General features: G+C 36.2%; 51 protein-coding genes, 1 pseudogene and 1 riboswitch (2 of these 53 cut by a window edge). Of the genes and pseudogenes, 17 read left to right on the forward strand and 35 right to left on the reverse strand.

Annotated features, from left to right (window positions below; all coding sequences use genetic code 11):
- The 3 genes from cydA to FOT98_RS16985 form a co-directional block, all read left to right on the forward strand.
- Window positions 1-182: the end of a cytochrome ubiquinol oxidase subunit I gene (gene cydA / locus FOT98_RS16975; RefSeq protein WP_061679355.1), read on the forward strand. Its footprint begins 1,174 nt before the window's first position; 182 of the gene's 1,356 nt are visible here — the last part of the coding sequence; its start codon lies beyond the left edge, outside the window; the stop codon is at window positions 180-182.
- The gene (locus tag FOT98_RS16980) at window positions 175-1,200 is read left to right on the forward strand and encodes a cytochrome d ubiquinol oxidase subunit II (RefSeq protein ID WP_000544166.1); all 1,026 of its coding nucleotides are present in this window, start codon (window positions 175-177) and stop codon (window positions 1,198-1,200) included. The genes cydA and FOT98_RS16980 overlap by 8 nt, the downstream gene beginning before the upstream one ends.
- Window positions 1,201-1,550: 350 nt before the next feature.
- The gene (locus FOT98_RS16985; protein WP_063262271.1) at window positions 1,551-2,909 is read left to right on the forward strand and encodes an arsenic transporter; all 1,359 of its coding nucleotides are present in this window, start codon (window positions 1,551-1,553) and stop codon (window positions 2,907-2,909) included.
- 101 nt (window positions 2,910-3,010) lie between these two features.
- On the opposite strand, the gene thiC is transcribed toward FOT98_RS16985, so the two are convergent.
- Window positions 3,011-4,771 (reverse strand): phosphomethylpyrimidine synthase ThiC, encoded by a 1,761-nt coding sequence (gene thiC / locus FOT98_RS16990; protein ID WP_063262272.1) that lies wholly within the window; start codon window positions 4,769-4,771, stop codon window positions 3,011-3,013.
- A gap of 112 nt (window positions 4,772-4,883) precedes the next feature.
- Window positions 4,884-4,999, reverse strand: a riboswitch (TPP riboswitch).
- 71 nt (window positions 5,000-5,070) lie between these two features.
- On the reverse strand, window positions 5,071-6,732 hold the full coding sequence (gene lldP, locus FOT98_RS16995; protein WP_063262273.1) for an L-lactate permease: 1,662 nt from the start codon (window positions 6,730-6,732) through the stop codon (window positions 5,071-5,073).
- 284 nt (window positions 6,733-7,016) lie between these two features.
- Here lldP and FOT98_RS17000 point away from each other — a divergent pair, with 284 nt between their 5' ends.
- The gene (locus tag FOT98_RS17000; protein ID WP_061679359.1) at window positions 7,017-7,334 is read left to right on the forward strand and encodes a magnetosome magnetite crystal formation protein family; all 318 of its coding nucleotides are present in this window, start codon (window positions 7,017-7,019) and stop codon (window positions 7,332-7,334) included.
- Window positions 7,335-7,451: 117 nt separating this feature from the next.
- Here the strand turns inward: FOT98_RS17000 and FOT98_RS17005 are convergent, their stop codons facing one another.
- Both FOT98_RS17005 and FOT98_RS17010 read right to left on the reverse strand, forming a co-directional pair.
- Window positions 7,452-7,943, reverse strand: a complete 492-nt coding sequence (locus tag FOT98_RS17005) for a metal-binding protein (protein ID WP_063262274.1) — start codon at window positions 7,941-7,943, stop codon at window positions 7,452-7,454.
- Window positions 7,944-7,993: 50 nt separating this feature from the next.
- Window positions 7,994-8,359 carry a YkvA family protein gene (locus FOT98_RS17010; protein WP_061679361.1) on the reverse strand — a complete coding sequence of 122 codons (366 nt, stop codon included), beginning with the start codon at window positions 8,357-8,359 and terminating at the stop codon, window positions 7,994-7,996.
- Between the two features lie 546 nt (window positions 8,360-8,905).
- Between FOT98_RS17010 and FOT98_RS17020 the strand changes: the two genes are divergently transcribed.
- The 6 genes from FOT98_RS17020 to FOT98_RS17045 all read left to right on the forward strand — a co-directional run bounded on the left by FOT98_RS17020 (window position 8,906) and on the right by FOT98_RS17045 (window position 18,054).
- Window positions 8,906-10,834, forward strand: a complete 1,929-nt coding sequence (locus FOT98_RS17020) for an LTA synthase family protein (protein ID WP_063262275.1) — start codon at window positions 8,906-8,908, stop codon at window positions 10,832-10,834.
- Window positions 10,835-11,340: 506 nt separating this feature from the next.
- Window positions 11,341-12,222, forward strand: a complete 882-nt coding sequence (locus FOT98_RS17025) for a D-amino-acid transaminase (RefSeq protein ID WP_080467749.1) — start codon at window positions 11,341-11,343, stop codon at window positions 12,220-12,222.
- Window positions 12,223-12,431: 209 nt separating this feature from the next.
- Window positions 12,432-14,189, forward strand: coding sequence for a C40 family peptidase (locus tag FOT98_RS17030; RefSeq protein WP_144291093.1), 1,758 nt, complete (start codon window positions 12,432-12,434; stop codon window positions 14,187-14,189).
- A 346-nt stretch (window positions 14,190-14,535) separates the two neighbouring features.
- Window positions 14,536-15,747, forward strand: coding sequence for a NupC/NupG family nucleoside CNT transporter (locus FOT98_RS17035; RefSeq protein WP_063262277.1), 1,212 nt, complete (start codon window positions 14,536-14,538; stop codon window positions 15,745-15,747).
- Between the two features lie 253 nt (window positions 15,748-16,000).
- Window positions 16,001-16,756 carry a diguanylate cyclase domain-containing protein gene (locus FOT98_RS17040; protein ID WP_063262278.1) on the forward strand — a complete coding sequence of 252 codons (756 nt, stop codon included), beginning with the start codon at window positions 16,001-16,003 and terminating at the stop codon, window positions 16,754-16,756.
- The gene (locus tag FOT98_RS17045) at window positions 16,753-18,054 is read left to right on the forward strand and encodes a glycosyltransferase family 2 protein (RefSeq protein WP_063262279.1); all 1,302 of its coding nucleotides are present in this window, start codon (window positions 16,753-16,755) and stop codon (window positions 18,052-18,054) included. The genes FOT98_RS17040 and FOT98_RS17045 overlap by 4 nt, the downstream gene beginning before the upstream one ends.
- Before the next feature lie 146 nt (window positions 18,055-18,200).
- On the opposite strand, the gene FOT98_RS32945 is transcribed toward FOT98_RS17045, so the two are convergent.
- The gene (locus tag FOT98_RS32945; protein ID WP_061679368.1) at window positions 18,201-18,335 is read right to left on the reverse strand and encodes a hypothetical protein; all 135 of its coding nucleotides are present in this window, start codon (window positions 18,333-18,335) and stop codon (window positions 18,201-18,203) included.
- A gap of 282 nt (window positions 18,336-18,617) precedes the next feature.
- Window positions 18,618-20,135 (reverse strand): glycine betaine transporter OpuD, encoded by a 1,518-nt coding sequence (gene opuD / locus FOT98_RS17050; RefSeq protein WP_061679369.1) that lies wholly within the window; start codon window positions 20,133-20,135, stop codon window positions 18,618-18,620.
- A 665-nt stretch (window positions 20,136-20,800) separates the two neighbouring features.
- On the opposite strand from opuD, the gene FOT98_RS17060 reads away from it, so the two are divergent.
- A complete protein-coding gene (locus FOT98_RS17060; RefSeq protein WP_063262280.1) occupies window positions 20,801-21,679 on the forward strand; it encodes a cell wall-binding protein EntA in 879 nt (292 codons plus the stop codon).
- Window positions 21,680-21,758: 79 nt separating this feature from the next.
- On the forward strand, window positions 21,759-22,061 hold the full coding sequence (locus FOT98_RS17065; RefSeq protein WP_063262281.1) for a DUF3910 family protein: 303 nt from the start codon (window positions 21,759-21,761) through the stop codon (window positions 22,059-22,061).
- Between the two features lie 162 nt (window positions 22,062-22,223).
- Here FOT98_RS17065 and FOT98_RS17070 read toward each other — a convergent pair whose 3' ends face one another.
- From FOT98_RS17070 to FOT98_RS17080, 3 genes are read right to left on the reverse strand one after another with little or no spacing between them, the layout of a single operon-like run.
- Window positions 22,224-23,603, reverse strand: a complete 1,380-nt coding sequence (locus FOT98_RS17070; RefSeq protein ID WP_063262423.1) for a zinc ribbon domain-containing protein — start codon at window positions 23,601-23,603, stop codon at window positions 22,224-22,226.
- A gap of 12 nt (window positions 23,604-23,615) precedes the next feature.
- Window positions 23,616-25,166, reverse strand: coding sequence for a zinc ribbon domain-containing protein (locus FOT98_RS17075; RefSeq protein WP_063262282.1), 1,551 nt, complete (start codon window positions 25,164-25,166; stop codon window positions 23,616-23,618).
- Window positions 25,167-25,171: 5 nt separating this feature from the next.
- Window positions 25,172-25,663: a zinc ribbon domain-containing protein gene (locus tag FOT98_RS17080; protein WP_063262283.1), complete on the reverse strand. Its 492-nt coding sequence runs from the start codon at window positions 25,661-25,663 to the stop codon at window positions 25,172-25,174.
- A gap of 158 nt (window positions 25,664-25,821) precedes the next feature.
- On the opposite strand from FOT98_RS17080, the gene FOT98_RS17085 reads away from it, so the two are divergent.
- Complete coding sequence (locus FOT98_RS17085) at window positions 25,822-27,441, forward strand: SWIM zinc finger family protein (RefSeq protein ID WP_063262284.1); 1,620 nt, start codon at window positions 25,822-25,824, stop codon at window positions 27,439-27,441.
- Entirely contained in the window at window positions 27,425-30,181 is a 2,757-nt protein-coding gene (locus FOT98_RS17090; protein WP_063262285.1) for a DEAD/DEAH box helicase, read from the forward strand. The genes FOT98_RS17085 and FOT98_RS17090 overlap by 17 nt, the downstream gene beginning before the upstream one ends.
- 24 nt (window positions 30,182-30,205) lie before the next feature.
- Here the strand turns inward: FOT98_RS17090 and FOT98_RS17095 are convergent, their stop codons facing one another.
- On the reverse strand, window positions 30,206-30,691 hold the full coding sequence (locus tag FOT98_RS17095; RefSeq protein WP_016136054.1) for a VanZ family protein: 486 nt from the start codon (window positions 30,689-30,691) through the stop codon (window positions 30,206-30,208).
- Between the two features lie 110 nt (window positions 30,692-30,801).
- Between FOT98_RS17095 and FOT98_RS17100 the strand changes: the two genes are divergently transcribed.
- Complete coding sequence (locus tag FOT98_RS17100) at window positions 30,802-31,026, forward strand: DUF1659 domain-containing protein (RefSeq protein ID WP_061679374.1); 225 nt, start codon at window positions 30,802-30,804, stop codon at window positions 31,024-31,026.
- A 99-nt stretch (window positions 31,027-31,125) separates the two neighbouring features.
- Window positions 31,126-31,341, forward strand: a complete 216-nt coding sequence (locus FOT98_RS17105; RefSeq protein WP_061679375.1) for a DUF2922 domain-containing protein — start codon at window positions 31,126-31,128, stop codon at window positions 31,339-31,341.
- Between the two features lie 20 nt (window positions 31,342-31,361).
- Here FOT98_RS17105 and FOT98_RS17110 read toward each other — a convergent pair whose 3' ends face one another.
- On the reverse strand, window positions 31,362-31,760 hold the full coding sequence (locus tag FOT98_RS17110; protein WP_063262286.1) for a DUF4359 domain-containing protein: 399 nt from the start codon (window positions 31,758-31,760) through the stop codon (window positions 31,362-31,364).
- Window positions 31,761-31,954: 194 nt separating this feature from the next.
- On the opposite strand from FOT98_RS17110, the gene FOT98_RS17115 reads away from it, so the two are divergent.
- Window positions 31,955-32,461 (forward strand): competence protein ComK, encoded by a 507-nt coding sequence (locus FOT98_RS17115; RefSeq protein ID WP_063262287.1) that lies wholly within the window; start codon window positions 31,955-31,957, stop codon window positions 32,459-32,461.
- 55 nt (window positions 32,462-32,516) lie between these two features.
- On the opposite strand, the gene FOT98_RS17120 is transcribed toward FOT98_RS17115, so the two are convergent.
- The 24 genes and pseudogenes from FOT98_RS17120 to FOT98_RS17240 form a co-directional block, all read right to left on the reverse strand.
- The gene (locus FOT98_RS17120) at window positions 32,517-32,987 is read right to left on the reverse strand and encodes a sigma-70 family RNA polymerase sigma factor (RefSeq protein ID WP_063262288.1); all 471 of its coding nucleotides are present in this window, start codon (window positions 32,985-32,987) and stop codon (window positions 32,517-32,519) included.
- A gap of 218 nt (window positions 32,988-33,205) precedes the next feature.
- Window positions 33,206-33,883, reverse strand: a complete 678-nt coding sequence (gene yknW / locus FOT98_RS17130; RefSeq protein ID WP_063262289.1) for a YknW family membrane protein — start codon at window positions 33,881-33,883, stop codon at window positions 33,206-33,208.
- Between the two features lie 16 nt (window positions 33,884-33,899).
- Window positions 33,900-34,598: a YknW family membrane protein gene (gene yknW, locus FOT98_RS17135; protein WP_063262290.1), complete on the reverse strand. Its 699-nt coding sequence runs from the start codon at window positions 34,596-34,598 to the stop codon at window positions 33,900-33,902.
- Window positions 34,599-34,724: 126 nt separating this feature from the next.
- Entirely contained in the window at window positions 34,725-35,924 is a 1,200-nt protein-coding gene (locus FOT98_RS17140; RefSeq protein ID WP_063262291.1) for an ABC transporter permease, read from the reverse strand.
- Window positions 35,921-36,601: an ABC transporter ATP-binding protein gene (locus tag FOT98_RS17145; protein ID WP_048542605.1), complete on the reverse strand. Its 681-nt coding sequence runs from the start codon at window positions 36,599-36,601 to the stop codon at window positions 35,921-35,923. The genes FOT98_RS17140 and FOT98_RS17145 overlap by 4 nt, the downstream gene beginning before the upstream one ends.
- Window positions 36,598-37,791 (reverse strand): efflux RND transporter periplasmic adaptor subunit, encoded by a 1,194-nt coding sequence (locus FOT98_RS17150; protein ID WP_063262292.1) that lies wholly within the window; start codon window positions 37,789-37,791, stop codon window positions 36,598-36,600. The genes FOT98_RS17145 and FOT98_RS17150 overlap by 4 nt, the downstream gene beginning before the upstream one ends.
- Before the next feature lie 239 nt (window positions 37,792-38,030).
- Window positions 38,031-39,365 carry an MFS transporter gene (gene pgtP, locus FOT98_RS17155; RefSeq protein ID WP_063262293.1) on the reverse strand — a complete coding sequence of 445 codons (1,335 nt, stop codon included), beginning with the start codon at window positions 39,363-39,365 and terminating at the stop codon, window positions 38,031-38,033.
- Between the two features lie 19 nt (window positions 39,366-39,384).
- Window positions 39,385-40,419, reverse strand: a complete 1,035-nt coding sequence (locus FOT98_RS17160) for an ABC transporter substrate-binding protein (protein ID WP_063262294.1) — start codon at window positions 40,417-40,419, stop codon at window positions 39,385-39,387.
- Window positions 40,416-41,198 carry a DUF3919 family protein gene (locus tag FOT98_RS17165; protein WP_000826638.1) on the reverse strand — a complete coding sequence of 261 codons (783 nt, stop codon included), beginning with the start codon at window positions 41,196-41,198 and terminating at the stop codon, window positions 40,416-40,418. Before FOT98_RS17165 ends, FOT98_RS17160 begins: the two co-directional genes overlap by 4 nt.
- A 66-nt stretch (window positions 41,199-41,264) precedes the next feature.
- Window positions 41,265-42,695, reverse strand: coding sequence for a HAMP domain-containing sensor histidine kinase (locus FOT98_RS17170; protein ID WP_063262295.1), 1,431 nt, complete (start codon window positions 42,693-42,695; stop codon window positions 41,265-41,267).
- Window positions 42,696-42,706: 11 nt separating this feature from the next.
- Window positions 42,707-43,378, reverse strand: a complete 672-nt coding sequence (locus FOT98_RS17175) for a response regulator transcription factor (RefSeq protein WP_061679386.1) — start codon at window positions 43,376-43,378, stop codon at window positions 42,707-42,709.
- Between the two features lie 122 nt (window positions 43,379-43,500).
- Window positions 43,501-44,493, reverse strand: coding sequence for a UDP-glucose 4-epimerase GalE (galE, locus tag FOT98_RS17180; RefSeq protein ID WP_063262296.1), 993 nt, complete (start codon window positions 44,491-44,493; stop codon window positions 43,501-43,503).
- A gap of 89 nt (window positions 44,494-44,582) precedes the next feature.
- Complete coding sequence (locus tag FOT98_RS17185; protein ID WP_063262297.1) at window positions 44,583-45,401, reverse strand: SGNH/GDSL hydrolase family protein; 819 nt, start codon at window positions 45,399-45,401, stop codon at window positions 44,583-44,585.
- Window positions 45,402-45,499: 98 nt separating this feature from the next.
- Window positions 45,500-46,414 (reverse strand): polyisoprenyl-teichoic acid--peptidoglycan teichoic acid transferase TagU, encoded by a 915-nt coding sequence (gene tagU / locus FOT98_RS17190; protein WP_063262298.1) that lies wholly within the window; start codon window positions 46,412-46,414, stop codon window positions 45,500-45,502.
- A 581-nt stretch (window positions 46,415-46,995) separates the two neighbouring features.
- The gene (gene manA, locus FOT98_RS17200; RefSeq protein WP_063262299.1) at window positions 46,996-47,940 is read right to left on the reverse strand and encodes a mannose-6-phosphate isomerase, class I; all 945 of its coding nucleotides are present in this window, start codon (window positions 47,938-47,940) and stop codon (window positions 46,996-46,998) included.
- Window positions 47,937-49,046, reverse strand: a complete 1,110-nt coding sequence (locus FOT98_RS17205) for a glycosyltransferase (protein WP_063262300.1) — start codon at window positions 49,044-49,046, stop codon at window positions 47,937-47,939. The genes manA and FOT98_RS17205 overlap by 4 nt, the downstream gene beginning before the upstream one ends.
- 44 nt (window positions 49,047-49,090) lie before the next feature.
- Complete coding sequence (locus tag FOT98_RS17210) at window positions 49,091-50,476, reverse strand: sugar phosphate nucleotidyltransferase (RefSeq protein WP_063262301.1); 1,386 nt, start codon at window positions 50,474-50,476, stop codon at window positions 49,091-49,093.
- A gap of 56 nt (window positions 50,477-50,532) precedes the next feature.
- Window positions 50,533-51,849 carry a UDP-glucose dehydrogenase family protein gene (locus FOT98_RS17215; protein WP_063262302.1) on the reverse strand — a complete coding sequence of 439 codons (1,317 nt, stop codon included), beginning with the start codon at window positions 51,847-51,849 and terminating at the stop codon, window positions 50,533-50,535.
- A gap of 94 nt (window positions 51,850-51,943) precedes the next feature.
- A pseudogene (locus FOT98_RS32950) lies at window positions 51,944-52,167 on the reverse strand (IS3 family transposase); the annotation flags it as partial.
- An 87-nt stretch (window positions 52,168-52,254) separates the two neighbouring features.
- Window positions 52,255-53,721, reverse strand: a complete 1,467-nt coding sequence (locus FOT98_RS17220; protein WP_063262303.1) for a flippase — start codon at window positions 53,719-53,721, stop codon at window positions 52,255-52,257.
- Between the two features lie 247 nt (window positions 53,722-53,968).
- The gene (locus tag FOT98_RS17225; RefSeq protein WP_063262304.1) at window positions 53,969-54,556 is read right to left on the reverse strand and encodes a glycosyltransferase; all 588 of its coding nucleotides are present in this window, start codon (window positions 54,554-54,556) and stop codon (window positions 53,969-53,971) included.
- A gap of 83 nt (window positions 54,557-54,639) precedes the next feature.
- On the reverse strand, window positions 54,640-55,734 hold the full coding sequence (locus FOT98_RS17230; protein ID WP_063262305.1) for a glycosyltransferase family 4 protein: 1,095 nt from the start codon (window positions 55,732-55,734) through the stop codon (window positions 54,640-54,642).
- A 24-nt stretch (window positions 55,735-55,758) separates the two neighbouring features.
- Window positions 55,759-56,670 (reverse strand): glycosyltransferase family 2 protein, encoded by a 912-nt coding sequence (locus FOT98_RS17235; RefSeq protein WP_063262306.1) that lies wholly within the window; start codon window positions 56,668-56,670, stop codon window positions 55,759-55,761.
- A 33-nt stretch (window positions 56,671-56,703) separates the two neighbouring features.
- On the reverse strand, window positions 56,704-57,671 hold the 3' portion of the coding sequence (locus FOT98_RS17240; protein WP_063262307.1) for a hypothetical protein. 253 nt of this gene lie beyond the right edge of the window; only the last 968 of its 1,221 coding nucleotides appear in the window; its start codon lies beyond the right edge, outside the window — the gene reads right to left on this strand; it ends in the stop codon at window positions 56,704-56,706.

Below are 57,671 nucleotides of genomic sequence, written 5' to 3' on the forward strand. Positions count from 1 at the left end.
ATGGTATGCAACGTACAGTCGACGCTTCTACACGCGCTGATTTTGTCGGTCCTTTATTTATTCTATTCATCATTTTATATATTGGACTCGGTATTTTAACAGTTTTTGTACTACGGACATTCTTTAAGAAACATCCGCTTACAAATGATTTACATCACGAAGGAGGCGATTCTCGTGCATGAGGAAAGTATTGCAATCATCATCTTATGGGCTCTTATTTTCGTATACAGTATATTAGGGTCCATCGATTTTGGAGCAGGTTTTTGGGGCATGGTATACGCAAAACATCCAACTCTCGCTGCCAAGCTTGCCAATCGATACTTATCACCAACCTGGGAAGTAACAAATACATTTCTCGTCTTTGTCGTTGTCGCTTTTCTTGGCTTCTTTCCGAAAGCTGCTTTCACCCTTGCGACAGTGATGTTCGTGCCAGTTATGTTAATTTTAATACTCATCGCAATTCGTAGTACATTCATGGTATTTGCCTACTCTCTGCCAAAGTATCAATTCCTCCTTCGGGTGATTTCAGGTATTACTGGGCTCTTAATTCCAGCCTTATTAATTACCGTTTTACCCGTTACAGAGGGAGCTTATATTACAATGTCTGAAGGAAAAGAAGTACTTCTATATGGAAAACTTCTTTCTAGCCCGGTTATCTACTGCTATATGCTCTTCGGGCTAACTTCGGAACTATTTCTCTCCTCTCTCTTTCTTGCTGATTTTGCGAGAGAGCAAGGTTCAGAAGATTCGTATAGAATTTATAGAAGAAACGCCATTATCCTTGGTCCTGCAACACTCGTTACGGCGATTATCGCCCTCGTTGTAATGGATCCGGAAACACACTGGCTTATGCAAGGACTCATAAAGCAATTCCCATGGTTTACAGTTTCTATCGTTTTATTCGTTATCGGGTACTCTTCTCTTTGGTGGACAAACAAGAAGTATGGCACACTAGGATACCCTCGCATCGCCGTTTTAGCAGTCGTCGCTCAATATGCATTTGCAAGTTACGCTTATGGTGTCGCGCATTTACCGTATATTATTTATCCCGATGTAACTGTATTTACAAGCTTTACAACGACAGAAACATTCTATGCATTACTTATTCTATACGCAATTGGAATCGCAATTTTACTACCAGGATTTATTTTCTTCTGGAATTTATTCTTGAAGGATCGAACTTTTTTGAAGGAAAAATAATATAGCGGGGAGTCTGTTCCAAAAAGCATTTTGGGATGGGCTCCTTTTGTCATGTTTTGTCGATAAGTCGATATATTTCAAAAATCGCTCATATATTTTGCATTGCGCCGGTATATCTCCATAATCGCCCATATAAATTTCATTTACTATCTTACTGCCCCCACAATTTATAGACTCCTCTCACAATAGTTATTTCACTATTCGTGACACTTGTCCTTTCACTTGAAAAACACATATTCACTTTATTCTATTATACGTCTAGTTCTTCCTATTTTTTGCTGAATATACTACCAATACAAACTTGAGACAAGCTACATTTGTTCAAGGGAACATAGAAAGGTAGGCAAAATATGAGCATTGAAATATGGATTACTATTATTGTATTCTTCTTAACGATGATTGTTATCTTTTGGCGACCTCGTGGTTTAAATGAGGCGTGGCCAGCAGCAATTGGTGCTGGTATTATCCTGATCACTGGACTTGTATCAAAACCAGACGTCATGGACATTATAAGTAAAATCGGCGGTGCCTCCATAACAATATTAGCGACCATCGTTATGGCGGTTATATTAGAAAGCTTCGGCTTCTTCCACTGGTCCGCAGCGAAACTTGCGAATTTAGCAAAAGGCTCCGGTCGCCGTTTATACTGGTATATTCAATTATTATGTTTTCTTATGACTCTTTTATTCAATAACGACGGTAGTATTTTAATTACAACACCAATCCTAATTTTACTACTGAGAAACCTTAAATTAAAACCGCATCAACAAATCCCTTATTTATTAAGCGGTGCTTTAATCGCTACTGCATCTAGTGCACCAATTGGTGTAAGTAATATCGTAAACTTAATCGCATTAAATATTGTGAATATGACTCTTTATATGCATACTGCTATGATGTTTGTACCTGCAACATTAGGACTATTGTTTATGTCATGGCTTATGTATACAGTTTTAAAGAAAAAACTCCCTGAAAAATTACCTGTTTCTTCATATGATATCGAAGAAATATTCTTCACGAAAAACTTCCATCCGTTAAAAGGAAAAAATTCAGTTGATACGAAACAAAAACGGACAAGATTCATGTTAAAAGTATTAGGCTTCGTCTTCCTTATGCGCTGTCTTCTATTCGTTGCATCCTTCTTATCGATTCCAATCGAAATTGTTGCTGTACTCGGTTCACTCATTCTTCTCATCTGGAGATGGTACTACTTACGAACGAACCCTGTCGATATTTTAAAAAAGACACCGTGGCACATTTTGATTTTCGCTTTCTCTATGTATGTCATTATTTACGGGCTTCATAACGCAGGATTAACAACGGCGCTAGTAAATTGGCTTGAACCAGTTGTAAGTCAACATCTACTCTATGCTAGCTTTGCAATGGGCGGACTCGTCTCCCTCCTCTCTAACGTCTTCAATAACCATCCTGCACTTATGATTGGTACAATCACATTAACAGAAATGGGACTAGACCCAGTCACATTAAAAACTATCTATCTCGCAAACATTATTGGTAGTGACATCGGTTCACTATTATTACCAATTGGTACACTAGCTTCCCTCATTTGGATGTATATCCTGAAACAAAACAAAATTAAAGTAAAATGGAAAGACTATTTAAGTGTATCCCTTATCGTTATTCCTCTCACAACAGTCGTCACATTATTCCTCTTATACTACTGGGTACACCTCTTCTTCGCCTTATAAACGACAGAAGCCCGCTTTGCTACCGTCTTAGCAAAGCGGGCTTCTTCTATATTTAAGTTAGGTACTACAGTGTGATCAATCAAGTAAAGAGGTGTAACGTGTTATTGGTATAAATGACTACCAGTGTCTTTAAATTCTTTCGCTTTCTCTTTCATCCCTTTTTCAATTGCTTCTGTCGTTTCTAAATCATTTTCTTTCGCATATTCACGAATATCATGTGAAATTCTCATACTACAAAACTTCGGTCCACACATCGAGCAGAAATGAGCCGTTTTCGCGCCTTCTGCTGGCAATGTTTCATCGTGATATTCCATCGCACGTTCAGGATCTAAAGATAAATTAAATTGATCGCGCCAACGGAATTCAAAGCGAGCTTTTGAAAGTGCATCATCACGCTGATGAGCCGTTTTGTGCCCTTTCGCAAGATCAGCCGCATGCGCAGCGATTTTGTAGGTAATAACTCCCTCGCGAACATCATCTTTATTCGGTAAACCTAAGTGTTCTTTCGGCGTTACATAACAAAGCATCGCCGTTCCAAACCAGCCAATCATTGCAGCCCCAATTGCGGATGTAATATGGTCATAACCTGGTGCAATATCTGTCGTTAACGGCCCAAGTGTATAGAACGGCGCGCCCTGACAAATATCAAGCTCTTTCTCCATATTCTCTTTAATTAAATGCATCGGTACATGCCCAGGTCCTTCAATCATCACTTGCACATCATGTTTCCAAGCAATCTTCGTTAATTCACCAAGTGTTTCAAGCTCAGAAAACTGTGCTTCGTCATTTGCATCTGCAATCGAACCTGGACGTAATCCATCTCCAAGAGAGAACGAAACGTCGTACTGCTTCATAATTTCACATATCTCTTCAAAATGAGTGTATAAGAAGTTTTCTTTATGATGGAATAAACACCACTGTGCCATAATTGAACCACCACGTGAAACGATACCTGTCGTACGCTTTGCAGTAATCGGAATGTAACGAAGTAATACGCCCGCGTGAATCGTAAAGTAATCAACACCTTGCTCCGCTTGCTCAATTAACGTATCACGATACACTTCCCACGTTAAATCTTCTGCAATTCCGTTTACTTTTTCCAGCGCTTGATAGATCGGTACAGTTCCGACTGGTACAGGCGCGTTACGAATAATCCACTCACGCGTCGTATGAATATTTTTACCTGTAGATAAATCCATAATCGTATCTGCACCCCAGCGCGTTGCCCACGTCATCTTCTCTACTTCTTCTGCAATAGAAGAAGATACAGCAGAGTTTCCGATATTTGCATTAACCTTCACATGGAAATTACGTCCGATAATCATCGGCTCTGCTTCCGGATGGTTAATATTCGCTGGTAAAATGGCACGGCCTTCCGCGATTTCCTTACGAACAAACTCAGGCTCTACTCCTTCACGAATCGCAACATATTCCATCTCAGACGTAATGATACCATTGCGCGCATAATGCATTTGCGTAACGTTTGCCCCTTGCTTTGCTCTAAGCGGCTGGCGATCTATTTGCGGAAAAACAGGTGTATGTTTCGAAGCCACTTTCACACCGTCATCCTCTGGTTTCACTTCGCGCCCTTCGTATGCTTCTACATCCTCGCGCTCTATGATCCAAGAGTGGCGCGGCGTTGGAATCCCTTTTTCCAGCTCTACTTTATACGCAGGATCTGTATAAGGACCGCTCGTATCATATACACGAATTGGCGGATTCGGAATGCCGTTCGTTTCACTTTGTTCAATCTCGCGCATCGGCACTTTCATACCCGCACGTGGCCCATCGACATACACTTTCTTACTTCCTGGTAAACTCGATTTCAATTCAATTTGCTCAGCTGAAACAGACTGTTTCATAACCTTTGTTGCCCCCCTGTACGTGACAAGGACAAGATATGGCCAGCGTATGCCAAAATAAAAAGAGCCAGGTCCATAAAAAAATAAGGACCTGGCTCATAAAAACATCATTATGTAAAGCCGTTAACTTCCCTACGCTGGTACGAGCCAGATCAGGTCCAAAGGGTTAAGAAGTTCACACGCTTCTCTCTCAGCCTACGCATACGTTAGGCACCCCTAGTTTATCACTGATTTAATTTTCAATACTTTCCCATCATACACGATAATCTGAAAAATGAAAAGTTTATTTCTTTTGTTGTTTATGGAATCATCCACGTTAAATAATATGCCTGTACATACGTCATAATACCAACAATAATTACGAAGAATAAACTATGCTTCACTGTAAAGCGGAATAAATCTGATTCTTTTCCAGCAAGTCCAACTGCCGCACAAGCAATCGCAATCGATTGCGGAGAAATCATTTTTCCTGTTACACCGCCCGTTGTATTTGCTGCAACGAGAAGCACTTCAGATACACCGACTTGCTGCGCTGTAATCGCTTGTAAATTCGAGAACAGTGCATTCGCTGACGTATCGGATCCTGTTAAAAACACACCGATCCAGCCTAAGAATGGTGAGAAGAACGGGAATAGCCCGCCAGTTCCTGCAAGTGCTAACGCTAATGTAGAAGATAAACCAGAATAGTTTGCGATAAATGCAAATCCTAATACGAATCCGATAGATAGAATTGGCATCTTAAGTTCATTTAGCGTTTCTTTAAATGTTACTACGGCATCTTTTGCACTCATTTTCAAAATAAAGATAGAAATGATACAAGCAATTAAAATTGCTGTTCCCGTCGCTGATAAAATATCTAATTTCAAGATTGCTTCATAAGGCGTCGGTTTATTTACAATTGGCTCTGCTTTCATTACTAGATTGTGTAAGCCTGGAATTTCAAACTTAAACACGAGGCTTTCTAATGCGCCGCCTGGAGCAAATAACGCTTTAAAGAAACTTTGGCTCCAAATGACTACCATCACAGTTAAAATAATGAATGGAGACCATGCTTTTACTACTTTTCCTACTGTTAGTTTCGGCATAGATGTTGCTGTCGTTGTCGCAGCTACTTCACTATTTGCTTCTTTAGACTGATAGATTTCTTTCGGCTGCCAAACTTTTAAGAATAGCGATAAACTCACTAAACTTACAAGTGCTGACGTAATATCCGGAAGTTCTGGTCCTAAGAACGTCGCTGTAATGAACTGCGTAATTGCAAATGAGCTACCCGCTACAAATAGAGCTGGCCATGTTTGTCTTACTCCTTTAAATCCATCCATTAAAAATACGATAAAGAACGGAACAAATAATGATAGAAACGGTAATTGATGTCCTGCCATTTGTCCAATTTTATGTGGATCAATACCTGTCACTTGTCCAGCAACTGTAATCGGAATTCCCATCGCTCCGAACGCTACTGGCGCCGTATTTGCGATTAAACAAAGACCCGCTGCATATAAAGGATTTAGTCCAAGACCTGCAAGAAGTGCTGCCGTAATCGCTACTGGTGCACCAAATCCTGCTGCCCCTTCCAAAAATGCTCCAAATGAAAAACCGATTAAAATAACGAGTAAACGATGGTCATTTGTAATAGATAATACAGATGCACGAATGACATCGAATTGACCTGTTTTTACAGATATTTTATATAAAAATACCGACATAATGATAATCCAAGCAATCGGCCATAGTCCGTATAAGAAACCATATCCGGTCGCTGCCATCGCCATCGTGAACGGCATCTTATAAGCGAATAACGCCACTAAAATTGTAAGTACAACTGTAATAAATCCTGCCACATACCCCTTCATGCGGAAAACTGCTAAAGCTAAGAAAAAAAAGATAATCGGAATAAGTGCGACCGCTGCCGAAATCCAAATATTTCCGAACGGATCATAAACTTGTGTCCATGTGTTCATTGTTATCTCCCCCTAAAGAATCCCCTTTTGAATAGAATAACCTCATCAATAGACTATCAGGTCATCATACCTTTAAGTCTAAAAATAAAAAACGCCTAAGAAAACGTTTTCATTAATTCTATCACAACAATTTCCATTTCAAAAGATTTTTTTGAAAATTTTATTATTTACTATATAAATCTTACAAAAACGTCACGTTCTTGTAATGTTCATCGATAGGAAGCTCGCTACATTTCCTGCATAATAAAGGTATAACAACGGATATTATTTATGAGGTGATATATATGAACGGAAACAAAATATTAGCAGCTTTATCATACTTTAGTGTATTATTTGCCCCTATCTTATTCCCTATTATTGTGTGGATTGTGGGCGATTCTGAAACAAAACCACACGCAAAACGCGCTCTATGGACACACATCATTCCAAGCATCGCGTCATTTATTGGATTTATTATTCTAGGAATTATGGGCATCGGATCGGATCAACCAGACGTAACACTTGGAATTGGAGCAATGATTGTCTTATGTATTTGCGGCATTATTAGCTTATACTACTTCATTTGGAACATCGTAAAAGGTATTAAAATACTGAAAGCTTAATTTTAAACAAACGTTTGTTTAAAACAGCATGCATAATAATAAATAAAAGGTTATCGATGATAAGACAACCTTTTAATAAGAAAAAACCGTCCCAAAATACCTTTTGGGACGGTTTTTTTATCTTCTACGTTTCTTCTTTTTTCTCATCATCTTCTTGCGGCGCGTATTCACTTTATCCGCTATAATGTGAAGCGTACTTGCCACAACAATTCCCATTACGAACGTTATAATTTCAACCTCATGTTTCTTCGCAATTTCTATTAAATTCCCGTCAAGCGCGATTACATTTAATAGGAATAAAAACGGAGAAAATACAATTAACATGTATGCAATACGAATCACATCACCAAGTATAATTGTATGTGTAAAGAAGGATCGATGCGGCATTACCTTCTTATACGGATACCAAAATATACGTAAGAATCCCCATTTATTATACGCATTACTATACGTATCTAAATCCGGCGTTAAAAATGTAGTACCTACTAAAAAGCCAATTGCAAAAGTTAATAAAAAATCAAAGTTTGTTAATCCATACGAAAAGAGCATAAACAAAACAACCGGAAGGGATATTAAGTTTATTTTCGTATGCGTTCTTCCTGATGGCATAATGCACTTCCTCGCTTATGTTCGCCCTGTCACCATATGACAGTTCTCACCTATTGATCTAATTTCTGATCGATAAAGGATGTGTCTATATCCGAACCAAACCATTCTGCCAACTTCACTCGTGCCTTATCTTTCACATCTTCATTGACGTATATTGACGCTTGTAATAGCGCAGCCATTAACGCCCCTAAATCATCCGTATAACCAATTCCAGCAACGAAATCTGGAATCGCATCAATCGGTGCAATAAAATAAGCAAGTGCTCCAATTACAATAATTTTCACTCGTTTTGGAACATCCGGTTTCTGCAAAACGTAAAACAATAATAAACTTGCATAAATGACCGATTGCCCTGCTTGCTTTGCAACATGTTTCACTTTCTTCCAAAACGCTTCAACTGAAAATTTTTGTTCCATGTAAAAGCCTCCCTATTTTTAAAAAGAAATAAGCTACAATATGTTATCAGTAAAAGTTCATCAAAATTACACATAATCTATCAATGAACTTTCATTGTAACAAACAAACGAAAAAAGAACAAGTGTTCGTTAATTTTCCTGTACTCTCCTTCATATAATAGGTTTCTAGATAACCGCTTACCCATCGTCATTTCTTATTTCTCAACAAAGAAAATTTTCAATTCCACTTAACATTCTGCTCTACCTTTGTTATATTTTCTAGTTGACGGACATATAAACGAATGTTAAAGTTTTCTCTGGTAGTGACAAATCTCATACAAAAAATGTAAAATGTTATAGTGTTTCTCAGAAATGAATTTTGTTGTATAATACAGAAATGACGTTATGCTTATGAGCAGCACAAGAAACCAAAAGGGTATGCATAGTTATAGTCGTATATGGGTGAATATAGAACCTCTAATTATGGCCAAGAAAACTATGTATTTTTTATTTTAGCATTTTTCGCTCCAAAATCGACCAAGCCTGATAGAGAAAGGGTGGAAATGAATGAAAGAAACCTTGAAATCACAATTTCAAAATGTGCGTTTCACTGTATTCGTAGCTTTAGCCGTATGGTTGAAGACATATATTATTACACGCACAAGCTTTGATTTAAAACTTGAATCTTTCATGCAAGAATTCATTTTATTCCTTAGCCCATTAGCAGCATCGTTACTGCTTGTTGGCCTTGCATTATTTGCAAAAGGAAAAAAACGTAACTATATAGCACTTGGAATTAATTTTGTCTTAACAATCATTCTTGTTGGTAACGTAATGTTCTACGGATTCTACAATGACTTCGTTACTTTACCTGTACTAGGACAAACATCTAACTTTGGAAGTTTAGGTTCTAGTGTGAAAGAATTGTTTAACTACAAAATCATCCTTGCATTTGCTGATATTATCGTATTCTTCATTTTATTGAAGAAGATGAAGAATTTTGCACCGACAGAGCGTGTAGCACGCCCAATGCGTTCCCTATACTTCGTGTCAACAGTTGCTATTTTCTTCGCAAACTTAGGACTGGCAGAAGCCGAGCGTCCTGAACTATTAACACGTTCATTCGACCGCGTTATGCTTGTTAAAAACTTAGGTTTATATGTACACCAAGTATACGACCTTGGCTTACAAGCAAAATCAAGTTCACAAAAAGCTTTTGCTGACGGTAGTAAGTTACAGGAAACAGAAAACTACGTAAAAACAACACAAAGCAAACCAGATCCAAATATGTTTGGTACTGCAAAAGGGAAAAACGTAATTGTTGTCTCTCTTGAGTCATTACAAACATTCTTAATTGGTGCAACAGTTAACGGACAAGAAGTTACACCGTTCTTAAACCAATTTACGAAAGAAAGTTATTACTTTGATAACTTCTTCCATCAAACTGGGCAAGGAAAAACATCAGATGCTGAATTCTTAGTAGATACTTCCATGTATCCACTAGACCGTGGTGCTGTATTCTTCACACACGGTAATAATGAATATACAGCAACTCCAGAAATTTTACGTGAGCAAGGATACCACACATCAGTATTCCACGCGAACAACGCAACATTCTGGAACCGTAACATTATGTATCCGGCACTTGGTTATGATCGTTACTACAACGAACTTGACTACAAGATTACGCCAGAAACGAAATTAAATTGGGGATTAAAAGATATCGAATACTTCGATCAATCTATCGATATGTTAAAAGAAGTGAAGCAACCGTTCTATACTCGCTTCCTTACTTTAACAAACCATTACCCATTCACTTATGATGAAAACACGAAATTAATCGATGAATATAATTCTGGCGATGGCGTATTTGACCGTTACATGGTAACTGCTCGCTATTTAGACGAAGCAATGAAACACTTTATTGAGCGTCTAAAAGCAGAAGGTATTTACGACAACTCAGTTATCGTATTCTACGGTGATCACTATGGTATTTCTGAAAACCATAACCGTGCAATGGCACAGTTCTTAGGAAAAGAAGAAATCACTACATTTGACCATATGAACTTACAAAAAACACCGATGTTTATTCACGTTCCAGGTCAAAAAGAAGGTAAAACAATTTCAAAACCAACTGGTGAAATTGACATTAAACCAACAATTCTAAACCTACTTGGTGTAGATTCTACGAATCAAGTTCAATTTGGTCATGATGTATTCTCACCTGACAATAAAGGATTCGTCGTTCTTCGTGACGGTAGCTTCGTTACAGATAAGTACATGTACACGAACAGTACATTCTACGACCGTACTACTGGCGAAGTTGTACAATTACCAAAAGAAGAATCTCAACCACTTATTGATCGTGCACAAAATGAATTGAACATGTCTGACAAAATCATTGAAGGTGACTTACTTCGCTTCTCTGAAAGTAATAAGACCAAAACTGGTGAAGTAAAGACAGCTATTAAAGAAGAAAAGAAGAGCGCTGAGTAATCTCAGCCTCTTTTTTTATATTTCTCCATACAATCACTTATATTCATTAACTTTAACATTACATAACCTTTACCAAATATTCACATAGGATTAATGAAACATCTCTATAATAAAATATGTAAGCGAGGTTCTATATATTTCTTATCTCTCATCTTTAATAAGATCCCTTAAAGAAATATATGAATCGTTTATTTCTACTTTCTTATAATTGTCTTTCAATGTGTTTTGTTTCCATACACAAAACATTCAATAAGACGATGTCCCTATGAAAGATAGCTACCCTCCTTGTGCAGCATTCCATAAGAATGTTGCTTTTTTTTATTCAAAAGCAGGATTCTTATTTCTTATTTTCGAATTTGTATATACAAAATGCTGTAAATCACTACTACTTCTCTACCATTTACAAATACATATACGTCATATGTAAAGAAGTACTCACATAAAAATTACTATAGTGATTTTTATTCCGAATGAAAGCTTCACTTTACTTATGTACTTACGAAAGGATGGGACGGAAATTGGCATATGAAAGATTTGTACTTTGGAATGATGCAGTTATTGATACAACGAAACAAAAAGCGTACATAGCACTTGAAGAAAGAGGCTTACAGTTTGGAGATGGTGTCTACGAGGTTATTCGCCTATATAAAGGGAACTTTCACTTATTAGATCCGCATATCACAAGATTATATCGCTCCATGGAAGAAATAGAATTATCACTCCCTTTCTCAAAAGCAGAACTTATTATCCTACTTTACAAACTAATTGAAAGCAATAATTTCTACGAAGATGGAACGATTTATTTGCAAGTATCTCGTGGTGTACAAGCTCGTACCCACACATTCTCATATGACGTCCCGCCGACAATCTATGCCTATATTACGAAGAAAGAAAGACCTGCGTTATGGATTGAATATGGTGTACGTGCTATATCAGAACCAGATACGCGCTGGCTACGCTGTGATATCAAATCATTAAATTTATTACCCAATATATTAGCTGCTACGAAAGCTGAACGTAAAGGATGCAAAGAGGCTCTTTTCGTACGAAATGGTACTGTAACTGAGGGAAGCTGTTCTAATTTCTTTCTCATAAAAAACGGAACTCTCTACACACATCCAGCCAATCACCTTATTTTAAATGGCATCATTCGTCAATATATCCTTTCTTTAGCGAAAACCCTTCGCATTCCTGTACAAGAAGAACTGTTTAGCATTCGCGATGTTTATCAAGCGGATGAATGTTTCTTTACAGGAACGACGATTGAAATTTTGCCGATGACTCACCTTGATGGAACTGCAATTCAAGATGGTCAAGTTGGCCCTATCACAAAAATGCTACAAAGATCCTTTTCTCAAAGCTTGCTACAATCCAATATGTCTTCTTAAACACGAATAATTTCTTTTCTTTCTACATTCAATATATGTATTTAAATGGAAATCAAGGTGTAATTTATGCCTTGATTTTTTCTTGTAATCTTTTTGTCATATTCAGATTCCCGCATAAGTCTTGACAGTAATCGACATGCTCTTTAGAATTTTTAACAGTTGGTAAATATTTCTTCACTACATTACAGACAGAAAGGAATCGACAAATTATGAAAAAATACCTTGCCGGTCTTGCGGCAGTGTCTGTAGCAGGAGGAGCAGCACCTACACTTGATAGTGTTCAAGCTGCCCCTGAACAAAATACACAAAAAGCTGCTACACAAACTGTCCAAGCTTCCGCATCAAACAGCTCATCTTATACGGTAAACACTAGCGTATTACATGTTCGTGCAGGATCTAGTACTTCTCACGACATCATCTCACGCGTGTATAACGGTCAATCTTTAAACGTGGTTGGCGAAGAGAATGGTTGGTTCAAAATTAACATTAATGGACAAACCGGCTTTGTTAGCGGCGAATTTGTATCAAAAAATGGAGCAAGCAATTCTAATGTAAGTACATCGGGTGGAAACAATAAAGTTACTGCTGATGTATTACGTGTACGTACTGCTCCAAACACTTCTAGTTCTGTTTCAGGACGTGTATATGAAGGACAAACATTAAACGTAATTGGGCAAGAAAATGGTTGGGTGAAAATCAACCATAATGGACAAGTAGGTTATGTAAGTAGCCAATTTGTATCTGGTGCTTCTTCAAATACGGGTTCTTCAAACAACAATACAAATAATAACAACCAAGAATCTGTAAAACCAGCAAGTGGAAACTATACAGTAAATGTATCTTCCCTTCGTGTTCGTACAGGTCCTAGTACTTCTCACACAACTGTAGGTTCTGTTGCAAAAGGACAAGTCGTACAAGTTGTTGGCGAAGTTCAAGATTGGTTCAAAATCAATTATGCTGGACAAGCTGCTTACGTAAGCAAAGACTACGTAACAAAAGGCGGTTCTAGCGACAACGTTACACAAGGTAACAAACAAGAACAAAATAATAATGTAACCGTTCAAACTGGTGGTACTTACGTTGTTAACGCAACATCTCTACGCGTTCGTACAGGCCCTGCTGCTTACCATAGTGTAATTGGCGGCGTGTTAAATGGGACTACATTAAACGTAGTTGGATCTGAAAACGGTTGGTTTAAAGTAAACTATCAAGGAAAAACAGGCTTCGTTAGTAGCGAGTTTGTAAAATTCGTTAAAGGTGGCACTGCTACTCCTGAACAACCGAAACAACCTGAACAGCCAAAACAGCCTAATCAAGGTGCAATTGGTGACTACTACATTAATGCTTCTGCCTTAAACGTACGTAGCGGCGAAGGTACAAATTATAGAATCATAGGCGCACTTCCACAAGGACAGAAGGTTCAAGTAATCTCTGAAAACTCTGGATGGAGTAAAATTAACTACAACGGTCAAAATGGTTATATCGGAACACGTTTCCTATCTAAAACACCAGTTGGCGGGGCTGTAAATAATAAGCCTAACGAGAACCAAAATAACAATCAAAATAATAATAACAATAACAATAACAATACAAGCAATAATAACGGCGATAGTTCTTCCCTACTTGCATACGCAAAAGGAATGCAAGGCGTACCATACGTTTGGGGCGGTACTTCTGCTACTGGTGTTGACTGCAGTGGTTACATCTACCACGTATTTAAGAAATTTGGTCATAACATTAGTCGTCAAAGCGTTGCAGGATATTGGAGCAGCTTACCACAAACTTCAAGCCCACAACCAGGTGACTTAATTTATTTCAAAGACACTTATAAAGCAGGTCCTTCTCATATGGGTATTTACCTTGGCGGGGGATCATTTATCCAATCTGGAGATAAAGGTGTCGCAATCGCTTCATTAAGCAATTCTTATTGGAGTAAACATTTCTTAGGTTATACGAAAGCACCTTAAGCTATATTTTTAGAGCCTTCTAGATTACTAGAAGGCTCTTTTTAATGTGTATAACCTATTACCCTCAAAAAATAATGTATCTATTTCCCTATTTCATACACTATATTCTACAATAATGATCCATAACGTTATCATAATGTATATTTTCACATAAAAAACATAACCTATTTCATGTCTAATCATTTTATATGTGTTTTTTTAAAGAATTTTCTTTTTATTTAAACTTTTCGTTAGACGTTTGACCTCTGATGTCCATTATGATAAGTTACTTAAGATGTTATATTCGTAAATGTATAGACAACTGGTTTATACACTTTTTTTACTATGAGGAAGGAGCTTACACTGCATGAATCTTTTATGGGGAATTGGCGGCGTGATTGGAGTATTAGCAATTGCTTTCTTACTATCTTCCAACCGCAAAGCTATTAATTGGCGCACAATTTTAATCGCGCTAGCATTACAAATGTCATTTTCATTTATCGTATTACGATGGGATGCCGGAAAAGCAGGTTTAAAACACGCTGCAGATGGCGTTCAAGGATTAATTAATTTTTCTTACGAGGGAATTAAGTTCGTTGCTGGGGATTTAGTCAACGCAAAAGGCCCTTGGGGATTTATCTTCGTTATTCAAGCACTACTTCCAATCGTATTTATTAGTTCATTAGTAGCAATCTTATATCATTTCGGTATTATGCAAAGATTTGTTAGTGTCGTTGGTGGCGCATTAAGCAAACTTCTTGGAACTTCTAAGGCAGAAAGTTTAAACTCAGTAACAACTGTATTTTTAGGGCAAACTGAAGCTCCAATCTTAATTAAACCTTACTTAGCACGTTTAACAAACAGTGAATTCTTCACTATTATGGTAAGCGGTATGACAGCTGTTGCCGGATCAGTTCTTGTCGGCTATGCAGCAATGGGTATTCCGTTAGAACACTTATTAGCAGCAGCAATTATGGCAGCTCCATCAAGTTTATTAATTGCGAAACTAATTATGCCAGAAACAGAAAAAGTAGATAATAACGTTGAACTTTCTACAGAACGTGAAGACGCAAACGTTATTGACGCAGCTGCACGTGGTGCATCTGAAGGTATGCAACTTGTTATTAACGTAGCAGCAATGTTAATGGCCTTCATCGCGTTAATCGCTTTATTAAATGGTCTACTAGGATGGGTTGGTTCTTGGTTCGATATTAAACTTAGCCTTGATTTAATCTTCGGTTACTTACTATCACCATTTGCAATCTTAATCGGGGTTTCTCCAAATGAAGCTATACAAGCAGCAAGCTTTATCGGTCAAAAACTTGCAATCAACGAATTCGTTGCATATGCAAACTTAGGACCACACATGGCAGAGTTCTCTGCAAAAACAAATTTAATTTTAACATTCGCAATCTGTGGATTCGCAAACTTCTCTTCTATCGCAATTCAGTTAGGTGTAACAGGAACGCTAGCTCCTACTCGCCGTAAACAAATTGCACAATTAGGGATTAAAGCAGTTATCGCTGGTACACTAGCGAACTTCTTAAATGCAGCAGTTGCAGGTATGATGTTCCTATAAATTGATAAAAGTCCCCTCTTTTCTAAAGAGGGGACTTTTTGTTATATATTTTTTAGATATATATTAAATACTTTATGCTTAAATATAAAAACATTATGATACAATAATTAGTAAGTCTGTTTATTTTTTCTTGTAAAAGAGGGATACTACTTGTGGTTGCTCTGTAAAATAACCTAGTCATCCGGTCTATTTCTTAATAATTGCACATACTACAAGTATCCTTGCATGAATTATCTTTAAGGAGGAAAGTTTTGTGAAAAATAACTTCTATAAAATCCTTTCTATGTGGATTTTACAAATTTTATTTTATTTTACAACTGTACATGTAACACAATATGAGCATGCTCTCATTTTCACAATTATATATGTAATTGTTAATGTACTATTTCTATTATTGACTGATAAAACCGCATTTGTACTTTTTATATTAGGTACCATTACTTCGGTATTCTACCTATTCTACCAAGCATGGCTTTACTTATGGAGTACAACAGAACAATGGGAATACATTATTACGCACTTCCTAATGGCAGCAAACTTCTTCATCGTATATATATCAACTCATTTATTAAAGAAGGTTATTCATGAAAATAAAGAATTAACTGAACGTGTGAGAACGTTAGAACAATACATTGGAGAATCAAAATTATTAACAAGACAAGAATTCGAAAGACGACAAGCATTATTAATCACTGCAATGAATCGTCGTAATGAAACAGGCGTTATTATTTACTTTGACTTCACTTCGTTTAGTAAATATACGAAGGAAAGTGTTATGGACCGTGTAGCTTCATTATTAGTTGAAACAATAAGAGATGACTTTGACCTTGCTGCTGAATACGATAATAATAAGCTAGTTATTTTATTACAAAACACAAATGAAGCCGGTGCTGACATTGTAATGAACCGCCTAAAGCCAAAAATGGAGCAATGGCTTGCTGCTGAAGCAATCCAAGATATAAAAATTTCACGCGAGCAAATTGGGAACAAAGGACAGACGTTATTATGATGACACTCGTTATACTACTTTTATTCCTTCTGTTTTGCGTACTCGTTTTTTGGATTAGCATCACATTTTCGATTAAGTATATACTTATCTTTACAGCCTTTCTTTTCTCTGCCTTACTTGTTTACTATTCTTTCTTAACACTCGCAGGCTTAATTCACCGAAATAGTAAACGAAAAGATCGTACGCTAGAACAGTATCCAAGCGTCGATATTTTAATACCTGCCCACAATGAAGGTGTCGTTATCAAAGATACTTTAGAGGCGATGGCGAAGATTGAATATCCAGGCAGACTAACTGTTTATTTATTAAACGATAACTCTCAAGATGAGACACCTGAAATTGGTGACGATTTCGATAAAGCTTATGCTCATATTCGTCACATTCGTGTTCCAGCGGGTGAGCCAAAAGGGAAATCGCGTGTATTAAATTATGGTCTTAGTATTTCAGATGGTGAATACTTCTGTGTGTATGATGCAGATAACCAGCCTGAACCACATGCACTGCGAATGCTTGTAGAACACGCTGAAACAACCGAGGATGCTGTTGGAGCTGTCGGTCACGTTCGTACTGTAAATGAAAAAAGAAACTGGCTAACAAGAATGATTTCGTTAGAATTTCAAATCTTCCAGCTCCTTATGCAATCCGGACGCTGGTTACTATTCCAAACAGGTTCACTAACAGGAACAAACATGCTTCTTCGCCGCTCTGCATTAGAAGAGCTTGGCGGCTATGACCCGTATGCAATTGCAGAAGACGCTGAATTAACATTACGGATTACACAAAAAGGCTATCTCTTACCGATTGTTCCAGAATCGATTACATGGGAACAAGAACCTGAGCATTTAAAAATCCTGATTAAACAGCGTACACGATGGCTCCAAGGGAACTTGTATATTTTAGAAAAAATGTTTTCTTCCTTAAGTTTCTTTAAAGGAAAACTTCTCGTCCATTCCTTACAACAAGTTTTAGTGTATGTTGTATTTTGGCTATTCTTAATCATTTCGAACGTTTGGTTTGTAATTGGGTTACTCGGGATATTCCAAATTCAATATAGCATTCCGCTACTATTTATGTGGTATGTCGCATATATTACATATGTTTCTCAATTATTTAGTGCCCAGAGTGTGGAACGAACCTTTACACCCACTAATATTTTTATTAGCGTTATCATGTACTTTACGTACGCACAGCTCTTTACGTACTTATTCATTCGTAGCTTAATTTTATACTTACGTGCAAAGAGCAAGAAACAAGTCATTGGCTGGGATAAAACAGTTCGATTCAAAAAAGATAAATAATAAAAATAAGCACAGAGCGCCGTATGCTCTGTGCTTATTTATTGCCGTATAAATTATATATCAGACAATACCCCTTAGCTGAAAGTAATTTCACGTCCATCCCCCAACGAACGATTGACCTTCATTTATATACGAAAAAGTGATTGCTATTTTTGTAGAACCAATTGCTTCTCTAGCTGTTCTTTGCGCGTTTCAGTCTTAGGTTCCGTGCTTTCTTGGACACTACGATGTGCCACACGTTTCAAACAAATATGCTTCCACTTTCTTTCGTAACGTTTCATTATTCTAGATGTCCCCCTTGAATGCGCTTTAAAACTATTTGAAATCGCTTACAGGAAATAATATAGCACATATACATAAACGTGACAACACATTTCCGACAATTTTTTGTCAAAAATATGAATAGAATTTACAAATTATCGGAATTTGTCGAAACGTACCGATTTTTCTTTATATAAAAGGCATACTACTTATATAGTAAAGTATTTTATTTCCCTGACTTGCTGTTAAAGTTCCTTCTATATAAAAAAGAGCTGATACATAATCAGCTCTTTTTCCTTCTATTATTTATGACGCTTCATACGCCCTTCTTTTTGTAACTCTTTAAATAATGCTGCCATCATAAAGAAAATAACGAAGACGAATGGGAATGCTGCTATGATAGCTGCCGTTTGTAAGGCTTCTAATCCACCTACATATAATAAGATAGAAGCTAACGCTGCTAAAACGATACCCCAAACCATTTTAATGCGGTTTGGTGGATTTAAACTACCATGTGTCGTTAACATCCCTAAAACGAATGTCGCAGAGTCTGCAGATGTAATAAAGAATGTAGAAATCAGAAGAATTGCTAGAACAGATAAAGCTGATCCAAAGCTTCCCATCTGATCAAACATAGCGAATAATCCTACTTCTGTTCCCATCTCTTTCACTTTTTCAAAGATATGTGCATCACCAAACAACTCCATATGAATACCAGTCCCGCCGAAAACAGAGAACCAAAGCGCACCGATTACAGTCGGTACGAGTAACACACCGATAACAAACTCACGAATGGTACGTCCTCGTGAAACACGAGCAATAAACGTACCTACGAATGGTGACCATGCAATCCACCATGCCCAATAGAAAATTGTCCACGACTGAATCCATTGGTTTCCGCCTTCATCTAATGGACTTAAACGGAAGCTCATGCTTGGCAATTCCTGAAGATAAGAACCAATTGTTGAAGTGAAGTAATTCATAATAAAGTTTGTTGGACCTGCAAATAATACAATAATCATAAGTGCAAACGCCAAAATAATATTCGCATTACTTAAATATTTAATTCCTTTATCAAGACCTGTTTGCGCAGATAACATGAAAAGAACGGTTACGATTGCAATAATAACTAACTGTGTCGGCAATGAATTCGGGATAGATGTTAAATAACTAACACCACCAGCAATTTGTTTCGCACCAAGACCTAATGATGTTGCAACACCAAACACAGTTGCGAAAACAGCTAACACATCAAATGAATGAGCAATACGTCCATGTTCCCCGCCTTTAAATAACGGACCTACTGTCGCACTAATCGTACTTGCTTTTCCTTTTCTAAAAGTAAAGTAAGCAATACACAGCGCTACAAATGCATATAGTCCCCACGGATGTAATCCCCAATGGAAAAATGAAAAGCGTAGTGCAAGACGCGCACTTTCCTCAGTTGCACCTTCTCCAAATGGAGGTGCGTACAAATGGTTTAACGGTTCGGCAACGCCCCAGAAAACTAAGCCGATACCCATACCAGCGCTAAATAGCATAGCAAACCATGTCATATAACTATAATCAGGCTCATCATCATCTTTACCTAAACGAATAGAACCGTATTTCGAAACAATTAAAAAGATAGACACACCTAATATAATAGAAACAGAAATAATATAGAACCATCCAAACTTACTAACTAATGCAGTTTGAATTGCGGTTGTTACATTTCCTAGGCTACCTTTTCCAATAATAGATTCGGGAATAATCCCCCAAATTGTAAATGCAATACATAATGTTAATGAAACGATGAATGTTTTTGTCAGTTTCCTCATCAAATCCCCCTTCGTAGGTTTCACTTTTGTAAATAACATCAATTCCGATATGTAAAATCGGATAGAAAACTATGATTTTTGCGGTGATTTTCTTACTTTCACCTTCACCAATTCGAATTCTTATGGACAGCCTTACCTTCCGTATAATCTTTTCACTCTGCAAGAGCTACAAGATCGAAATACTGCTGTCAAATTGTGCGAGAAAAATGCGGATGGGAATGTGTTTTCCCAAAAAAGGATGTGTTACAGATGTAAAAAAGGGCATTTTTCTTCCTTGCAACCCTTTCTGTTTGTAACAATTATGCGGTTTTTTTGCTAGTATATAGCACGTGTTTATAGTTTCACAAACAAATTGTTTATGTTTATATAACTATATTACCCATAAAACGGTAAAATACTCAAGGAATGTAATCGTTTAGTAAACATCATGTAACACTCCTGTAATATTTTTATTTACGCCGAAAACAATATGTTGTATTAAATATTTTGAATATAAGTAGAAACCTAATAATCATATGGAGTGAAAAACGCTTTCCTATATTTTTTGTTATATTACAGGATGTTAACGACTTATTACGAATGGTTTGTAATTGTGTGTTTTCCCGAAATCCGAAAAAATCTGTTGCTATAATGAGGACACGAAAACAAACGCAATGGAGGCTATCATGAAAAAATTAATTGGAATAGCAACAGCAGCAGTTTTTGGTCTTGGGATTTTCACATCATCTGCTAATGCAGAAACTGTTGTAACAACAGACGTACTAAATGTACGCGAAAACCCTACTACGGAATCAAAAGTTGTCGGTAAATTACTAAACGGTAATAAAATAGATGCTCAAAATACAGAAAACGGATGGTCAAAAATCACTTTAGATGGTAAAGACGCATTCGTAAGTTCAGAGTTTACAAAAAGCATCTACTACGTAACAGCTAACGTATTAAACGTACGTGCTGAAGCGAACACAGACTCAGAAATTCTTGGGACGCTTACGAAAGACGATATGATCGAAACAACGAACCAAGTACAAAATGAGTGGTTACAATTCGAATATAACGGGAAAACAGCTTATGTTCACGTTCCTTTCTTAACAGGTACAGCACCTGTTATTGAGAAACAAGAACAACCTGCTCCTGCTAAAACTGTAGCACCAGCTAAAGCGCAAGCACCTGCAGCACAAGCAAAACCAGCTGCTAAGCCTGCTGTGAAAGCTGCTGAAACTAGCGAACCTTCTAATGGTCGTGAGTTAACAGTTGTAGCTACAGCATATACAGCTCACCCAAGCGAAAACGGTGGCACATACGGCGGCCGTGTATTAACTGCAATGGGTCATGACTTAACAGCGAACCCAAACATGAAAATGATTGCTGTTGACCCGAAAGTAATCCCATTAGGATCTAAAGTATGGGTTGAAGGTTACGGAGAAGCTATCGCTGGAGATACTGGCGGTGCAATTAAAGGTAACCGTATCGACATCCTACTTGGATCAGATAGTGCTGCTCAAAAATGGGGACGCAAAACTGTTAAAGTGAAAATTTTAAAATAACCAATGACTACTAAAGCCGGTTCTCTTTGTTGAGAGCTGGCTTTTATTTTTTTATAATAGCTATAAGGAGGTTATATCCATGAATGTACAAGCAAAAGTAGACTGGATCGGTACACCAAAACCGTATATATATAAAGATGAAGTAACATACGACGCTACTTCCATTGACTTTTCACTCGCTGGTGATGACAATCGATATAAATTAATTGTGCTCAGCTCTGAAGAAAATACACATTACAAAATTGTCCAATATGGAATCAAACCCGGCTCACAAAAGCCATTTCCTATCGACATTCCATTCGAACAAAATATGTTACCAATCGTAGAAAAAATATTACATGATCCATATGTGCAAGCGATATTAAAGGAAACGCGCTCATAATTGTAAAAAAGGATATCATCTAGCTGGCTTTTTCGGCTAAGTGATATCCTTTTATTTTCCCTTCGTGAACATATCAATGGTTCGACACGACATATTGATTTACTAGCAAATATTCACATAAAAAGAGGCTGTTCAACAATATTGAACAACCTCTCTTCTTTATTAGCGAGTCGGACCAGATACTTCCTCTGACTTAAGCGTATTATTCGCTCCAAGAGAATGGTACAATATCTTTCCATCTCCATTAACAGTAACGATATGGTCATTATTAAAGCTTTTAAACTTCACAGATCCATCACCGTAACGAATATGATACTCTTCATATGTCGTTACTTTATATTTCGTAGCACTTTGACGCTCTACATTACGAATTTCTATTGTTAATAAATCTTCAGTAATTCCCTTTTTATGTAAATATTGTATATAATCACGGTCTTCCTTGTACGATTTCCCACTCTTATCATAATTATTTTCAACTAGACTAAAATCATTTAATGAAATCGCACGTACATTATCATAAATATGATTTCGTACAAAATCGCCAACTCCCGAACTAGAAGCTTCTTTCGGGAATTTTAAGTAATATGTACTTTGGTCTCCAATTTTTACACTTTCAGATTTCACTACACCAAAACCAGTAGTTTTCTCTAAATGTACTTCGACTGTTTCATCTGTCGATACAGGACCAAGTTCGTAACTTCCATAAGTTAATTTCCCGCGTTTTTTACCGTTCACAAACACAGTTGCATCATTTTCATCGGAAGAGATGGTTACATACTTACCTTCAAGTGATAAGTCCACTTCTACTTTTCCGCTCTTTTCATCTGCTAAATCTACTTCTTTTTCTGTTTCTAATTCAGTAAGTTCTGTCTTCGCCGTTGCCTTTACAACGTACGTACCTGGGAAGTATGGCCCCAGCTCTTTCGAAGATTTATCACTAGAAATGTCTGCTACCTTCTTATCATTTACAGATATTTCCGCTTTCTTTGCAGTTGCGCTTACACTCATGTAATAAGATTTCATACTGAACTTATACTTCGGATATAAGAACCATTCTTTTCCGTCTTCGACAATTTGTCCATCTTTAAAGGACGCTTTATCTTTTGTTAACTTTTGATCTACAGTCTCTTTCTGTAAATAAGACAGTAATTCTTTGTTATAAGACGGATTCTCTTTCAAGTAACGGATGTACGCCTTAATATCCTCTGTCTTAATCTTTAAACTCGGGTCTTCTGCTTTCACAAACTCATCAATTGCATTGATATCTTTCTTTTGGAATGCTTCAATCATTACATTCACTTGCTTTTCTTTTGAAAACTTATTTGCTCCAAATTTATATGCTCCAAATAATAAAGCTGCAATAATGACGAAACCAATAATCAAAAATAAATTTTTCTTACTTTTTACTGGTTTGGTCTCACTTTGCACTTCTGTATATGAAGTGTCAGTGTTATCAACGATTATTTCGACCTTACTTCCGCACTCGGGGCAAAAGTTCAAATGATCTGCAACCTTCTTATTACATGTTCCACAAAATTTCAACATGCTCTCCCCCTATTTTTTAGCTAATTTCATTCCGGCGAATGCCGCTGCATATGTCAAAATAAAACTAAACAAAGTTAAATACACAAATGAATTTTGCATAGATAGTACAGTACCGCCTGCTCCAGCTAAATTCATGACCTTTCCTGAAACATCAATTTGGAATTTAGAAATGATGTTCAGTACAATCATCATAATCGTGTAAGAACCGCTACATACTGCTAGTGTGATATACATGTTCGTAGTTGGTAATTTCGCTAATTTTCTCCCAGCCATGAACATAAAGAATGCTGGAATGATAAGTAGTAATAAACCGTAATGGAATGCACCATTTACTTCTTCTACTTCAGCGAGATCCTCTGGATATCCACCCTGTGCAATTATGACATCCTTCATTCCGATACCATTCATAGAAATACCTGACACGAATGAAAATGCTAATTTGTTATCAGATTCTTGCTTAGTATATTTTTTAAATTGATGATCAAATGCTGGACTTGACACTTCTAACTGAGAAAAATGAGCCATACTCCATACTTGAGGTGTTAATTCTAGCGCTAATAATACACCTTGTGTTTTAGATTCTTTCTCTTCTTGTAACGGCGCAGCACTGTCTATGTTACTTACTAATACTACAGCTAAAATACACATTACTACCGCTGTCGCTAAAAACCCTTTTATCATAGATGAAATTCCATAATAAATAGATGCTCCATATGGCATTAATTCTTGGAATGCTGCTGCCATATTGTTTTTGCTTGTATGAACAATAAATCCTAATAAAGTAAATAATGTTCCGCATACAAAACCACTCAATAAGCTCTTAAATGCTGAAAAACCAACCGTAATCTTACCTCCACCTGTGAATGGAATTGCAAAAGATTGTGATGCGATAAAACTTATGATGAATAAAAAGACGCCATAAATAATACCAACTGTTGCCGCCATAAAAATTTGATCTTTAATCGTTTTTGCAGCGCCCTGCTTTCCTAACCAAATTCCTGTTCCAGCGAAAATAATAAATGGAATGATTAATAATAATGTAAATGGAGTATGCCAAGATAAAGATAATACCATTCCACTATCGGCACTAGCTGTAAAACCAAGTAAATGATAACTTAGCAACGTAGAAGTCGCACTCGTATAAAAGCTTGATAGCATTTTTAACTCTTTCGCAAATGTACTAAACATTTCACTTAACATAGATGCAAATAATACACTACCAATCCATCCAGCAATTAACATAAGAATACTTGCAATAGCTCCACCAATAACACCTGTTTGTAACGAAGCCTTATCTGCTGTAAATTCAACTTTAGGAGCGCCGTCCATCGCAGGTAATTTTACAGTTTGTTCTTTTTTATTCACAACAAATAAAGAATGCCCACACTTTTGACAATATAAATTTTGTTGAGCATTTTCACTGCCACAACCTTTGCAGTATTTAGCAGTATCTTGTTCTAATGTTACTGTATCTACAGCCCCCGCAATTTCCATACTCCCTTCATTCGGGCAGTAATTTACCTCTTCACCATGTTGCTTTCCACATGTGCGACAATACATTCCAATCACTCCCCACTTTGCTTAATTCCACAAACTGGACAGTAAGTAGAGTTTTCATCGATCTGCTCATTACATGAAATACAATTCGCCGTTTCACCGTCAGTGTCTACTGCTAGCATTGGATTTGGATTGCCACATGAACCACAAAACTTATCATTCATTGATAAAGATCCACCACATTCACATGTAGCTTTCTCGCCTTGCTGTTTTTGCAGTTCAACGATACGTTTTCTCGCTTGATAAATCGCCACATCAAATTCTTGGACTGGAGCAATCATTTCTTTTAAGCTCTCTTCATTTACTCCATTTCCTCTTAATTGAACGTACACCTGCTGTCCAAGCTCTAATAAAACCTCTGCTTTTTTCTGCATTTGTACTTGCATTCCTTTTTTCAATTGAGCAATTTCTTGTGCAACTTGCAACTTCATCTTTCCTTGCTCTATTCCCTCTTGTAACTTATTCATTCCACTACCTAACTTCGTCTGTAAATCTGACAAACTATCTCTCCTCCTATATACATATAGTAATATACAAAATTAACATTATATATATTACCATGATTTTCAATTTGTGTAATGTAAATTTCATTTTTTCTGTTTTGAGCATTTTTTGTTTATAATGGTAAAGGAAAGAAATATGTGTACGGAGGAATATTATGCTGCAACACTCAATTACGAAAGATGAAATTATGATGATTGCGAATGAGTTCGTCCAAGGACTAGATCCACAGCAAACAGCTGATCAGGAACATGTCGCTACAGCTCGGCACCTATATCGTAGTGGTTTTGTCTACAACGTTGACTTTGATGGTTATACGCTATCAGGAACTGTAGATGCTACAGGCAGCGTATATAGCGTCCATATCCCGATTCGTAACGTCGCTGAAAGCTATTGCGATTGCTTCGCACCAACACAATGTGAGCATATGCTTGCTGTGTTACTATCTGCAGCATCTAGTTTCGGGCAAGTAGGAGATGTATTAACTTTATTTAAAAATAATACGAAACCTTCCCTTCCTCCTATTCGAACTGCAAGACAAGTATTGCAATCATCAGCTTTTGAAGAAACGGATTATAAAAGTTGGCAATCATATTTTGATAACGAATATGAATCATTTAAAAAAGAACAAGCTCGGCTTACTTATAAACAAATGTATTTTCTTATGAGTATTTTTACGGACTTCTATACGAAACTCGAGCGGAAGGCTCCGCGCATTGTTGCGATACATGAGTTGTTTAGGCTACACGCAGCGCTTTATTGCTTTCAAAAATTACTAGAAGAGATTCAGGACTTCGAAGCGAATAAAACGTATTCTTATCACCAGCCTGTTAACGTCGTTCGCTTATTTGTAGATAAAGTGGAATCCATCGTTCGGGACTTACAATCAGAAGCGATTCCTTCAGAGTCTGAAGCAATTTTGCAAGAAACAGCTCGTCTCGTTCACGAAGTCTTCTTCTCCACCGACGCCTATACACAAGAGAGATTTTTTATTTATCGTCACATATGGAGTGAACTCTTACAAAAGAAAGAGCAACTACAAGAAGAAGAACAGCGAATCGATACGAAAATCAATCCACTTTCCAAAGCATTAGCATCTTCTCATCTACTCTTTTTAAATGATGAAGACCTATTAGCGATGGATTTACTTAAGAAACAGCCTGCTTCTGTTGTAAGTCTATACTTCTATTGGTTAGAAGAGCTATTAAATACAATGCAATGGGATCGTGCGAAAAACTGGCTTTCCTTTACGTATAAACAAGTGAAGAAAACGATACATGAGCATGAAAATACAATTTTCATGAAAGATATCGTTCGCTTATTTGTCATCATGTATGAAACGTATGCAACCCATACAAATGAACAAGCCGGACTCGAAATGATTTTGCAAGAGCTATTACCATATAGTTTCGCAAACTATGAGCAATACGTACTCGCGAAAAAGCAATATCGTACATGGGCAGAACTTCAGCTCTTACATGGATTTGAAGCCATTGAACTTTTGAAAGAGCCTCTGAAAGATATTGAAAAGGAAGCGCCAGAAGCGGCCCTTCCTCTTTATCACCTTGCTGCTACTGAGGCCATTGAAGAGCGAAATCGTAAATCATATAGACGCGCAGTTCGTTACTTAAAGAAATTACGTACATTATATAAACGATTGAAGCGCACTGATGAATGGGATGCTTTCATTATTCACACCGCAAACTTACATTCACGTCTGCGTGCACTACAAGAGGAATTACGGAAAGGAAAATTAATCGATGATCAATCAAACTGAAGTAACAATTAGGCTCCAGCACGTTAGTCAAGGTTGGTTCCTTTGGGGAGAAGATGACAGCGGTACTCCATTATCCGTAACAAGTTGGAAACGAAATGCATTTACATGGCACTCCACTTCCTTCTACGGCACGTTTCTAAAAGAAGCGACCTTTGAAGGAAAACAAGGTGTTATGCTAACAAACGCACAAGCATTTGAATACATCGCTAATAAACCGATGAACTCCTTTGCACATATTCAAATGAATGGCCCTATTACAGCACTTACGGAAGATGCAAACGAGTTATGGGATGCCTTCATCAGCGGTAGCTTCGTACCTGATATGGAGCGTTGGTCTCAGCAACCATCTTGGAAAGTTCAAAATACCCCAATCGAAGACGACACATTGGCATCTCTTTTCTCGACTGCGGTAAATGAAAGCATATTACAAGATAACCGTTCAAACGATGGATGGGAAGATGCCAAGAGACTTTATGAACATTACGACTTTACGAAAAGACAATTGGATGCAGCACTACATGAAGAAGATTGGCTTCGCAAAATTGGTTACATTGAAGATGACCTTCCCTTTACAATCGGACTACGGCTACAAGAACCGCAAGAAGAATTTGAAATGTGGAAGCTTGAAACAATTGTTACACCAAAGCGCGGGGCACATCGCATATATGTATATGAAAGTATCGATTCTTTACCAAAGCGATGGCACGATTATGAAGAACGTATTCTGGAAACACAAGAAGGCTTCAGTAAGCTCGTACCGTGGTTAAAAGAAGACGAGATGTTCCGAAGTGAACTCTTTGAAACAGAAGCGTGGAACTTCTTAACGGAAGCAAGTAACGAATTACTCGCCGCAGGTATTACGATTTTACTACCATCATGGTGGCAAAATTTAAAAGCAACAAAACCAAAATTACGTGTACAGCTGAAGCAAAATGCTACGCAAACGCAATCTTTCTTTGGCATGAATACGCTTGTTAATTTTGACTGGCGCATTTCAACGAACGGCATTGATTTATCCGAAAGCGAATTTTTCGAACTCGTTGAACAAAACAAACGGTTATTCAATATAAATGGTCAATGGATGAGACTGGATCCAGCCTTTATTGAAGAAGTACGAAAACTCATGAACCGTGCCGATAAATATGGACTCGAAATGAAAGATGTCCTTCAGCAACATTTATCAAACACTGCTGAGGCAGAAATTGTAGAAGAAGATAGTCCATTTACCGATATTGAAATCGAACTAGATGGATATTATGAAGAGCTATTCCAAAAACTATTGCACATTGGAGATATTCCAAAAGTAGATGTCCCTTCTGCACTAAACGCAACACTCCGTCCATATCAACAACATGGCATTGAGTGGTTATTATATTTAAGAAAGCTTGGATTCGGAGCATTATTAGCTGACGACATGGGACTTGGGAAAAGTATTCAAACGATCACTTACTTACTATATATAAAAGAGAACAATCTCCAAACAGGCCCTGCCTTAATCGTGGCACCGACATCTGTTCTTGGAAATTGGCAAAAAGAATTTGAGCGTTTCGCACCAAATTTACGTGTTCAGTTACATTATGGAAGTAACCGAGCGAAAGATGAATCATTTAAAGACTTCCTTCAATCAGCAGATGTTATATTAACATCTTATGCATTAGCTCAGCTTGATGAAGAAGAACTTAGTACGTTATGCTGGGATGCTGTTATTTTGGATGAAGCACAAAATATTAAAAACCCACATACGAAACAGTCGAAGGCAGTACGAAACTTGCCAGCAAATCACAAAATCGCTTTAACCGGTACACCGATGGAAAACCGACTTGCCGAGCTTTGGTCTATTTTCGACTTCATTAATCATGGATATCTCGGTAGCTTAGGACAATTCCAGCACCGCTTCGTCTCACCAATTGAAAAAGACCGTGACGAAGGAAAAATCCAACAAGTTCAACGTTTTATCTCGCCGTTTTTACTGCGTCGCACGAAGAAAGATCAAACCGTCGCATTAAACTTACCAGATAAACAAGAACAGAAAGCTTACTGCCCACTTACTGGTGAACAAGCTTCCTTATATGAACAACTTGTTCAAGATACATTGCAAAATGTAGAAGGATTAAGCGGGATTGAAAGACGCGGATTTATATTACTCATGCTGAACAAGCTCAAACAAATTTGTAATCACCCTGCTCTTTATTTAAAGGAAACAGAACCAAAAGACATCATCGAACGTTCCATGAAAACGAGCACGCTAATGGAACTTATTGAAAATATAAAAGATCAAAATGAAAGTTGTTTAATCTTCACACAATACATCGGTATGGGAAACATGCTAAAAAATGTGTTAGAAGAACATTTCGGTCAGCGCGTCCTCTTCTTAAACGGTAGTGTACCGAAGAAAGAGCGTGACAAAATGATCGAGCAGTTCCAAAACGGAACGTATGACATTTTTATCTTATCGTTAAAAGCAGGTGGAACTGGCTTAAACTTAACCGCTGCCAACCATGTCATTCACTATGACCGTTGGTGGAATCCAGCTGTAGAAAATCAAGCAACAGACCGCGCATATCGCATTGGTCAAAAACGCTTCGTTCACGTTCATAAACTTATTACAACGGGGACACTCGAAGAAAAAATTGATGAAATGTTAGAAAGAAAACAATCATTAAACAACGCCGTCATTACAACTGATAGTTGGATGACCGAACTATCTACAGATGAACTAAAAGAATTGCTTGGTGTATGAGAAAAAGGAGCTAATCTCAAAAGATTAGCTCCTTTTTCTATTCCAAAACCAATTGCTTATTATAATTCCTGTTAATCCGCCGCACGTATCCAGTAATGAATCTTGCCACATCGGTGTACGGTCTCCCGTAAACCATTGATGAATTTCATCAAATGTTGCATATCCCGCAACGAAAAGAAGAGCGTATATAAAGCACCTTTTTCTCGAATAACCCGATCGATGAAAAGCATAATACGTCAATGAACCAAGCATAAAGAACACCATAAAATGAGCACCTTTACGCAGGAAAAACTCAACAAATCCGCCTACACCTTTATTTGCAATGCTAACAGGTGTACCACCGCCATAATCGATAGATACCCATGAGAAATGCTCTTTCACAAACTCCACATTTACATATTGTTCAATATCCGAACGCATATCCTGCTTTTTATATGGTTGTGCCGAGGAATAGAAAATCAACCCCATCCATAGTAAAACAGGAATCCAAAATAACCATTTACGATTCATTCTTCCGAAACCCCTCTCTTAGCCTTTTAAGCGTACCAAAAAAAAGAATAAATTTCACGCCAAAACATGACATTCACGCCCTATTTATAAAGTGAAAGGGGGTGATAAACATGGCAGTCGAAACAATCGTAATGGACTTAACTTTACGTCTTGTCTTAAACAGTGGATTAGATAAGAACGGCAAAACAGTTTTTAAGCACAAACAATTTAAGCGTGTGAAAACAAACGCAAACTTAGAGCAAGTACAAAACGTAGCACGTGCTCTTGCTTCTGTACAAGCATCACCGCTTCACGCTATACAACTTGTTAGCACATCGGATCTTTCTAACCTATAAGGTGAAACTTTAATCAGTGGGGTGTTCATCCCCCACTGATTATTAGCCAACACCAATCGTCCCTGCCTAACCGGATAAATAAAAAGGAGGAAATAACATATGCAAGTACTAGAATTAATTTTTGCAAAAGAAGATGGAAAAACAGTTGTTTTTTCTATCGAAAAACCTATCACACCCGTCGATGCACAAGTCGTAGATCAAGTAATGGATACGATTCTTGCCTCATCTGTATTTTCATCAATTAATGATACTACTCGAAAAAAAGGAGCCCGTCTTGTAGAAAGGAATGTATCTGAAGTTCCCATTACTCTATAAATGAAAAAGACGAATCTGCATCATTTTGCAGATTCGTCTTTTTTCTTCGGCATTTCAATCGGAATAAAGATGTTTGAAAAACCGACGCATACATATTTATAGTGTTCTCCACCTATATCAAACTCGGTCGTATATGTTGAGAAGAAAATATAATCACTTCGCTTTGTATAATTCTCGATTAATAATCCAACTTGTGGCTCAACATATTTTTTCGCCAACTTCTTACCAGCCGATGCTAAATCGCCAAGGAGACCCTCTTCATTTTCCTTTTGAACTTCGTCTAGCTTCTTACTTACATCATTACGTTTCATAAATTGCTTTGCTGCCCAATCCGTATATTCACCTTTACTCGGATTACTATTTGCTAAATATACTAGAAGAACAACAACTAGAGCCATAATAATATACTTTTTCTTCATACTATCTCACCGCCTACTCTTTTCTATTTTCATATATATGTACAAGCGATGCAAATTAGAAAGACTAACATCTATTGATTGTAAACGAATAGTCAAAATTTACAATATGAAACAGAATATTAACAATTAATTTACTTAATTCGTATATAATTATATTGAGAATTATTATCATTTATAAAGGGGGAATCAAATTTATGAATGACGAAAATGATATTATTATTTCTAATTCTACAATGATGTTAGAGCCATACAAGCACCCTTATTATCAAACAAAGATTATCGAAAGTAGCGGGAACCATCTTTACTCCTGTCAAACTGCTCTCCAGCTCATCAAGAAATCTTGTCTAACCAATGTTCACTCTACTTATCAAGGCAGACGGAAAGCAGTTCAAACAAATTTTCATTTCAAACAAAATGTCCCAATTCCAATTAATCATCGAGAATATATTTGTGCTTTCCCGACAGAATCTCCTTCTTCTCCAAACTGTATATGGCTGTTTTATAACCATATAGATGACATAGAGTTTTTCAAAAAAAGTAAAAAAGCTAAGCTTCATTTTTCAAATGGCACTACTACAACAATACATATCAGTCCCCATAGGCTAAAACAACAATTATTAAAAGCTGGATACGTATTATCACGTATGAACATGCAAGATTCACTACAATTTAAAAACCTCTTACTACATTTACTACCTTAATATAATAAGTAGAATGGAAAGCAATATCCCTTGCCTTCCATTCTTATGATAATATTTACCCTCTTAAGCTATTTCGCATTTTCTCAAGTGCTTGCCGATACATCCACCTCACTTGATAATAGGTCATTTCCATCTCGCTAGCGATTTCTCCCATCGTTTTCCCTACAAAAAATCGTTCAAAAATAATATACTTCTCCTTCTCATCTAATACACTCAAAAAATCCTTCGCTTTCATTTCAATATCTTCAAAATGGAAGATATCCTCATACTCTCCTACATATACACACTTTTCTTGCACCGCAAACTCTTTCTTCAACCTGTCTAATATATACCCCCGCACAGTTACAACTGCATATGCTGGGAAACTTCCTTTTTCCGCATCAAATCTTTCATACGCATACCAAAGACCGATTAAACCACATTGATAATACTCTTCATGATCTTGATAAATACCTAATTTCTTTATTTGATTCACAATCATACCTTCATACAAAACAACTGCCTCTTTAAAAGTTGCTGGTTTCACACAGTACCCACTTCTAAAAGGTATACCTCTTTGTTATTCCGCCGGTACCTCTACAATATAAAAATAAAGAAGCGATTTCACTGTGAGTAATTTCAAATACTACCGCCGAAATTTGAAATTACATGAAATAGAATTTGAAATTTTACTGGTCGTATTTGAAATAAGGGTAAAAATAAAAAAGGTGACTCTTGGAAGAGCCACCTTTTCATCCAATCATATTATGCACCAATGCCAGTTAATCCTTTTACGACACCTAATGCAACTGTTAAAACGAAGAAAATTACAATTAATGTTGTAGCTTGTTTCTTACTTAAGCCAGCTACAATATGTAACCCTAGTCCCGTTAGAGCCAAACTCCAAATATTGAAGATTTCAATTGAAGAGCCAATTCCATGTAACACTGTTCCTTTTTCAAATAAAGGAGCTAAACTTGTATAAATATCAACACCATTTCCATCAAATACAAAGCCTAATGCTACATTTAACAATCCACCAATGTAATAAACAAGGTTAGCATATAAGTAAATAGATAATATCTTCATGTACGGAGTATCATTGCTCATAAACATCATAATAATTTTATAAATACCAGCTGCAATAAATAGACCTATAGGCGTACCTAATACACCAACAAGTGCTCCACCACCAAGAGCAAATCCTTTTATCATTGCTCCCGCTTCACCATTTAACTCTTTTGCCATTTCTGGAGTATTAATTAGCGTTAAGTATGCTGCACCTGTTGCCATAATCGTTCCCAATAAAATAAGTAAGACAAATGCGACCCAGACCGGACTTTTCGTCTTCATTCTCTCAAACTGTTCACCTGGAGATGTAATCATCCCTAATAACGATGGCTTTTTCGAACCTACATCTTGCGTATTAATATTCGTTTCCATTATAACGCCTCCTTATTTATACTGGCATATTTGGTAAAAATGCCGCAATTAACATAACAATTGCTGCTAAGAATAAAGCTTTAATGATGAATAAAACGATAATTGGAATCGCTGCTTTCACTTTACTTACTCCCGCTGTAATTTGCAGTCCTAACCAAATTAAAACGATATTCCATAAATAAAATACTTCAATCGAACTCCCTATTCCATAAGCAACTGAACCTTGCTCAAATAGTGGTCCTAAGCTTGTATATGCAGTTGGTGCAACACCTAAAATGAAAGCGATAATACCATTAATAAATCCACCAATAATAACAACAATGTTCGCATATACAATAATCGTTACTAATTTTTTATAAGAGGTATCATTCCCATAGAACATCATAAACACTTTATAAATAGCTGCAACAACGAATGTTGCCAGCATACCACCTATAGTACCCGACACAATGCCAGAAATAACATCGGATGTCAGTGAACTCTGTCCTGCGAATTCACCTAGTTCTTTTTTCACTTTCACCATCTCAGGTGACGTATTCGTAACGTATGTAGTAAAAGCACTTAATAGCCCTTGTAATAGCGCCATTAAGAAGAACATACCCCAAACTTTCTCGCTCGTCTTCATTCTCTCAAACTGTAAACCAGGAGAAGTAATCATTCCAAACAATGATGGCTTCTCTCCGCCAGCTTTTTGTGTATTCAAATTCGCCTCCATTATAACGCCTCCTTCTATTTATATAACCCGTTCTAACGGGCGGTTCACTTCCTCTTATGAGGCTACGAACCGCCCACTAGAACGGTAATGTGTAGTAGAGAGCCCCCTCTCTACTACACTATTAACTTATTCATAACGTAATGCTTCAATTGGATCTAATTTAGCAGCTTTATTCGCCGGAATTAATCCGAAAATAATACCGAGTGTCATAGAGAATAGTACGCCTCCAACGACAACTTCCCACGAAACGAGTGGTGGCCATTTTGCAAATGTGGAAACGATATATGCCCCGCCATATCCAAGACCAATTCCGATTAAACCACCTAGAAGTGTTAACATAACTGCTTCAATTAAAAACTGTAATAAAATTTTACTACGTGTTGCCCCAAGTGCTTTACGTATCCCAATTTCGCGCGTACGCTCTGTTACAGATACGAGCATAATGTTCATTACACCAATACCACCAACGACTAACGAAATACCAGCGATACCGCCGATGATCATCGTCATGATGTTAGTAACTTTAGAAACCCCTTCTTGGAATTCTTTTAAGTTTACTAGTTCATATTTACCTGGAATTTCACTTGGCTTACGGCTATTTAATACATCAACAGCCTTTTTCCCAGCTACTTCTAAATCATCTACATTTTTAGACTGAATTGCGATATTTTGAATATCATCTGTTCCGTATAAAACAGGCCATAACGTAAGCGGGATTAACCCTTCTTCCATTTCAAATCCCATAAACTCATTATCAGATCTGTACACACCAATGATTTGCATTGGTTGTCCCTTCATCTCAATAATTTGTCCGACTGGATTTACATCCTTAAATAATACTTCTTCTGTTTTTGTACTAATCATCATAACGTTATTTGCATGAGAAATATCTGATTCGTTTAAAGTACGTCCTTTTACGACCTTTACTTTATTAACTGCAAAATATTCATTATCAAGACCAATAATATTCAGATTTGCTTTTTTATCATTTACATCAAGTATCTCCATCCCCTGATTTGTTGTAATAACGTGGGATACATTCTTCACTTGTTTTACTTCCATAATATCTTCTTCTGTTAACTTCGGTACTTCAAATCCACCCATTGCAAACTCATCATTCATATCTGGTTTAAACTGAATTGGCATAAGGTTATCACCAGAACCAGCGATTTTTGACTTCAGCATCGCTTCCCCGCCTTGCCCAATCGCAACGACAGTAATAATAGAACCAACACCGATAATAATACCAAGCATCGTAAGAGCTGAACGCAGTTTATGAGCTAAAATAGAAGATAGGGCAATTTTTATACTATCTAGTAAACTCATACCGCACACCTTCTATCTTCTGTAATTTTCCCATCTCGCAGTACAATGCGGCGGGAAGAATACGCTGCTACTTCCTCTTCATGCGTAACCATAACAATCGTTGTACCTTCTGCATTAAGCTTCGTGAAAATATTCATAACTTGCTCACCAGACTTCGTATCAAGCGCACCAGTTGGCTCATCGGCCATAATGAATGTTGGGTTATTCGCAATCGACCTTGCAATCGCTACACGCTGCTTCTGTCCACCTGATAATTCATTCGGCAGATGATGGACCCTATCTGACAAACCGACTTTACCAAGCGCTTCTAGAGCCCTTTGACGACGCTCTGCTTTCTTCACGCCACCGTATACGAGCGGAAGTTCAACATTTTCTACTGCTGAAAGACGCGGCAGCAAATTAAAGTGCTGAAACACAAAGCCAATATATTCATTACGAATTAAAGCAAGCTTTGACTCATCTGCTGTTAAGATATTCACATCATTCAGCATATATTCGCCTTCTGTTGGACGATCTAAACAACCGATAATATTCATAAGCGTTGATTTACCAGAACCAGACGGCCCCATAATCGAAACGAACTCACCGCTTTGAATCGTTAAACTAATATCATGTAAGATCGGCACTGCTAATTTCCCTTGATAATACGTTTTAGCAATATTATTTAACGTAATCATTTCTCTTTCACTTCCATTCCGTCATACACATCGTCGGAAGGATTTTTAACCACCTTTTGCCCCACTGTTACGCCTTCAGTAATTTCTGTCCAGTCTCCATCAGTAGAACCTTTTTTCACATTTTGTTTACGAAGCTTTCCTTTATCCTCAACATAAACAAATGCATCATCGTCTTTTTCCACAATGCTCTTAGTTGGAACAGCAATCATCGTCTTATTCTCTAAATTTACTTGCAGAGAAACGTGATAACCTGGAGATAAACCATCTTGACTATCAAGACTTGCTTTATATGTATATTGGGACATATTTTGAGTTGCTTCACCCATACCGCCTGCTTGAGCCATCTCTGCACTCGTTGGGAATTCACTTACTTCTGTAATCTTACCAGTCCACTTCTTCTTACTATTTGCTTTCGCAGTTACAGTAAATGTTTGATCTGGTTGAATTTGTGACTTCTGAAGCTCAGTTAACGTCCCTTGAACTTGGAATGGATCTTTAGACGCTACTTGTAAAAATGCTTTCCCTTGACCACCTAAAGCTTGCGATGAACTTTGCGCCGCATCTTTATCTAACTTTTGAACAACACCAGCAAAATTACTATAAACCGTAAGTTCTTTCTGTTTTTTATTTAACTCTTCTTTTTGTAACTTTCCTTTTTCTTTCTCAAGATCAGTTGTCTTTTGCGCCATTTCCAACTCACTTACTTGCTCTTCCATCGGATCTGTTACTTCTTTCCCAGCTCCGCTATCTTTCGCCTTCTTAATTTCTTTCTTCAGCGAATCAATCTTCTTCTTCCCTTGGTCATAACGCATATCTGCCATCTTCTGATCAAGTTCAGCTTGCTTCATTTGAAGATTCATTTCTTCATTATCATAAGAGAATAACTTCGTTCCCTTCTCTACCTCTTGCCCTTCTTTCACTACAATTTCTTTCACTTTTCCTTTAGTTGGATCAGCATAGAAACTTTCAATATTTGCAGGCTTCACCTGTCCCGCAATTAACTTCGTATTATTAAGCTTTCGCTCCGTTACCTTCTCAAAACTTACAGCATCAGCTGTTGTTGCTGCGCCTTTCTTCTTCCCTTGCATTACAAAAATATTAACCGCCGCTACAATAACAATTAGTGCAATAACCCCGATAATAATCCACTTCTTCTTCTTGTTTGGAGTACGAACCGTATTTGGTATCATTTTCTCGCTCCCTTTATAACTTGATAGTTTAATATAAAAATTGTATAAAACTTTCTGAAAACAGATTACATATTATTACATTCTTTTTACAAAGTTTTACACATCCATTTATATTGTAACAAAAATTCCAATGATTAGAAATATGACATATTGTCTTTTAAGATAGATTTAAGGAAAGATTATATTAATATAAAAAAAGCTATCCAAAATAATAATTGGATAGCTTTTCAAACAAAATATTATGCCGCTTTAGGAGCATTTCTCTCATGTCCACGTTGAACGATGAACAAGAAGATTGTTGATAAAACTGCACCTGTTAATAGTAAGATGAAGCAACCGTCCCAGCCAGAGCGATCAACAATAACACCGATTGCTGCGTTTGCTACAAGACTTCCGCCTACATAACCGAACAGACCACACATACCAACTGTCGTACCTACTGCAAATTTCGGTACTAATTCCATCGCACTTAAACCGATTAAGAACTGTGGTACATAAATTAAACAACCGATAATAGAAACTGCAATACTTACAACAAGTATGCTAGTTGCTTGCCAATATACAAACGTACCAATAACAACTCCGATCATACTAATGATACATAATGGCATACGTTTTCCTTTAAATAATTTATCACTTAAAAGACCAACGATTAATGAACTTGGAATTGCCATACCTTCAAAGATTGCATACGCCGCATGTGCTTCATTTTTTGAGAATCCTTTAACTGTCGTTAAATAAAGTGGAACCCAGTTAATAACACCGAAGCGAATTAAATACACAAATGCATTTGCAATACATAAGAACCAAACAAATTTATTCTTTACTACATATTTCATTAAAATTTCTTTTGGTGACATCTTGTTAGCATGATCTGCTTTTTCAAGATTTTCATAGTCATTACGATACTCATCAATTGGAGGAAGACCTTCTGATTCTGGTGTATCCTTCGCATTAATCCAAACAAGAACTGAAATTACCATTGCGATAATCGCAGGGAAAATAAACACGCCGCCTTGCCAATGATTTTCACCAAAAATAGCTACACCAATTCCGACAAGTGGTGGCACAAGCATTCCGCCAACGTTATGTGAAATATTCCAAATACCTGTTTTCGTACCACGTTCTTTCTTTGAGAACCATTTCGTCATAACGATACTACAAGGTGGTGCTCCCATACCTTGTACAATACCATTTAGAACAAGTAGTGTAACAATCATTCCAAATGACGATGCAAAACCGAAACAAATATTTACAAGCCCTGATAAGAATAAACCGACTGCGATAAAGCGCTGGGCGAAAGCTTTATCTGACAAATTCCCCATAAAGAACTTACTAAATCCATAAACAATTGCCATGATTGAACCTAGTAGTCCAATTTCAGCTGTACTAAACCCATATTCTTGTACTAAATACGTACTTGATAACGTAAAGTTACTACGAACTAAATAATAAGCAGCATACCCAACTGAAATTCCCATCAATACACGGATACGTAGTAATTTGTATACTCGATCAATCATATCCGCTGGCAATCTTTCAATTGCAGGTGCTGGCTTAAGCCATTTAAACATATATTTTCGTCTCCTTTTCTCACTTCTGAGAGAGACGCTGTCTATTCCATATCTCGATTATTCCACTATTTGATATATTTTTGTTTGTTCTTCTAACCGGCTGTCCTTCAATTTCTTTCTCATTCTTCGCAAACATCGTTGGTACGCCAAACGAAACCTTTTCTAAAATGTGACCCGCTTCTTCTGATAAACAATAATCAATAAATAAATCCGCAATAATACCATTCGGTGCACGTTTTAGTTTCGAAATCGCATTAACAGATAACCCTGTTTGCTCAGGTACAATACTTACAATTGGAAAGCCTTGCTTTTGAAGCATTCTCTGATCTCCCATGAAATTGATGCCTATCATATACTCACCGCTTGAAACAAGCTCGACTGGTACGTAACCATTCACCGTTACTTCACCAACTTGTCCTGCGAGATTCTTCACATATTCCCTCGCTTCCTCTTCACCTACCGTATCAATAAGTGATTGAAAAAACGTATATGCTGTTCCTGATACATTTGGATCTGGCATCACAATCTTTCCCTTATATACTGGATTTAATAAATCTTGCCACCTTGATGGATAAGGAAGTCCGAGCGGTGCTATTTCTTCATTCCACCGCTCTTTATTGATCGCAATTGCCAATTTCTCCACTTCATAACCGTACCAATAACCGTCTTTATCTTTAACAGTTTTTGAAATACGATTCGCATGCTGACTCGTAACAGGAATAGATAGATTTTTTTGTTTCATCATTTGATGCGCATCTACCGTACCGCCAATAATAATATCCGCTTTCGGATTTCCAGCTTCCTCTTCTACCCTCCGAAGAAGCTCTTCTGTCGAAAGACGAATAAATTCATACGTACAGCCGCGTGGTTTACAAAATGATGAAAGCAAAGCTTCACCCACTTCCTCACGAGCTGCTACATACGCAACAAGATGACGATTCTCCAAAATAGGGAGACCATTTTTATTATATTTAATAGAGGTTGTATCTCGAGAGCAACTAGACATCGCTCCCCCAATTACTAGCAAAAAGAAGAAAAAGGCTATCTTTCTCATGACACATTCTCCTTTACAAATAGATTTGCGAGGGAGCTTTTCATATACATGACATTCCCATTATTATCACCGAGATATTGCACAACAAAGTACGATGGATATACAGAAATAGTAAGAATGTCTTCTCGCTCATTCTTTATACGCTTCCCTGTTTTATAAGCGGTAATATAAGCAATCGGTTCATTCTGTGATTGTAATAATTTCTGTATTTCTCCGTAATCTGTAATTTGCTTTGCGTACCGAATCGAATCAAGTATGTGCGTAAGATTCATCGCACGTTCTACATCACCTTGGCGCACTATGACATCCTGCGCTGACGCAAAAAAATCACTAATACGTTCTGGTGTGTAATACAGGCTTAACAAATACGTTTGAAATGCTGAAATCATTGGATCCGTACCATTCTTTCCGTACATATCAGCCCCGTACTGGAACAAGTCACCTACTGCAAAAGTACGTTTATGTCCATTCAAGTACGTTACTTCTCCAGTAAATACTTGTTCTTGATTCTTAGCTTCTCTCGGTTCTATTTGAATTCGGTCAAAGAATGAAACAATTGTATGCAAACGAACTTCATCCGTTATAACAATTTCTCCCCACTTTTCATGCCTAACCTTCATTTCAGTAGGCAGGGATTCATTCACCCTTTGTAAAACAGTTTGTTTGTCATTCACTATTGTGATTCGATTGTATATTTGCTTCTCCATCACATAAAACAAAATAAGAGAAACAATTATACAAAGGACAAACATAAGAATTTGAAATGATAGCCTTTTCATTTCTGCCTACCTCCAAGATAAAAAAACGTTGTTTCGAAAATACCGCATAATTGTTTCATAAATGTATCATTTAACCGCTTTCAAGTTTTTTATGTCTTCCATCCGTCTCGGAAGCAAAAATGTAATAAATATTGTAGTTCCTACCTCTTCACTACTCTCAATTCGCATACTTCCGCCCTGCTTATTCATAATCTCCTGACAAATATACAAACCGTAACCATTCCCGTAACTAGAAGGAAGTACCTTCCCTTCTGGCGATTCATTCCACTCTGCAAGCACACCTTCATCTATACCAATGCCATCATCATGAACAAAAACCTTCGCCTCACGTTCATTTACAATTACATTCATACGAATTTGCGTAGCATCGCTATATTTTATCGCATTATCAAGCACGTTTAAGAAAATCTGTTTCGTCTTATCGAAATCTGCAACAACATGTACATCTGTTAACTCATTTATCACTTCAATCTCAAATTTCTGCAGGCGAGGTTTCACAATTGAAACTGCTTCTTCTGCTAATTCTTTTATATTCACAACTGTAGGTGACACTTCAAACGTACTCGTCCCGTACTTTGAGGACTTAAGTAACTCCTCTACAAGTGATAATAAACGCTCACTTTCTACAGCTACATAACGCAGGCTCTCTTGTACATCTTCCTTCGCCTTTAACTTTGGAATTAAATCCACATAGCCAATAATCGCCGTTAGCGGTGTTTTTAGCTCATGCGTAATGCGGTCTAAGAAATCTTTTTGCTTCTCTTTCTCCTCTTTCAATTGCTTAATATGCAATTCAATTCCATCGGCCATCGCATTAAAAGATGCTGAAAGCTGAGCAATTTCCACATATTCATTTAGCTCAATCTTGCTTTTATAATCCCCATTCGCAAGCCGCCCTGCCATTTGTCTTAACTGATCAATCGGCTTATGAAGAGACTTTGCTAAACGAATTGCAAAGAAAATACCCGCTGCTACGAGACAAAGAGACGTCATTAAAAACGTCCAACCGACATTCGTTAAAACTTCCTTCTCACCCGTTAACTCATTTATAAAACGAACACTTCCAATGACATCGTTTCCATAATACACTGGGCTTGAAAACAAAAGAATTGGAGCTGGGTCTCCTTCTTCAAAAACATACGATTTCTTCCCCTTCAAAGAACTCGCAATATCGATATTCCGATGAAGAAGTGCTCCCTTTTGCGTATCCGCCACAACATCTCCATTCTTCCCAATCATCTGTACACGTACATCCATGCGCTTCGCTAAATACGAAGCAATTAAAAGCGAATTAGGACCGAGCGTCTCTACCTCTGCTTCCTTCTCTAAATAATTCATCGTATAAATTTGTGCTTCTACACTTAACTTTTCTAAAGAATTTGCCGCGTTATGATACATATTCTTTTCTAACGTAATATAAACAACTGCGTACAAAAGAACAAAAATCGGGATTAACAGTCCCACTATTCCAAACACCATATTTCTTTTTAAAGACATACCATCACCACTTAACAATCCAGTTTATAGCCAACGCCATAAATTGTCTTAATATATTCTCCGCTATTCCCTAGCTTCTTCCGCAGTCTTTGCACCATAATATCAACTGCTCTCGTATTTCCGATATACTCAAATCCCCATACTTTCTCAAGTAACTCATCTCTCATAAATACACGCTGCGGATTGGAAACAAACAACTGACATAAATTAAACTCTCGGTACGTTAACTGAATTTCTTGTCCACTAACATGCACTTTTCTTTCCTTAGGACAAATCGTTATCTCTCCCGCCCCAATCACTTCATGACTTACCGTTACCTCTGTCTTCTTCACACGCCGCGTCATATTCTTGACCCGAAGAATAAGCTCCGCATAATTAAATGGCTTCGTCACATAATCATCCGCACCAAGCTGCAAACCAAGCAATTTATCATTCATCTGACTCTTCGCAGTTAACATCAGCACTGGAATATCCCTATTCTTCTCACGGAACAAACGAAGCAACTCATACCCATCTGTATCTGGAAGCATAACATCCAAAATCAATACATCCGGCCCTTCATTCCATTTCTCTAAAGCTTCTCTTCCATCAGCCGCCGTGAGCACTTCATACCCTTCCATCTCAAGCTGCATCCGAATCAAATTACGAATACTCGATTCATCATCCACTACAAGTATTTTCATTATTCTCCTCCTTCCATCCCGTATTATAGTACAGTTTAGTATAGCAAAAATCCTATAAAAAAAGAGAGGGTATTGTCGAACATATGTTGAACGACAATACCCTCTCTTTCACTTATTATATTTTATTTAGCATACCCATTAGGTTGCTTCTGATGCCAATTCCAAGCATGCTCAATGATTGTTTTCACATTTACATACTGAGGATCCCATCCTAACTTCTCTTTCGCTTTCTGAGAAGAAGCAACTAAACGTGCTGGATCTCCCGCACGGCGCGGTGCTACCTCAGCTGGAATTTCATGATTTGTAACTTCACGGACTGCATCAACGATTTCTTTTACACTGAAACCATTACCATTTCCTAAGTTATAGAAATCACTCTCTCCGCCGTTCTGTAGGTCTTTAAGCCCTAAGAAGTGAGCTGCCACTAAATCTTCAACATGAATATAATCACGGATACAAGTACCGTCTGGTGTATTATAATCCTCACCAAACATCATAATCTTCTCACGTTGACCTAATGCCACTTGCAATACAAGAGGAATTAAATGCGTCTCTGGACGGTGATCTTCTCCAATAATACCATTTGGCGTTGCACCAGCCACGTTAAAGTATCTGAAAATCTTATAACGTAAATTAGAAGCTTGGCTATACCAATGAAGCATCTTCTCGATTGCTAACTTCGTTTCTCCATACGTATTCGTTGGATTTGTAATCGTTTCCTCAGTAATAAGGTCTACATCCACCTCACCATACGTCGCCGCAGTAGAAGAGAAAATAAACTTATCTACCTTAAACTCATCCATTACCTCTAATAAACAAAGCGCACCATACACATTGTTATTATAATATTGAAGAGGCTTCTCCATACTAACTCCAACTAAAGAATCAGCTGCAAAATGCATAACAGCCTCAATATTTTCTTGTGTAAAAACATCTCTTAAAAACGCTTTATCACGAAGGTCGCCATTATAAAACTTCGCACCTTCTGTAATTGCATCCTCATGACCAGTTTGTAAGTTATCTACTACTACTACAGATAAACCTTCGTCTACTAATTTTTTCACAGCGTGAGAACCGATATAACCAGCTCCACCGCAGATTAGAATTGAATTCATTGTCTTCCTCCTACATATATTAGGATTTCTTACTCACTCTCTTATTATAAAAGGTATACGATTGCTCGTATACCTTTTGTGTACCTTTATTACTTAGCAACGAAATAATCCGTTACATATTGTGCCCAAACTTCATGCCCTTTAGCACTTGGGAAACCGAATTCTTCTGTTAAATATGGCAGGATAGCCTTCGTTGCTGCATCAGGCCATACTCCCCAATGATCCACATATGTATAACCATTTTGCGTTGCAAATTGCTTTAACGCCTCAATCGCCTTCGGATAATTCTTCGCACCATACACTGGGTTTGGTGGTTGAATCATAATCGTAGCGCCCTTTGCACTAGTAGAAAGTGCTTGAACAAATTTCTGCGTACTCGCAACAGAGTTTCCATTACCAGTTTTACCATTGTCCGTAATAAATGGTGGTTCGAATAAAATCACATCTGGATTATCTTTCGCAATCTCTTTATCACGCTTATTTGCGATTAACTCTTCTGTGCTTTCACCCTTATATTCCTTTACCGTCACATTCCATAAACCTTTACCGTAAGTAGTCTCTAAATTAGCCGTTAACTTAGCTGCCCAAGCATCTTTTTCAGATGAAGAAGCTTCATCACCAACAATAACTAGATTTACTGCCTTTTTATCCTCAGCAGCTTTCTTCAACTTCTCTTTCACTTCATCTGGTAAATTCTTCGCATATGCTTCATTAAAAGATGACTTCGCATCTTGTTTTTTCTCTGTCTTCTTCGCTCCACTATCTTTCACTTCAGACTTCGTTTTCGTTACTTCACTCGTCTGCCCTGTCGCATTCGCAACTTTCTTATTCCAGTACAATTTACCGCTCACAACCGAAGCGACAAACAATACAAAAATAACTAGGACAAGTACTGCTTTCTTATTCATCGATTCACCTCATCTATTAATCTCACAACATATAATACTAATATAAATTCACACAAAAATAAACCCAACTCCTACCAAAGGAGTTGGGTTATTACATATTACTTAGTCACTTCAAGATGTGCTCTTAGCTTATTCGTAATATCTTGTTTCGCTGAATCTGGAACATAATAGTACCAAATACCATCAGCAGCTTTATGGCCATCACCTGGAATTTGGATTTCTTCACTATTCTCCATGCAATCTTTATAGTTCTTTTGAATATCAAACATTTGATCTTGCGTTAAACTTGTTTTAACATTTTTCTCAATCGCTTTTAACACATCACCATAATTTGCAAGAGAAGATACACTTGCACCCTTTTTAATTACAGCTTGGATGACTTGACGTTGACGCATTTGGCGACCGAAGTCACCGCGTGGATCTTCATAACGCATACGAGTGTATTTTAGTGCTGTTTCACCATTTAAATGGATATTACCTTTAGCAAAATGTTGATCCCTCGATGTAAACTCTAAATCGTTATTTACATCAACACCTCCAACAGCATCTACAATATCTCTAAATCCAGCCATGTTTACTTCAATGTAATGATCAACCGGTACATTTAGGAAATTCTCTACTGTTTTTACAGACATATCGATGCCACCGAAAGCATAAGCATGGTTGATTTTATCTTTTTTACCTTTACCAACAATTTCTGTATAAGAATCACGTGGAATACTTGTAATTTTCATAGATTTTGTTTTTGGATTTAAAGTAAATAACATAAGTGAATCTGACCTACCAGTTCCATTATCCTCTTGGTCTACACCCATCAATAAAATAGATATAGGTTTATTATCTGCAATATCTACTTTCTTATCTCGCTTATCGGACTTATCACGATCCAAAGGCTTATGCACTGTATTTAACGCATTAGACACATTAGAATATACAGTATATGCATATACACCACCAGCAATAACAAGAACGCCAATGATACCTAGGATCCAAAATAAAATCTTTTTCTTCATAGTTTTTCCTTCTTTCAGCTTATAAATTCAAATACAAAGATATAGAATGCCAATCCATTCTATTATATCTCATTTCAAACAATTATATATTGTTAAAGTGTAGTAATATTCTAATCAATTTCATATATAACATATTAACAATCATACATTAACTTAATCCACACCATTTCAAACATTCATTGTAGTCTTTAAAGATTGGCTTACTATTTAAAAATGCATCTTGACAATTACACATCCTTCGCACCTGAAAGAATTCCACTCACTCGAGCTTGCATTTACATTAATGGTCCACGTAATCAAGATGTAAAGTTTTTAATGCACTTACTAGCTTTTGTGAAGCTTCTTTTCCATTCGTATCCGCGTGTGCAACTGGTGCAGCAAACGCTGTTAAGCTAAGACTAACCCCAACGACTAATGAACTTTTTTCATAACTCCTTTGAAATGCATGGTTGTTTCTCCTTTTTATAACAATTCGTTAGTTTGAATATACCATAAGTAATCCGTAATCGAACAACTTAATCATGATTTTTCAATAGAATTACCAATAAACAAAAATCAAATTTGATGTTTCACATTCCTTATTAAGGATGGGATACAATACAAGCTACCTTTCCTTTTATAACAAAGTTTCCTAACTGTGCTGGTATGATAAAATGATCACCCTTTTTCACTGGAAATTCACCTTCTACAGTTTTAATCACAGCGTCACCTTCAATGACACTCACAAGTTGAAAAGGCTTATCTTGCTGAAAAGAAGCTTCCTCTCTCACTTCCCATTTATAGACAGAGAAATATTGTTCTTGTACAAATGTTGTAATAATCGCACCATTTTCCTCAACTACATTCGCTTTCACTTTATAGTCCCTATGAGGAATCATTGATACGGCAACAGCCTTTTCAAGATGCAGTTCTCGTTTTTGACCGTTAGCATCCGTACGATCATAATCATATACTCGATAGGTTGTATCAGAACTTTGCTGCGTTTCTAGTACAATCGTACCTTCACAAAGCGCATGAACCGTACCACTCGGCACATAAAAAAAGTCACCTGGCCTAATTGCCACGCGACGCAATAATTCACTCCATTTTCCTTCCGCAACAAAGTGCTGAAACTCTTCCTGTGTTCTTGCATAATGTCCATACACAAGCTCTGCATCTTCTTTACAATCAATAATATACCAGCATTCTGTCTTTCCCATTTCACCATTTTCATACATATGAGCAAATTCATCATTTGGGTGTACTTGAACTGATAAATCTGTATTGGCATCTAATATTTTTGTTAGAAGCGGAAATCTTTCAGAAGAATACTTCCCAAATAATTGACGGTTTTCCTTCCATAACTGTTCCAGTGTTTTACCTTTATACATCCCATCTCTTACAACACTTAGACCGTTTGGATGTGCCGAAACGCCCCAGCATTCTCCAACTAATTCGGAAGATAACTCATAATTAAATTGTGCTAATGATTTTCCTCCCCAGATTTTCTCTTGGAGAACAGGTTGTAAAAACAACGGCGCTTTCATCCTAATATAGTACCTTCTTTCTCACTTAAATTCATACATCGTTTATATTTTTTTAAAAAAATATGAGCGACAATATTAGACACGTCATTCTCGTATTCAAATGACGTGTCTTTTATATATTCACGAGGATTTATATGTTGAAGTTCTTCCCACGTGGTCAATTCACATAATTGATTATACCTTAAGAAGTGAATTGTATTTTGATCCTCATTCATCTCTTTTCGATTCAAAATCACCAAAGGTTTTTCATGAACTATTGCTTCTCCTACAGTTCCCCAACCAGCTTTTGAAATAATACAATTAGCAGCTGCAACATAGTTTTGTGATTCTGTATAGTCATTTGGAATTTGATGTACATTCGGATGCTGCACATCCATATTACTAGAAACAATAAACACAGAATCTTCATCATTCCATAAAGATAGATCTGTTATATTTCCTACATCAATTTTCATTCCAAGGGGGATAAAAATGAGTTTTTTCTTTCCTGTTGGATTTAACTCCAATCGAATTCTGCTTACTTCTAAAGGGTCTGCTTTTCTACTATAAAAGTTAAAGGAGAGTGTATTTTCCCTCGCCCACTGCTTTTCTATACCACCTGCTAATAGGTAAAAGTAATCCATTTTTTCATACATGTCCTCAAGTACTTTCAGTGATTTTACTGACAAAACATGCTCATAAGCTGTATACCACGTAAAATTAGAAATACCAACAGTTGGAACACCTAACCTATTACCAATTTCAAAAGCAATCGGCGAAATATCAGAGACAATACAATCAACACAAAAAGGTGTTAAAAAACAAACTTCCCTATGAACCTTCTCTGGTAATTCCTCATAAAACATATCATGCGTTCGTTGTAATTTCTCTGAATCTAATTCAAGTGAATATTCCTTCAAAACATAGCCGACATCTGTTTTCACATCATGAAATATAACCCTATCTTCATATTCCCTGAGCGATTCGCGAATAAACCCTAATGCATATGAATGACAAACAATAATTCGTATATCATTTCTTACCTGTAACATCTCACGTATTAAAGCAGTGCACCTTGCCGCATGTCCATATCCATATTCTGAAATATAAAAAGCAAATGTTTTCATCACAATCTCCTCGAAAGAAAAAAAACGCTAGAAGAGTCTAGCGGTTACATAATAACTTGTGCTTGTGATTGATAATAATGTGTTAAAATATCATCCCAGTTTGTATATAAACGAACAAAATCCGTATGAACTACTTCTTTCCCCGTTTGAACTTCAATAAATTCTAATTCACTAAGCGCACGAATCGCGTGTTTTTTCCCTGCTGGGATATGAACAATATCTCCAGCTTTGACACGGCGAATATGATCATCTAAAATGAGCTCACCTTCACCACGAATAATTGTCCATACTTCATTTCGTAAATTATGATAGTGATATGTAGAATTTTTATTTTCTTCAATACAAATTCGCTTCGTTACCATTTCTTCATTTTCATACTTTGCATAGTCTAACACTTTAGACCGCCCCCAAATACGCTCTTCATACATCGGTGGCTGATCAAAAGCAACAATTAAATCTTTAATCTTTGGACTAGATGTTTTATCCGAAACAAGGATACCGTCAGGACTAGCTGCAACAACGACATTAGAAAGACCTACTACAGTAACTGGAACTTCCAGCTCATTCACTACATGTGTATTTTTAGAGTCTTCACTAATAATACCTTTCCCAATTTGAGGTGTAGCCATTTCTTCTGTCAGGGTATTCCACGTCCCTAAGTCCTTCCAATAGCCACTGTAAGGTAAAGCAACAATCTGATTTGCCTTTTCCACCACTTCATAATCAAAACTAATCTTTGGAAGCTGATCATACCGCTTAGAAAGATCATGATACAAAATAGGAAGGTTTTTCTCTTCTAAGATATTGATTAAATAACGTAGTTTAAAAGCAAACACACCACAATTCCATAACGCCTTTTTCTCAATTAATGTTACTGCCTTTTCTTCACTCGGTTTCTCAGTAAAACGAGCCACATTGAAATATTCTTGTGAAGTGTTATCTTCTTTCGGTACAATATAACCATATTTAGAGGATGGATATGTTGGCTCAACACCCATAAGAGCTAGCTCAGCATCGGAATTTTGTAAGGCCGCATCTAAATCCTTTACTCTTTCAAAAAAGCCATCTTCTACATAAGGATCAACTGGTAATATGATAACCGTTTCATCTAAATCTGTATGTTGTTCAGAAAATAAAAAAGAACCCGCAAGTGCGATTGCTGGGAATGTATCCCTTCGCTCCGGTTCTACAATTAATGGTACATCTGTACCTAATTGATTATGAATCATTTCTGTTTGTGTTTTCGATGTCGCAACGACTGCGGAATTACTTAAATTAACTGACTCTAATTGTCCCCATACACGTTGTACCATGGATTGACGTGTACCCTCTTCATTTTCTAATACTTTTAGAAACTGTTTTGAACGTGTGTCATTTGATAATGGCCATAGGCGTTTACCTGAACCACCAGAAAGTAATACAAGCTTCATAGAATCCCTCCATAAAAAAACAGACCAACTGGTCCGAATTTACTTTTAAATAAATACTATACTCGAGACATTTCTAAACTATTTATTGTTTCTCGTCCAATTGAGTCGTATATGATTTTTTCATTTTTTACACTCATCAAGTCATAACAGTTTCGTCCATCGATCACGATAGGATTTCTCATCAATTTACTGTAGTTCCCTAAATCAAAGTTTTTCACATCATCCCATTCAGTAAAAATAAAACAAACGTCTGCATCCTTAAGGGTATCCTCTATAGAATAACAATAAGTAACTCCTGGGTATAGTTTTTTGAAGTTATCTATGCCGACTGGATCCCACGCCCTAATATTCGCCCCACCTTCAATCATAATTGGAATATTTACAAGTGTAGGCGCTTCTCTTAAATCATCTGTTCCAGGTTTAAAAGTTAATCCAAGGACAGCTACATTCAATCCTTTTAAACTATCAAAGTATTTTCGAGATTTTTTAATCAATTTAAGCTTTTGATTTTCATTTACATCAATAGCTGCCTTTACAGTCTTTAGCTCATAATCATGGAAATTTGCCAACCAATGTAATGCTTTCGTATCTTTAGGGAAACAAGATCCACCATAGCCTATACCGGCATTTAAGAATCGATTTCCTATACGACCATCATATCCCATACCATGTGCCACATCTTCTATATCAGCTCCAATAATCTCACAAAGGTTTGCAATTTCATTGATGAAAGATATTTTTAAAGCTAAAAAATCATTGGAAGCATATTTTATCATCTCAGCACTTTTTCTATTCGTTACCACAATTGGAGCATCAAAATCCTTATAAACTTCTTTTAATACCTCACTAGCAAACTCATCTTCCACTCCAATAACAATTCTTGATGCGTTTAACGTGTCCCTTACAGCTGTACCCTGTGCTAAAAACTCTGGATTAGAAGCAACATATACATTTACATCATTTTTTAAATTGGACTTAATCAAATCTTCAATTTTATCATTTGTACCTATTGGTACTGTTGATTTAACAACTATAACACAGTCTTTCTCAATACTATCAGCTATTTGTTTAGCTACTCCATAAACATAAATTAAATTAGCAGAACCATCTTGTTTTTCTGGAGTTCCAACACCTATAAAAATAACATCTGCATCTTTATAGGTTTCTTTATAATCAGTTGTAAAACTTAATCTATCCATATTACTAACCATTAGTTCTTCTAGACCTGGTTCATAGATAGGAGAAACTCCTGCCTTCATTAAAGCTATTTTTTTATCATCCAAATCTACACAAGTAACAGAATGTCCGTATTCTGCAAGACAGACACCCGTTACTAGACCAACATATCCAGTTCCAGCTACTGCGATTTTCATTTTTATCCCACCTCTACTTATTGAAAAACTTTTATATATTGCATTTTAATATCTAAAGAGCAGATTAATTAAAATATCAATACATGAGTGGCTACACTCGCTTTATGCTTACTCGTAATCCCCGTTCTAATAGTATTTGATGAATCTTCGGCGCACCATAACGATTTTCGTTATCTTGATGAATTTGTATATTTTTTTAATTAATTCTTTATTTTCAAGGCGACGATTTGACTCTGTTTTGTGCTGGGATTGGTAGTAAAGGTTTCTCGCTATCTCAAGGGGCCAGCACATCATATGAACAGAGTGTGTTCCTCCTTGAAACCCATTGTAAGAACTTAACTAAGTTATATCCTTATGACTATATTAGCTCTACATATAGACTAATTATCCGCATTAATTTATGTATTAATGTCTATTACTGAACCTTTTAAACAATGGCCCTTTAAGTTTGTTTAAAATAATCATCATTACTTTCTCTTTCATTAATAACAGGACTATAAAGTAAACCAATGCACCTGCAACTGCACCAATTACAAATGAAAGGACTAAGCTATTAAATATACTACGTATATAAATGACTACACCACTCATTAATAATGCAGCGACTAGATAACTAAATGAAGATTTATTTATAAAGCTAATTTCTTTATATCCTAATTTCTTTTTTGCTATATAGTATCTCATACTTACAGAGCTTATTTCTGAAATAACTTGGACTATACCTGCCGCTAAAAACCCAATTATGGGAATTAATATTATATTAAGGAGTAAACTCAGAAAACTAGTTATAATAGAACAATACAGGCCTAACTTTTCTTTGTCTGAGGCCACAAGAACTTGGTATTGAAGATACGTAGCTAAAGGTGAACAAATAATAGTAAGAGCTAAAATTTGAAATAAGAGAGTCGCCTCTAAAAACTCTTCCCCCCCTAATATGAACATAATACTCGGTGCTAAGCATATACATCCAATTGTAATCGGAATAGTAACCCATAAAATAAAGTTTGGGACCTCACTCAAAAGCTGACGAAATTTTAATTTATCTTTTTTTATATAATATGAAGCACGAGGTAAAGTTGCATTTGATATGGCTGTAGATATTGCAACAGCCATACTAACTACAGTTTTAGTTCTGTTCATAAAAGCTACCGCTTTAGTATCTATCAAAAATCCCAAAAGGGCTTGATCTGCATTTGTATAAATATTGACTACAAAAGTATGCATAAAAAAGATCTTAAGGAATTTAAAATGTCTTAATGGTTTTATATTTTTAAACTGTAATTTCACATATCTTCTACTATACAAATAGTTTAAGATTCCATTTAAGCCATTCGCAATAACACTAATTAAACCGAAAAGAACATAATGTTCCTCCTGTTTAATAAATAGAAATATACATATTAAAGAAAAGATTTTAATAAAAGCATTTCGTATAGTTATGTAACGATATTCTTCTACCCCTTGAAAAAACCAATCAATGGAAAACATATTTAAAATGATACTTAATGAGAGAATTAAAAAAAGTGGTGATTCAAGAGTAAAGTTACTAATATTAAAAACGACAAAGTAATAGATAATCGTAACAATTAATGACATAGCACCATTAATGATGAAAATTTCCGAGAAAAGTTTATTAAGCTGTTCTTGGTTATTTCGAATTTTTGCAATCTCTCGGATACCATAGGTAGTTGTGCCAAAAGTAGCAAATAAAATAAACCAATTGACTATAACCATAGCAAAATTGACCTTACCTAAATTAGAGGCACCTAATATTCGTGAAACATACGGTGCTGTTATTAGTGGAAAAAGTAAATTCAATCCTGTATAAATAAAGTTATATATAATATTTTTAAACAATGACTTGTTCTTCACAATTTGCCTCCCAAACAGAAATAAACCTGGCATCGTCTTTATTTTTTACCCCTTCAACCCCCACAAGGAAACTAGAGCTCAAACAGTTAACATAGTATCCACATAAAAAACAAATTTTTAGGGTTGAGAATGATATTGAATTTCTGTAAATGGAGTACCTATCAGGATTTACAATTATAAATTTGTATAATCCAAATAGAATTAAAACTTCAAGATATAGAATAATCTTATTATCTAGGCTACAACTTTACTTTGTTATCTGCTGATAGATATTGCTCAAAATCTTAAAGTTCTCTTCAGCAGTGTAATATTCTTGATAAAATTGAAAGGTACTTTGGTACAGATCCTTGCCCTGTTTTTTTGCTTCTAATAATCTCACAATTGATTCTACTATGGATTCAGATGATTTGTAATCAAACCCATAACCCGTCACATCATCAATTACCAGATTATCTACATTACCAATTCTACTTCCTAGAACTGGGGTCCCATACCTATATGCCTCAACAATAGTCATTGGAAACCCCTCATACCACTGGGTTGGTAGAATAAGCGCTAAGGATTCAGCAATCATTTGAGTTACTTTTTGATTTTCAACATACCCTATCATTTTTACACTAGGCTCAAGCTTATTAGAAATAATATACTCGTTACACCATTCCTCTTCAGGACCGGTGCCACATATGATAAGTTGTACAGTTTGCCTTCCATAAGTACTATATGTTTTCCATGCTGTTAAAAGTTTATCTATCCCTTTTGTTTTATCGATGCGACCTGCAAAGATGATCTGTTGTTTTCTATTTTCGCTCCTTATATAATTTATTAGTCGACTCATCTTTTATCGCCCTTTCATTTTATAAACTAGTAGATTAGTGGAATTACTTCTTCCAAAGAATAGCATAGTGATATAATTTATATTTAATCTTTTTTTAAGTTACTATCATATTCCCTCTTAAATAATTTATAATATTTATCCGCTACAATGTCCCAAGTGTTATGCTCCGCTGTCACCGTTGCATGCTTTCTCAACTGTTTTAATTTCCCTGGGTTCTGCTTAACTTCCTGTAAAATATTTAGAATTATTTCTCCCGTTTTATTGTCTAATGAAACAATATAACCATTTTCATCATTTCTAATAATATCTCTTGCTCCACAGCTGTCAGATAAAATACATGGACAACCAACAGTCATGGATTCTAAAACTGCAACATTAAATGTATCATGTAAACTTAGACATAACTGAAAAGTGGACTGTGCATAGTAACTAAATAATGCTGTCTTATCTTTTATTAATCCATGATATGTCACATAATTCTCAAGTTTATTATTGGATATATATCGTTTATATTCTTCTTTAATTTGATCGTTTTCAACAGAACCATACATATCTAAATGTACATCGAAATCCGAATTATCAATTATATACTTTATTGCCTTAAGCGTTTCAAGAATCCCTTTTCCTTTTTTTATACCGCCAACAAAAATAAATTTAATCTTTTCAGCATCTAATCTATTATCTTTTGAGGGAGCTAAAGGATTAGCCTGAACCCCATTGTTTATAACGTATATATTTTTATTCCTGCCGTAAATTGATTTAATATCACTTGCAAGTTTAGAAGAAACACAAATAATATTTTTAAACTTTTTATATAAAAACTTTTCTAACATTAAATAACGATTCTTGGTAACACCTGACATTTCAGAATCAATTTTATATATTCCATGAACAGTAAGGTAATAAGTATTTTTCCAGTTAATTAAGCTTATCAAATAAATAATTAGTGCCATTATAAAACCATCTGTATGAACATTTACAACCAAGTTTTTTTTAAACAACACCTTTGTAATAATATCTTGAATAAGCCTAACAAAAGAAGTAGATTCATTTTTTAGAATATACTCGACATCTACATTTAATCTTGAAAACGATTTTTCCAAATGATATACCACGTTTCCTGGTCCATTGAGCTTATTACCTTCATATAACTTGCCGACTATAATAATTTTCTGCATAGTATATTGTTTGCCTTCCTACAATCAAAGATATTTACTTATTTTTCCTGACATCAAATTTATAAAGGCATTAGCTACAATTTTTATGGTTTTAAACGGATGAATTTTACACATCACTCTTAATTCCTTTGCAGCATTTTTATATTCTTTTTTCTTCATAAACAAAATCATCAATCGATTCGCAAAACTGTATTCAATTTCGCGTACTTGTTTTTCTGAAAATTTGTCATAAAGTTTTCTACCTAAATTCCTGTAATTCATTTCTCCCATTATTGTTTTTCCTTTAGTACTAATTCTGGGTCCCTCATAATCATAATACCGTGTTAGTACTTTAGGCACATATTCTATTTCATAACCAACTTTTAAAATATTTAACATCAAAATCGAATCTTGTTTACATGGGACATCCTGAAACATTCCTACTTCTAGTAGAACATCTTTTCTACACATCCATTGGGTTGTTGCTGCAATACAATTGTGAACTAATTGTTCATATAGACAGTTTCCACTAAAATTGTTTTCAACAATAATATGCTTTCCATTATCCATGACAGTTTCCGTATAACCATATACAAGAGCTAATTTAGAATTTTTATTGTTTTTAAAAACTGCTAATTTTTCTTCGATGTTCTCTGGTAAGTACTCATCATCATCATCTAAAAAGGCAATAAATTTACCTTTTGCATGCTTAATGCCAACGTTGCGTGATCGAGCCCCCCCCATGTTTTCGGAATTTTTAATATACTTCACTTTATTATTTAACTCATATTGCGACATTATTTTTTCTGTCTCTCTACGATAATCACTTCCGTTGCCATTATCATCAATAACCAATATTTCGATATTAGAATAAACTTGATTTAAAACACTATTTATTGCCCTTTGTAACATATCATTTCTAGCATAAGTCGGTATAACAACACTTACAAGATCCATCCTAACTTCCCTTTCGTATTCTAATATTTTCTTCTAATTAGATTCTATCTTTCTACTATCCATTAATTTTAAAATCATAATGAACAGTAAAAATAATAAAACAGCATCTGTGAGTACCAAATAAGCATTAAACATATTCATTTCTACAAATATCATAAAGATACTAAATGCAATACAGCTATTCCCATTTTTAATAGCCTTAATACATGGTTTAATTACTATGAAATACACCATACCGATAACATTAATAGCTCCAAATTTGTATAGTAAAATTAAAAAAGGATACTCCTTTGCAATAGCTGTATTCCAGCTACCCACCAGATTTATCAAAATAGAATCAATAGACTCACCATATCCTGTAAAAAACCTTAATTCCAACTCCTTCTGTGCAAAAATCATGGTCCAGACTTCATTTCTACCAGTAGTCAACGATTCGTTGTTTAATCTAGAAAATACTAAATCAAATAAACCAATATAATATGCCGAAAGAATGAGTATTATCAACATTATAAAATTTCTTATTCTTTTTTCACCCTTCAAGTTAAACCAAAACAAACTCACTAAAAAAATAAATATTCCTGTCTTACTGCCTGTACTTAATACACCAATCATAGAAATAGCCATTACAATTTTGGTGCTAACAATTGATTTTCCATGTGTCCTTGTATAACACATATTTAGTAAATAGAACATATTATAAATTAAAGCATTCATAAGATAGTGTCCCATAAACGATGCAAACCTGTATGAAAAAATACCTGCAGAATTAGGTACCCAGTTTGAAATCCCAGGAATGACTGTACTTGTTAAAAATTTCATAATAGCGAAGTTGGTTAATGTATCAATTGCATATATCCCAAAAATAATATATACGAAGAAATTAAAATACTTTAGTAACTTGATAAGTAAATTTTTGGCGAATACAGAATTTGAATTAACTCCAAACATTAATACCATTAATGGTAAAAAATACATCACAGTACTATATATAATTTGTTTTA

This window comes from Bacillus sp. HY001, assembly GCF_007558965.1.
GTDB classification, from domain to species: Bacteria; Bacillota; Bacilli; order Bacillales; family Bacillaceae_G; genus Bacillus_A; species Bacillus_A mobilis.

Coding starts and splice junctions, on each gene's coding strand:
- tagU (WP_063262298.1), bottom strand. CDS start 46,414: ATGAAGAAAAAGATTTTATTTTGGATCCTAGGTATCATTGGCGTTCTT.
- FOT98_RS17160 (WP_063262294.1), bottom strand. CDS start 40,419: ATGAGAAAGATAGCCTTTTTCTTCTTTTTGCTAGTAATTGGGGGAGCG.
- FOT98_RS17230 (WP_063262305.1), bottom strand. CDS start 55,734: ATGCAGAAAATTATTATAGTCGGCAAGTTATATGAAGGTAATAAGCTC.
- FOT98_RS17035 (WP_063262277.1), top strand. CDS start 14,536: ATGAATCTTTTATGGGGAATTGGCGGCGTGATTGGAGTATTAGCAATT.
- FOT98_RS17085 (WP_063262284.1), top strand. CDS start 25,822: ATGCTGCAACACTCAATTACGAAAGATGAAATTATGATGATTGCGAAT.
- lldP (WP_063262273.1), bottom strand. CDS start 6,732: ATGAACACATGGACACAAGTTTATGATCCGTTCGGAAATATTTGGATT.
- FOT98_RS17095 (WP_016136054.1), bottom strand. CDS start 30,691: ATGAATCGTAAATGGTTATTTTGGATTCCTGTTTTACTATGGATGGGG.
- FOT98_RS17145 (WP_048542605.1), bottom strand. CDS start 36,601: ATGATTACGTTAAATAATATTGCTAAAACGTATTATCAAGGGAAATTA.
- FOT98_RS17115 (WP_063262287.1), top strand. CDS start 31,955: ATGAATGACGAAAATGATATTATTATTTCTAATTCTACAATGATGTTA.
- FOT98_RS17175 (WP_061679386.1), bottom strand. CDS start 43,378: ATGAAAATACTTGTAGTGGATGATGAATCGAGTATTCGTAATTTGATT.
- manA (WP_063262299.1), bottom strand. CDS start 47,940: ATGAAAGCGCCGTTGTTTTTACAACCTGTTCTCCAAGAGAAAATCTGG.
- FOT98_RS17110 (WP_063262286.1), bottom strand. CDS start 31,760: ATGAAGAAAAAGTATATTATTATGGCTCTAGTTGTTGTTCTTCTAGTA.
- FOT98_RS17060 (WP_063262280.1), top strand. CDS start 20,801: ATGAAAAAATTAATTGGAATAGCAACAGCAGCAGTTTTTGGTCTTGGG.
- FOT98_RS16985 (WP_063262271.1), top strand. CDS start 1,551: ATGAGCATTGAAATATGGATTACTATTATTGTATTCTTCTTAACGATG.
- yknW (WP_063262290.1), bottom strand. CDS start 34,598: ATGGAGGCGAATTTGAATACACAAAAAGCTGGCGGAGAGAAGCCATCA.
- FOT98_RS17225 (WP_063262304.1), bottom strand. CDS start 54,556: ATGAGTCGACTAATAAATTATATAAGGAGCGAAAATAGAAAACAACAG.
- FOT98_RS32945 (WP_061679368.1), bottom strand. CDS start 18,335: ATGAAACGTTACGAAAGAAAGTGGAAGCATATTTGTTTGAAACGTGTG.
- FOT98_RS17140 (WP_063262291.1), bottom strand. CDS start 35,924: ATGAGTTTACTAGATAGTATAAAAATTGCCCTATCTTCTATTTTAGCT.
- FOT98_RS17165 (WP_000826638.1), bottom strand. CDS start 41,198: ATGAAAAGGCTATCATTTCAAATTCTTATGTTTGTCCTTTGTATAATT.
- FOT98_RS17065 (WP_063262281.1), top strand. CDS start 21,759: ATGAATGTACAAGCAAAAGTAGACTGGATCGGTACACCAAAACCGTAT.
- FOT98_RS17005 (WP_063262274.1), bottom strand. CDS start 7,943: ATGCCATCAGGAAGAACGCATACGAAAATAAACTTAATATCCCTTCCG.
- FOT98_RS17150 (WP_063262292.1), bottom strand. CDS start 37,791: ATGATACCAAATACGGTTCGTACTCCAAACAAGAAGAAGAAGTGGATT.
- FOT98_RS17235 (WP_063262306.1), bottom strand. CDS start 56,670: ATGGATCTTGTAAGTGTTGTTATACCGACTTATGCTAGAAATGATATG.
- FOT98_RS17105 (WP_061679375.1), top strand. CDS start 31,126: ATGCAAGTACTAGAATTAATTTTTGCAAAAGAAGATGGAAAAACAGTT.
- FOT98_RS17020 (WP_063262275.1), top strand. CDS start 8,906: ATGAAAGAAACCTTGAAATCACAATTTCAAAATGTGCGTTTCACTGTA.
- pgtP (WP_063262293.1), bottom strand. CDS start 39,365: ATGTTTAAATGGCTTAAGCCAGCACCTGCAATTGAAAGATTGCCAGCG.
- FOT98_RS17185 (WP_063262297.1), bottom strand. CDS start 45,401: ATGAATAAGAAAGCAGTACTTGTCCTAGTTATTTTTGTATTGTTTGTC.
- FOT98_RS17100 (WP_061679374.1), top strand. CDS start 30,802: ATGGCAGTCGAAACAATCGTAATGGACTTAACTTTACGTCTTGTCTTA.
- FOT98_RS17010 (WP_061679361.1), bottom strand. CDS start 8,359: ATGGAACAAAAATTTTCAGTTGAAGCGTTTTGGAAGAAAGTGAAACAT.
- FOT98_RS17170 (WP_063262295.1), bottom strand. CDS start 42,695: ATGTCTTTAAAAAGAAATATGGTGTTTGGAATAGTGGGACTGTTAATC.
- galE (WP_063262296.1), bottom strand. CDS start 44,493: ATGAATTCAATTCTAATCTGCGGTGGAGCTGGTTATATCGGTTCTCAC.
- FOT98_RS17075 (WP_063262282.1), bottom strand. CDS start 25,166: ATGTATTGTCGCACATGTGGAAAGCAACATGGTGAAGAGGTAAATTAC.
- FOT98_RS17205 (WP_063262300.1), bottom strand. CDS start 49,046: ATGAAAACATTTGCTTTTTATATTTCAGAATATGGATATGGACATGCG.
- FOT98_RS17045 (WP_063262279.1), top strand. CDS start 16,753: ATGATGACACTCGTTATACTACTTTTATTCCTTCTGTTTTGCGTACTC.
- FOT98_RS17210 (WP_063262301.1), bottom strand. CDS start 50,476: ATGAAGCTTGTATTACTTTCTGGTGGTTCAGGTAAACGCCTATGGCCA.
- FOT98_RS17000 (WP_061679359.1), top strand. CDS start 7,017: ATGAACGGAAACAAAATATTAGCAGCTTTATCATACTTTAGTGTATTA.
- FOT98_RS17090 (WP_063262285.1), top strand. CDS start 27,425: ATGATCAATCAAACTGAAGTAACAATTAGGCTCCAGCACGTTAGTCAA.
- FOT98_RS17025 (WP_080467749.1), top strand. CDS start 11,341: ATGGGACGGAAATTGGCATATGAAAGATTTGTACTTTGGAATGATGCA.
- FOT98_RS17215 (WP_063262302.1), bottom strand. CDS start 51,849: ATGAAAATCGCAGTAGCTGGAACTGGATATGTTGGTCTAGTAACGGGT.
- FOT98_RS17030 (WP_144291093.1), top strand. CDS start 12,432: ATGAAAAAATACCTTGCCGGTCTTGCGGCAGTGTCTGTAGCAGGAGGA.
- thiC (WP_063262272.1), bottom strand. CDS start 4,771: ATGAAACAGTCTGTTTCAGCTGAGCAAATTGAATTGAAATCGAGTTTA.
- opuD (WP_061679369.1), bottom strand. CDS start 20,135: ATGAGGAAACTGACAAAAACATTCATCGTTTCATTAACATTATGTATT.
- yknW (WP_063262289.1), bottom strand. CDS start 33,883: ATGGAAACGAATATTAATACGCAAGATGTAGGTTCGAAAAAGCCATCG.